Source organism: Janthinobacterium sp. 64, assembly GCF_002813325.1.
In the GTDB taxonomy this organism is placed as follows: domain Bacteria; phylum Pseudomonadota; class Gammaproteobacteria; order Burkholderiales; family Burkholderiaceae_D; genus Janthinobacterium.
The window spans coordinates 1,540,820-1,596,617 of sequence record NZ_PHUG01000001.1; the positions used below are offsets into that span (position 1 = coordinate 1,540,820).

Below are 55,798 nucleotides of genomic sequence, written 5' to 3' on the forward strand. Positions count from 1 at the left end.
ACGCGAGCGCGTCCGCCGGGTCTGCGCTTGCATGGTGACTTCGACCGCAATACCAAAGACAGCTTCGGCTGTCTTTTTTTGTCCCTATGTCCGGCTGCACATGTTATTTGCGCAATTCTTGCGCAGGCGCAGCAAATCATTGCCTGGCCACGTTCGGCATCAGGCACATGCAAGCTATCCTTCATCAAACCCGTTCCGCCAAAGTCCGCTCAATGCGCTGCGCCCCTCCGAGGCCGCGCGCCACCTTGAAAGCTGCCGATGAACATACGCTGCGTCGTAGCCCGATTCGCATCCCATCCATCCCTCGAACAGCAAGGCGCACTCGCGCCAGAACTGACTGATTTTCATGGCGAACCGCTACACGCGGCGCAATGGCTGTTGCGGATCACGGCGCTGCTGGCTGCCGCCCTGCTGGGTTTGAGCCTGATTTTCTGGGTAGCGGCCAACTGGGATCTCTTTGGCCGCGCCAGCCATTTCCTGCTCTTGCAAACCCTGTTTTCAGGCAGCTGCCTGATCGGCATTCGTTCGGCTACGGGCAGGATACCCATGCTCCTGACTGCCATGCTGGCCATGGGCGCCCTGTTCGCGTATTTCAGCCAGACCTACCAGACGAGTAGCGACCCATGGCAATTGTTCGCCGCCTGGGCCATCGCTTCCCTGCCCTTGTGCCTGGCGGCGCGCAGCGATGTGCTATGGATGCCCTGGATATTGGTCAGCTTCAGTGCCTCCACCTTATGGCTTGCCGATGTGGCAGCCTACCGCTGGGACATCGAGGCAATGTACATGCCTCACTATGCGGCCAGCCTGCTGCTGTCGGTGACGCTGTGCGGAGCGATGACGCCCTTCGTGACACGCTGGACGGGCGCGCGCGCCTGGCCGCTACGCCTGGCCGTCGCATTGACCACGCTGATGGCAGGCACCATCGCCCTGGGCTTGCTGCTCGGTTCGAAACCGGCATACGGCCTGCCGCTGCTGCTCGTGCTGGCCGCAGTAGCTGCCCTGCTCTTTCCACGTTTTCATGATGTGGTCTGCCACAGCATCATCGCCCTGGGTGCCAATACCATCCTGACGGCATGGTTGGCCGTTCTCGTATCCGATGGTAATTTTCCTGCAGTACTGATCTTTGTGGGGCTCACTGCGGCGGGCATGCTGGCGTCAACGGGCTACTGGCTGCTATGGCGGCATCGCCTGCACCGCACGGAGGTAAATGCATGAACGCCCGACTCGACATGCACCAGGCGACGCCAGGCATGGCACGTGCCGTTTCAACTGACATGCCATGGCCGCTGCTGATGCTCATCGCTATCGGCGCCTGGCTGGCAGCAATCCCCCTGACATTCGCGTTCGCCTTGTATGCACAAGATCGCTTGATCGAAGGGCAGGCTGGCTATATCGCAGGCACCCTGATCCTCGCCTGCACCGTGCTGGGGGTACACAGTTTGAGGCACTACTTCTTCATCCAGCAATTCGCGGCACCAGCGATCATCGCTGGCTTGCTGCTGCTGGGATTTTCCTTGTTCCGCGACCTGGACACGAACGTAGCCGCTGCCTTGCTGGCACTGTTCGTGTTTGCCATGGCCATCCTGCTACCGATCGCGTGGCTGCGTACCTTGCTTGCCGTACCGGCCTGCGCCCTGGTGCTGCTGGCACAGTTACCGCTGGGCGTGGACTGGTTGCATGAACACGGCCTCGCCTCGGACATGCTGTTCGACGCCAGCCTCATGGCGCTGGCAATCTGGCTGTTTCTCACGTATTTACAGTGCGCCGTCTTTAACAGACCGGGCGGCCAACGGACAGCCAGCATGCTCGCCGCCATTTCTTCGGGCTGGGCACTCTGCATGCTGGCTGGCCTCTGCCTGTGGTCAGGAATGGCTTTCCTGATGAGCGCCATCATGGATAACACGGGCTGGATCGGCGTGCTCGCGCAAGACCTGTTCAAGGCTCGCGACAATAGTCTCTGGGGTGACCACTGGGGGCGACAGTCGAGCCTGCTGGCTTTGCTGGCAGCCGCGTTACTGCTGTGCGCCTGGCCAGGATGGCGCCGCGTGCCGGGCGCCATCCTGGCGCTGGCGCTGGCCGTCCTGGCCTGGTACCTGCCCGCATTGGGGCCGGTCCTGCTGATACTCGCCGTCAGCCTGGCTAGCGGAAGGCGCACGCTGTCCATGACTGCCGCGCTTGCCGCCGCCTGGATACTCGGCAGCGTGTACTACAACCCAAACTGGCTGCTGGTGGAAAAAGCCGCATTGCTGGCCGCCATCGGTACCTTGCTGGGCGTTTCCGCGTGGCTGGCGGCGCGTGGCATGCCAAAGATCATGACAGGAGATCAAACGCTTGCAGCACGTCCGGCACAGCCACTGATGGCAGTCTCCGCAACGTTGCTCACCGTGCTGATCCTCGGTAACGCAGCCATCTGGAACCGCGAACAGCTGATCGCAAACGGACATCCAGTGTTCTTTGAGTTGCGGATCCTCGACCCGCGCTCGTTGATACAAGGCGATTATATGAGCCTGAACTTTTTCAGCGACGAATCGAGTTACATTAACTATGCCTATCAGCCCCCCTTCAGAATAGTTGCCACACGCGATGCCCGCAACATCGGCACGATGCTGCGCCTGCACCAGGACGAGACTCTGGCACCCGGAGAATTTCTGATCGAAATACAACGCAAGAATTCGCGCCTGGTCATGGCCAGCAACGCCTGGTTCTTCAAAGAGGGCGACGGCGAACGCTGGTGGCAAGCCCGTTACGGCGAATTTCGCGTCATGCCTAACGGGAAAATCATTCTCGTGAATTTACGCGACAAGGATTTGCAGGCACTGTAAGGAAGCATCAGCGTATCCGTTTCATGCAAACTTCATCAATCAGGCACGGCAAAACGCCACGAAACGGCGCAACTGGGCGACACTGGCAATCCGACCATTGCCACGAAAGCTGTCCATGTGCCGCCTGCCCCTGTCATTCCTGAGCACCCTCTTCCTGTCCTGCGCCGCCCCGGCGCAGGAAACTCCTCATTCCTCGCTGGAGCGCGTCCTGCAAGCACAGGACCGCGACAGCCATGGCGACTTGCGCGCCGTCGTCGTGCTGCGCGATGGCGCCATCGTCGCCGAACGCTATTACAACGGCGAGACGGCCGACACCCTGCACGACATCCGCTCAGCAGGCAAGAGCATCACCGCGCTGCTGGTGGGCGCCGCCGTGGCACGGGGCCAGCTGGCGACAACAAAAACGGTGGGCGAGTACTGGCCCGAAGTCGCTGGCAGCCCTGCGGGCAAGGTCGCCCTCGACGACTTGCTCACCATGCGCTCGGGTCTGGCCGCCTTCGATGAAGACGGACAGTCGCCGGGCAATGAAGACAAGCTCGATGCGGCGCCCGATCCTGCCGCCTTCGTGCGCGGCGTGCCGGCTGCAACAACGCCGGGCGGCACCTACCGCTACAACTCGCTGGGCTCGTACATCGCCGGGAGAGTGGTAGAAAACGCCAGCGGCGCCGACCTGGAAGATGTCGCCGCCAAGGTGCTGTTCGCACCGCTGGGCATCACGCGCTGGAGCTGGGGCCGCGACGTGGCCAAGCACCCGAAAGGCCAGGGCAATCTGTCGCTGCGCGCGCGCGACACGGCGAAAATCGGCCAGATGGTGCTCGACGACGGCGTAGTTGACGGCAAGACGGTGATCGACAGTGCCTGGATCAAGGCCGCGCTGGCGCCGCGCGTGGCCATCGGCGCCGTCGACCGCTACGCCGACAGCTATGGCTATTTCTGGTACGCGAAGACGCAGGACATCGGAGGACAAGAGATCGCAGTGCATTTCGCCTCGGGCAATGGCGGCAACAAGATCTATGTGATCCCCGCGCGCCGCATGGTGGTCAGCATCGCATCGAGCGCGTATGGCAAGCCTTATGGACAGCGCCGTTCGGAAGACATCCTGAAAGCCATCCTGAAAGCGGATGCAACGCAGATGTAAGCGTTTGTAATGACCGTCAACGCAAGCGTCCGGGGGCGCGTTTTATGCTCAGTGAGACGGGAATCATCCCGCCACCAACAGACATACCAGACAAACCACCACCGAGGACTGCACCATGAAAAAAGCAATTGTTACCCTGATCGCCGGCCTGTTCGCAACTGCAGCCTTCGCCCAAACCCCGGCAGCGCCTGCAGCCACCCCGGCAGCTTCGGTACCCGCCAAAGTGGAAGCGGCCCACACCAAGGCCGTCGTGAAAGCGGACGCGAAGGAAGCGCAAGCCGTCGTGAAAGCCGATGCGAAAGAAGCGAAAGCAGTCGTCGCCGCGAAAACGGACGTCGCCAGTGCCAAAGCGGAAGCGGCCACCACGAAAGCCAAAGCGCACCACAAGGCCAAGAAAACCAAGGCCAAGGCTGACGAAAAGCTGGCATCGGCCACCGCCGCTGCACCAGCACCAGCTCCTGCCAAGTAATTCCGACACACCTGACTGACCACATATACAAAGGATCTTAAAATGAAAAAAGTTATCGCCACCCTGATCGCCAGCCTGTTCGCCACCGCCGCTTTCGCCCAGACACCAGCCGTCGCGCCAGTCGCACCAGTGGCACCGATTCCTGTCGTCGCCCCAGTCGTCAAGGCCGAAGCACCGGCAGCCGCCGTCAAGCCTGCGACGCACAAGAAAGCCAAGCATCACAAGGCGAAGAAAGCCGCTCCTGCAGAAAAAGCAGCACCGGCCACACCTGCAGAACCAGCAGCGCCAGCCAAGTAATCAAGACCGCGCAAGCCAAAAAGACAGGGTTTTCCCTGTCTTTTTTTCGTCCGCTTTTTCGTCCATTTATTTCGGCATCAGTACCGTGTCGATGACATTGATCACGCCATTCGACTGGTACACATCATAGGTGCTGATGTTGGCGCTGTTGCCGCCCTCGTCCATCACCACGATATTGTGCATGCCGTTCATGGCGAACATCAGCTTGCCGCCGCTGGCCGTGGGCAAAGTGGCTTTACCGTCGTGCATCTTGATTTCCTTCGCCAGCGCCTTGAAGTCATATTTGCCGGGCACCACGTGGTAGGTAAGGATTTTCGTCAGGGTCGCCTTGTTTTCCGGTTTGACCAGGGTCTCGACGGTGCCGGCGGGCAGCTTGCCGAAGGCCGCATTCGTCGGCGCGAACACGGTAAACGGACCCTTGCCTTTCAGGGTATCGACCAGGCCTGCCGCCTTGACGGCGGCGACCAGGGTCGTGTGGTCGGCCGAATTGACGGCGTTGTCGACGATGTCCTTGGACGGATACATGCTCTGGCCACCGACCATGGTCGCCATGTCGGCGGCAAACGGGGCGCTGGCGGCCAGCATGGATGTAATGAACAGTGCTGCGGGAACGAAGGTGCGCATGATGGTATCTCCTGGATGACTGCGTTTGCGTGATTGCAGGAGTATTTACGCAGCCGGTCCGCAAACGGATTCAACTCGCTGAAAACAAAAAAACGGCGCCGTGCAAAGCACGACGCCGTTCTTGACAGGCTTATCGCCGAAGGCAGGAAACTAGTTGGCCGCGACCTGCGGCTCCGTCTCGCCCCAGCCGCCGCCCAGGGCGCGGATCAGCGCCACCGTGGTAACGGCGCGGTTGCCGCGCAGCTGCACGGCGTTACGCTCGATGGCCGCCAGGTTGCGCTGCGCGTCGAGCAGGTCCAGATAGCTGGAACGGCCCGCGTCGTACAGCTTTTGCGCCAGGTCGGCCGAGCGGCGCGCCGAGACGACGGCTTCGTCGATCTGCTGCGTCTGGCCCGACAGGATGCGCAAGCCGGCCAGGTTGTCTTCCACCTCGGCGAAGGCCACCAGCACGCTCTGGCGATACGTCGCCACCGACTCTTCCAGCTGCGCTTCGCTGCGGCTCACGGCCGCCTTGTTGCGGCCACCGTCGATGATCGGCATCGACATCAGAGCGCCCAACAGCCAGGAGCGGCTGCTCCACTTGAAGATGTCCGAGAAGGTATCGGACGCGCCGCCGCCGGAAGCATTCAAGGTCAAGGCCGGGAACATGGCCGATTTCGCCACGCCGATGCGCGCATTCGACGCTTCCATGGTGCGCTGCGCCGACGCGATGTCGGGACGGCGCTCCAGCAGGGACGACGGCATGCCTGCCGGGATCACGGGCAGGAAGCCGCTATCTTGCAGCGGGTTGACGCTCGCCGTGAAGCTGGCGGCAGGTTTGCCCAGCAAGACGGCCAGCGCATGTTCGCTGGTGGCGCGCTGGCGCTGCAGGCCGATGGCTTCGGCGCGCGTCGTCGACAGCTCCGTGCGGGCACGCGACAAATCGAACTCGCCGATGTCGCCCAGGTCATAGCGGCGCTGGTTCACGTGCACGCTTTCCTCGCGCAGGCGCACCGTCTGTTCCAGTGTCGCCAGTTCCGCATCCGTGGCGCGCAGCTGGAAGTACGTTTGCGCCACGTCGGCCTGCAGCGACAACAGCACGGAACGGTAAGTCGCTTCCACGGCCAGCGCATCGCTGCGCGAGGCGCTGACGTTGGACGCCACTCTGCCGAACAGATCGACTTCGTAGCTGGCCGTCAGGTTGGCCTGGTAGACGTTGGTCGCCGCCACCGGCGCGCCGTTCGGCAAGCCGAGCGACACGGCGGAAGCGCGGTTGCGCTGGCCGCCCACGTTGACGCCTACTTGCGGGATGCGGTCCGCTTCGGCGATGCCGGCAATCGCCCTCGCCTGCTTGACGCGGGCGGCGGCCACCGCCAGGTTGGCATTCGCTTGCGTGGCTTCGTTGATCAAGCTGGTCAAGGCCGTATCATTGAAGGCCAGCCACCATTCGCCGCGCGCCTGGCGCTCGGCCGGTACGCCCTGCTTCCAGCGCGTGCCGTCGGCCGCCGTCTGCACGGCAGGCGCTTGCACTTCCTTGAAGGCCACCGGCGTCTCGATCTGCGGCTGCTTGAACTCCGGCGCCGCGCAGGCGGCCAGCAGGACTGCGGCGGCCATGGCGCTCAAGACGGGCTTGACGCGCCAGATGATTTCCTTGGTTTTCAATATATATCTCCTTCCAGGTCCAGCGCTGGCGCAGCGCTTGGCTTGGCGGCAGCGGCGGCTGGTTTTTTCTCAAAACGCTGCGCCAGGGTGCGCAGCAGTACGTAGAACACGGGCGTCAGGAACAGGCCGAAGAAGGTCACGCCCAGCATGCCGGCGAAGACCGCCACGCCCATTGCATGGCGCATTTCCGAACCGGCGCCGTTCGAGAACACCAGGGGCACCACGCCCATGATGAAAGCGATCGACGTCATCAGAATCGGACGCAGACGCAGACGGCATGCTTCCAGCGCCGCTTGCACGACGCTGCGGCCATGCTCTTCCAGTTCGCGGGCAAATTCCACGATCAGAATCGCATTTTTTGATGCCAGCCCCACCAGCACGAACAGCGCGATCTGGGTAAACACGTTGTTGTCGCCACCGGTCAGTTTCACGCCAAGAAGAGCGCAGAGGATCGACATCGGCACGATCAGGATCACGGCCAGCGGCAAGGTCCAGCTTTCGTACTGGGCGGCCAGCACCAGGAACACCAGCAGCACGCACAGCGGGAAGACGTAGATCATCGTATTGCCGGACAAGATGTCCTGGTAGGTCAGCTCCGTCCATTCATACGAAATCCCCTGCGGCAGCACTTCCTTGGCGATGCGTTCCAGCGCGGCTTGCGCCTGGCCGCTCGATACGCCAGGGGCGGCGCCGCCATTGAAGTCGGCTGCGGCGTAGGCGTTGTAGCGCTGCACGCGGTCCGGGCCATAGCTGTCCTTCACGCGCATCAAGGAAGACAGCGGGATCATTTCGCCTTTGTTACTACGCACCTTCAGCTGCGCGATATCCTGCGCGTGCGAACGGAACGCCGCATCGGCCTGCACGCGCACCTGGTAGGTGCGGCCAAACTGGTTGAAGTCATTCACGTACAGCGAACCGAGGTTGATCTGCAAGGTCTGGTAGATGGTCGCCAGCGGCACGCCCATCTGCTTGGCCTTCACGCGGTCGACGTCGGCAAACAGCTGCGGCACGTTGATCTGGTAGCCCGAGAACACGCCCGCCAGTTCCGGCGTCTGGTAGGCCTTGGCGGCCAGCGCCTGGGTGGCGTTGTACAGCGCGTCGTAACCGAGGTTGCCGCGGTCTTCGATCATCATCTTGAAGCCGCCGATGGTACCGAGGCCGTTGACGGGCGGTGGCGGGAAGACCATGATGAAGGCGTCCTGAATACCGCCCAGGCGCTTGTTGATCTCGGCCGCGATGGCGCCGCCCGACAGTTCCTTGGTGGTGCGCTCGTCGAACGGTTTCAGGGTGGCGAAGACGATGCCGGCGTTCGGTGCATTGGTGAAGTCGTTGATCGACAGGCCGGGGAAGGCGATGGTCGATTCGACGCCAGGCACCGATTTGATGACGTCGGACATGCGGCGCACGACATCTTCCGTGCGGTCCAGCGAGGCGGCGTCAGGCAATTGCGCAAAGCCCACCAGGTATTGCTTGTCCTGCGCTGGCACGAAGCCGGCCGGCACGGACTTGAAGGTGAAGATGGCGGCAACGACCAGTAGTGCATACACGCCCAGCGAAGCGCTCTTGCGGCCCAACACGCCTTTCACGCCCGCTTCATAGCGGTGCGAAGCGCGGCCGAAAAAGCGGTTGAACCAGGCGAAGAAGCGGCCGAAGACCATGTCCATGCCGCGCGTCAGCGCGTCTTTCGGCGCATCGTGCGGTTTCAACAGCGCGGCCGACAGGGCCGGCGCCAGGGTCAGCGAGCTGAATGCCGAGATCACGGTCGAAATGGCGATGGTCAGCGCGAACTGGCGGTAGAACTCGCCCGACAAACCCGGCACGAAGGCGATCGGCACGAACACGGCGCACAGCACCAGGGCAATGGCGACGATGGGACCGCTGACCTCTTTCATGGCCTGGATGGTGGCGTCGCGCGGCGAGAGGCCTTCCTCGATGTTGCGCTCGACGTTTTCCACCACCACGATGGCGTCATCGACGACGATACCGATGGCCAGCACGAGGCCGAACAGCGACAGCGTGTTGATCGAGAAGCCAAAGCCCAGCATCACGGCAAAGGTGCCGACGATGGAGACGGGAACGGCCAAGAGCGGAATGATCGATGCGCGCCAGGTTTGCAGGAAGATGATCACCACCAGCACCACCAGGGCGATGGCTTCCAGCAGGGTATGGATCACGGCTTCGATGGACGAACGCACGAACTGCGTCGGGTCGTACTCGATGCGGTATTCCACGCCTTGCGGGAAGTCTTTTTTCAGCTCGTCCATCTTGGAGCGCACGTCGGACGACAGTTGCAGCGCGTTGGCGTTCGGCGCCTCGAAAATACCCATGCCGACGGCCGGATTATTGTTCAGCAAGGAGCGCAGCGAGTAGCTGTTGGCGCCCATTTCCACGCGCGCCACGTCTTTCAGGTGCGTGACGGCGCCGTCGGCATTCGTGCGCACGATGATGGCGCCGAATTCCTCGGGCGTCTGCAGACGGCCCTGGGTATTGACGGTCAGCTGGAAGTCCGAGTTCTTCGCTGGCGAGGCGCCGATCACGCCGGCGGCCACCTGCACGTTCTGCTCGCGAATCGCGTCGACGACGTCATTGGCCGTCATGCCGCGCGCCGCTACCTTTTGCGGGTCGAGCCAGATGCGCATGGCGTAGTCGCCGGCGCCAAAGATCTGGATATCGCCCATGCCGGGCAGACGGGCCAGCTGGTCCTTGACGTTCAGCACCGCGTAGTTACGCAGGTACATGTCGTCATAGCGCTTGTTCGGCGAAACCAGGTGCACCACCATGGTCAGATTCGGCGACGATTTGACCGTCGTCACGCCGATCTGGCGCACTTCCTCGGGCAGGCGCGGCAAGGCGCGCTGCACGCGGTTCTGCACCTGCGTTTCGGCCTGCTCGACGTTGGTGCCGATCTTGAAAGTCACGGTCAGCATCATCGAACCATCGGAGGTGTTTTGCGAGGACATGTAGAGCATGTTCTCGACGCCGTTGATCTGCTCTTCGAGCGGCGCGGCCACGGTTTCGGCGATCACTTTCGGGTTGGCGCCCGGGTACTGCGCGCGCACCACCACGGATGGCGGCACGACGTCGGGATATTCGGAGATGGGCAGGCCGAAAATCGACAGCAGCCCGGCCACGAATATGACGATCGACAGCACCGCCGCGAAAATCGGCTTGTCGATGAAAAAGCGGGAAAAATTCATGTTTATTCCTTGGAAGTCGATGCTGCTTTCGCGGCGATCTTGGCGTCTTTTACTTCAGGTTTTGCCGGAGCGACGGGCGCGGTCGGATCGAAATCCATGGCCACCATCTGCGGCGTCACGGGGGCGCCGGGGCGCACGCGCTGCAAGCCGTTGACGACGATCTTCTCGCCCGCCTTGAGACCTTCGCGCACCACGCGCAAGCCGTCCGAGGTCGGGCCCAGCTTGACGGCGCGGTATTCGGCCTTGTTGTCGGCGCCCACCACGTAGACGTATTTGCGGCTTTGATCCGTGCCGACGGCGCGGTCGGAGATCAACAGCGCCGTGCTTTGCGCCTGCGGGCCGTTGCCGCCGTCGAGCAAGATGCGCGCGAACAGGCCAGGCACCAGCTGGCGCTCGGCGTTGGCGAAGGTGGCGCGCATGCGCACGCTGCCCGTGGCCGGATCGAGCTGGTTGTCGACGAATTCCAGCTTGCCTTCATGCGGGAAGCCCGTTTCATTGGCCAGGCCGACCTTGACGGTGACGGGCGTGCCCTTTTGCGCCGTACCGGCCACGCGCAGATACGTATCTTCATCGCCGTCGAAGCTGGCGTAGATGCGGTCCGTCGACACCACGGAAGTCAAAATGGCGGAAGCGTCGATCAGGTTGCCGACGGTGATTTCGGCCTTGCTGACACGGCCGCTGATCGGCGCCTGCACCTGCGTGTACGACAGGTTCAGCTTGGCCGCTTCATACGCGGCTTGCGCCGAGCGGACATTCGCGTCCAGCTCTTTCAGGCCCGAAGCCTTTTCATCGAATTCGCGCTGGGCGATGGCTTTTTCGGCCAGCAGCTTTTCAGCGCGCGACAGTTCCAGCTTGGCCAGTTCCGCCTTGGCGCGGGCCGAGGCTGCCGTGCCTTCGGCGCGCGACACTTCGGCCTGGAACGGGCGCGGATCGATGATGAACAGCACGTCGCCCTTTTTCACTTCGCTGCCCGGCTTGAAATTGACGGCCGTGATGAAACCGCCGACTCTCGAGCGGATTTCCACGCGCTCGATCGCTTCCAGGCGACCCGAGAATTCCTGCGTTTCCGTGATCTGTTTTTCAACGACGGCGGCGGCCGAGATGGGCGGGCCGCCGGCCGCTGGCGCGTCGGGCACCTTGCTATTGGCCGAATCGCAGCCAGCCAGGCTCACGGCCACCAGTCCTGCCAGCGCGAGCGAGGCAGCCAGGGGCTTCAGCAGAGTGGAAAATTGTTGAACGTTTTTCATTTTATTTCCCTGTTTTATGAAAATTTCTAATGGTATGGGCGGCAGGAAGCAACCCAGCTAAAAGTGGAAACTGCAGCGTATGGTGGTGCCATGGCGCCCGACGGCGCTCGATCAAAGGTAAACAGGCCGCCAGCGGGTTAAAAGCGGACGGGGACGACGAAGCTGGCTGTGCGAGCGCACAACGCAGACAAGATGGGAACTACACTGCGTAGTGTAGCAACCGAAACTCAAAAAGTAAACTAGTTAGTGTAAGTTTTTTTGCGGTGCCGCAGATGGCGGCGTCATGACTCGGGCTCCTGCCCCAATCCAGCGACAAAGCTGGCGATTTCACTCAATACCTGCACCTTGCAGGCGCACTCATTACGGGCGGTCGCGTCTTGCAGCGGCGCGGCGGCCATGCGGCGCACGGTGGTTTTGATGCCGCAGGCGATCAGTTTGCTGCCGTATTGTTCAGCCTCATCGCGCAATGGGTCGTCTTCGCTGGACAGGATGAGCGCCGGCGGCAGGTTCTTCAGGCGGCTCGACTGCAATGGCGACGCGTACGGATGGGTACGGTCAGCGGCATTCGGCAGGTAGCCGCGGTAGGCGGCGGCGCATTGGTCCGCCACTTCCGCCAGGTCGGGACAGCTCGGCAAGCTGCGCATCGAGCAAGTCGACAGGCCGGGGTCGAGCATGGGCATGATCAGCACCTGGCCCGCGAGGGGCGGTCCGCCCCGGTCGCGCGACATCATGGCGCACACGGCAGCCAGGTTGGCGCCCGCTTCGATGCCCGACACCACCATCTGCTTGCCCGTCCAGCCCAGCTTGGACTTGTTCTTTTTTGCCCACAGCAGCACGGCGTGCGCGTCTTCCACGGCGGCAGGAAATGGACGCACCTTCGCCAGCGTGTAGTTCGCGGCCAGCACCACGTGGTCCGGGTTGCTCAGCACGAGGCAGCGCAGGAAGTCGTCCGCGTCTTCCAGGTCGCCGGCGACAAAGCCGCCACCGTGGAAGAAGACGATCAGGCTCGGCTGCCTGGCGCCCGGTACGCCGGCCGTGTAGACGCGCGCGCCGAGCGCATCCTGCGCGCCCTGCACCTCGATGTCGCGTATCTTCAGCGCCTGGCCAGGTGCCAGTTCGGCCGCGGTGCCGGCAACGCTCATTGCGCCACCACCGGCTGCACCGCAGCATCGCCTACGGTGTCGTTCAGGCACAACAGGGCGACGCCGCCCACTTCATGGGTCAGGGCGCTGTAAGCACTGGCTTCGCTTTGCGCCGCCAGTGAATACGCATCCGTCGATACCATCGCGGCCAGAGCGAGCGAGCTCATAGCGAGAGCGAACACTGCAAAGATTCCATTCCGATAAGCCATGATGTTTCTCCTGTTGTACTGCCTGCGGCATCACATTTATGCTGCAGTACAACAACTATAGACTTGATCTACAATCTGATAAAGAGTGCAATGACGAATTGATTGTTCAGGATTCTGAATAATCGCGTCTAAAGTGATAGGATTTCAAGTGAACAAGCTGCAAGCCATGGAAGTTTTCATCCAAGTCGTCGATGCGGGCGGCTTTACGCGCGCGGCGGAAAACATGCAGTTGCCAAAAGCCACCGTGTCGACCCTGATCCAGTCGCTGGAAGCGAGCTTGTCGGTCAAGTTGCTCAACCGCACCACGCGCCACGTCAGCATCACCTCCGACGGCGCCGCGTATTACGAACGCTGCGTGCGCATCCTGTCGGACGTGCGCGAGGCCGAGGAATCGCTGTCGCGCACGCGCTTGAGCCCCAGCGGACGCCTGCGCGTGGATGCGCCCACGGCCCTGGCCAGCGAACTGATCATCCCCGCCCTGCCCGATTTTTTTGCCCGCTACCCGGACATTTCGCTGGAACTCGGTTGCAGCGACCGCCCCGTCGACCTGATCGAGGAAGGCGTCGACTGCGCCGTGCGCGGCGGCGAATTGGGCGACCTGAACCTGATCGCGCGCCGGGTCGGCGTGCTGCACTTCATGACGTGCGCCTCGCCCGGCTATCTGGCGCACCATGGCACGCCGCTGCACCCGGACGACCTGCCCCGCCACCGCGGTGTGAATTTTTTCTCCGCCAAGACGGGCAAAACGTTTGACTGGGATTTCACGCGCGCGGGCGAACGCATCCAGATCGCCATGCCCAGCCATATCGCCCTGAACGACTCGAACGCCTACACGGCCGCCGGCCTGGCGGGCCTGGGCATCGTGCAAATGACGCATTTCATGCTTGCGCCGCTGATAGAACAGGGCAAAATGGTGGAATTGCTCAGTGAATGGGAATCCGACCCGCTGCCCATCCACGTGATCTATCCGCCCAACCGCCACCTGTCCGCCAAGGTGCGCGTGTTTGTCGAGTGGGTCGCCGACATGTTTACCAACCACCCGGCCACGCAGCTCAAGGGCAAGAGCAGTCCCGCGAGCGCGCGTGCCACCCAGACCGAGGCCCAGCCATGACCGCAGCAAGCACATCGCCGCAACCGCACCGCATCGTCTTTCTCGACCGCGACAGCCTGATCGCCACCGTGCGTGCGCCCGCCTTCGCGCACAGCTGGGAAGAGCATGCGCACACCAAGGGCAGCGAACAGACGGTGTCCCGCCTGCAAGGCGCCACGATCGCCATCACGAACAAGGTGCCGCTGCGCGCGGCCGAGCTGGCGCAATTGCCCAATCTGAAGATGATCGCCGTGGCCGCCACCGGCACGGATATCATCGACCTGGCCGCCTGCCGCGAACGGGGCATCGTCGTGGCGAATATCCGCGACTATGCGCGCGCCACCGTGCCGGAACATACCTTGGCCCTGATGCTCGCCCTGCGCCGCCAGCTGGTCGCTTACCGCGCGGACGTGGAAGCGGGCCTGTGGCAGGCGTCCGACCGCTTCTGCCTGTTCGGCCACCCGATCCGCGACCTGGCCGGCAGCCGCCTGGGCCTGCTCGGCTACGGCGCGCTGGGCAAGTCCGTGGCGCAGCTGGGGCGCGCCTTCGGCATGCAAGTCATCGTACATAACCGCTCGCCCATCGAGGACGACGGCGTGACGCAAGTGAGTTTCGACGAATTGCTGGCCACGTCCGACGTACTGAGCCTGCACCTGCCGCTGACGGACACCACGCGCAATATCCTTGGCGCGGCAGAACTGGCGCGCATGCAGCCAACGTCGCTGCTGATCAACACGGCACGGGGCGGCCTGGTCGACGAGGCGGCGCTGGCCGAGGCGTTGACCCGTGGCGTGATCGCCGGCGCCGGTTTCGACGTGCTGTCGAAGGAGCCTCCGCTGCCCGACAACCCGCTGTTGAATCTGCGCCTGCCCAACTTCATCCTCACGCCGCACACGGCCTGGGCCAGTGGCGAAGCCATGCAAAAGCTGGCCGACATCTTGATCGGCAACGTGGAAGCGTTCGAACGGGGTGCGCCCACGAACGTGGTGGCATGAGCGTATTGCACGAACTCGATGAATTGCTGTGCGGCGACGACGAGGAATACGAGCGCCTCGACCTGTTTCAGGAAGCAGACGAGCTGATCAGGCAGCTGCGGACGGCCGACGTGCCCGCGCTGCTACAACTGTGGCAGCAGCGCGATTTAACCTGGCAGCAACGGTTCACGCAAGCGAGCGCCAACATCGACGGCGCCGTGCTGCGCGCCTTGCTGGCCGGTTTGCTGCAGGTCAGGGAGACGCCTCACGGCGTGTTCGAATTGATGGCACGCCTGCCTGCGACAGCCGACGCCTCCCCGCTCAGCGAGGCCCTGCTCGACTACGCCGGGCAAGCCTGGCATGCGAACCCGGCACAGCACCGGCAAATCCAGATCAGCTGCTGGAGTTGCGGGCTGTCGGGCCGGCTGTTGAAGCGGCTGGGGTTTTCCGCCTGGAAGGAGGCTGGACTGTAGTTCTTACGATGCGGCCGGCGTCTCGAATGAAAATCCCGGCGCATAGGCGTGATAGCCGTCAAAATCGCCCTTGCCGATGGCGGCACCTTGGCTGCGGGCGATCGCATACGCCATGCCGAAGTGAAAGTAGAAATTCGGCAGGATGTATAAATTCAAATAGTCATCGGCCGGCAGCGCGATGTCGGCAAAGCCGGCGCGGTCGCGGCAGAGGCGTTCGGGCGGCCCGTCAAAACGCTCTGCGGGAATGTCCTTGAGGTAGCGCATGGTCTGCGCGATCTGTTCCTGCAGGCTGGCGGCAGCGCTGAAATCGGCCACGTCCAGCCCCGCCAGCGGGCAGCAGCCGCGCAGGGAAAAGCTCACGGCCGCGCGCACTTGCTGGGCGAACGGCAGCATGTCCGGATGCAAACGCGCCGCCAGCAGTTGCGGCGCCGTGCCCGTCTTGTCGAGCATGGCGGACAGCTGCGCCAGCGAGCGGGAAAAAACGGTAACGGGACTGATCTGCATGAGGTTCTCTTCCAGTTGAAAATGCTGTGCCACACCTAGGCTCATGGCTCGCCGGCGATGCGCGCATACAGCCAGAAGTTGCCGGATCTTCCACGAATTTGCCGGTAGCTGCGCAAATAACCTTCGCGCTCGAAAGCGCAGCGCTCGAGCACGCGGATCGAACGTGCATTGCTCTCCAGCACGGCCGCCTGGATGCGCAGCAAGCCCAGACACTGGAAGCCCCAGTCCACGACAGCGTTCACGATGGCCGTGGCCACGCCCTGGCCCCAGACGGCAGGCGACAGGTCGTAGGCGATTTCCGCCGTGCGGTGCTGCGGAGAAATGGCATTCAAGCCGACCGTGCCCACCAGCCGGCCGCCGTCGCGCAGCACCACGGCCAGGCGGATGGGCGAGGACGGCTGGGCCGATGCGTAGTCATCGAAATTGGACTGCAAGTCGTCGACGCTGCGCAAGTCCCAGCTCGTATGCTCGACCACAACAGGGTCCGCCAGATATGCGTACCACGCGCACGCATCGCTGCGTTCCAGGTGGCGCAAGGTCACCAGGGGATGATCGGTGCGCGGCCATTGCGCCTTCCCGCGATGGCTCACGCGGCGTCCTTGCGGCGCGCTTCCCACTCGCGCCGCAGCAAGCCGTACAGGGCCGTATCGCTGACGTGGCCGCCGACGATCCAGCGTTCGGGCAAGAAACCTTCCTGCTTGAAACCCTGGCGTTCCAGAGCGCTGGCCGAAGCCGTATTGAGCGGATCGATATCGGCTTCCAGACGGTTCAGGTCGCGCTCGATGAAGGCGTATTCCAGCAGTGCCGACAGGGCTTCCTGCATATAGCCCTTGCCCCAGTGCGGGCGCGCCAGCGCATAGCCGATTTCGGCACGCCGGTTCTGGCGGTGCTCGGAAAACAGGCTGCAGCTGCCCATGTATTCGCCCGTCGCCTTCAGCGTGACGGCGAAGCGGAAGAATTCCTCGTTGTCGAAAGCGGCGATGTCCTCGGCAAGCTTGCGCGCGGCAATGCTGGCATCCTGCCATGGCGGTTCGCTGAAATAGCGCATCACTTCGGGATCGGCATGCATGGCGTAGAAGCGCGCTTCATCCGATGGTTGCGGTTTGCGCAGGATCAGGCGCTCGGTGGTGAGGATTTTCGTGTAGGCCATGCGACTCCAATCGAAGGTTCAAACGGGCAATGCCTATTATTCCATGCAACTATAACGATGTGGCAACTTTGTGGCTTTGCTTTTTAATGTAGTATGGCAATATTTTCGACAATATCATTGATGCAACTTCATGATCCGCTTATGCATGCAGTAAAAGAAGCAGCACATACCGACGCCGTCACGGCGCAGTCCGAGGTCTTGAGCAAGCACAAGCGACCCGTGATCGTCTGGGCCAGCATCGCCTTCTTTTGCATGTGCGCCATGCTGCTTGGCATGACTGTCTGGATCGTCTGGTCTTCGCATACGGTCCGCCTGCGCGAGGCCAGCACGGCGACGGAAAACATGGCGCGCGCCCTGGCGACGCAAGCGTACATGGAACTGGAAATCGCCGATGCGATGCTGGAAGATATTGCCGAACACGTCCGCAACGAAGGCAATAATGATGCTACCGGCGAGCGGCTGCAATCGCATCTGCAGCAGCTATCGAAAAATATCGCGGAAATTGCCGGCGTCTTCATTTTCGACAGCCACGGAGACTGGCTGGCCAGCTCGTCCGGCGCCGGGCAGGACAGCAACAATGCGGACCGTGACTACTTTACGTATCACAAGACGCATGCGCAACTGGGCAGCCGTATCAGCGCGCCCGTGCGCAGCAAATCGAGCGGGCAATGGGTCTTGCCCGTCTCGCGCCGGGTGGAATTGGCGGACGGCTCGTTTGCCGGCGTGGTGCTGGTCACCCTGGGACTTGCCTCCTTCGAACGCATCTACGATAACCTCAACCTCGGCAAGACGGGCACGGCCTTCTTTGCCCTCGACGACGGCACCTTGATCTACCGCCGGCCATTCCAGCCTGGCGTCATCGGCATGGATATTTCTTCGGGCGCACTCTTGCGCACCTACCGCGAAAAAGGGCCTGTGGGCACGGCCATGATGACGGCGAAGGTGGACGAAATCGAACGGCTGTACAGCTATCGCCACCTGCAGCGCTTTCCCGTCATCGTGGCGGCGGGGCTATCGGAGGAAGATATTTTTGCCGAGTGGCAACGCGTGAGCATGCAAATCGTGCTGGCGTCACTGGTCGCGGGCGCGGCACTGATCTACCTGTTCCGCAAGTTGATGCGCCAGATTGCCATACGCGACCGTATCGAGGCGAGCCTGCGCTCGGCCAGTACACAATTGCAGCGCGCCAATGCGGACCTGGCGGCGCGGGCGGCGCAAGACGGCTTGACGGGACTGGCCAACCGCCGCTGTTTCGATGAAACCCTGGCGCATGAACTCAAGCGCGCCCAGCGCAGCGGGCACGAAGTGTCGCTGATCATGCTCGACGTGGATTTCTTCAAGAAATTCAACGACCAGTATGGCCACGTGGCGGGCGATGTATGCCTGCAGGCAGTTTCCGGCGCCGTGGCGCGCAGCGTCGGCCGGGCCGAAGACCTGGCGGCGCGCTACGGCGGCGAAGAATTCGCCGTGATCATGCCCGGCACGGGCGCCGCGGGCGCCCTGGAGGTCGCGCAAGCCATCCGGGCAGCCGTGGAAGCGCTGCAGATTCCCCACGCGGCCAGCGCGAACGGCGTCGTGACCGTCAGCCTGGGCGCAGCCACAGTCCAGTCCGGCCAGGAGCATGGCACGGATAGCAGCGAGCTGATACGCCAGGCCGATGCCTTGCTGTACCAGTCGAAAAACACGGGCCGCAACCGCGTCAGCGGCGGCGTGCCAGCAGCATGAGGCCGCCCATGTTCAGCAAAAGAATCGCCCTCACCATGCCGCTCTCCATCGGCGCACTGGCCATCTGGCTGGGTCTGAGCATGGGCGGCCGCTGGCTGGAAGCGGCCGGCTACGCCTTGCCGGGCGCCGCCGTCACTGGCCGTATCGGCCTGTCGTGGGCGCTGGCCGCCGTGTTCGCACTGGCGCTGCTGCTGGCATCAAGCCGGCGCCGCGCAGCGGGCTTGTGTGCGCCGCAGCCATGGAAAACCACGTGGCTGGTCTTGCCACCGCTGCTGTATGCCTTGCTGATGTTGCTGCTGGCCTGGGCGGGCGGCTGGCCACAGCCGCGCGTGCTGCTGATCGTGGCGTGCAATGCGGCGCTGGTGGCCATCTCGGAAGAACTGATGTTCCGCGCCATCTTGCTGCAGGGCATGCTGGACCGCTACGCCGTCTGGCCCGCCGTCCTGATGTCATCGGCGCTGTTCGGCCTGGCCCACTTGGCCAACGGCCTGGCTACGGGCGACGTCAGCGGCGCCCTGTGGCAAGCCGTCGCCGCCACCCTGCAGGGCATCGGCTATGCGGCCATTCGCCTGCGCACCCGGTCGGTATGGCCCATGGTGCTCGTGCATGGCCTGTGGGACTACGCGCTGGTGACGGCCACCTTGCCGAACCCGGCCGAAGATGGCGCGTCCATCCTGCCGACTATCGCGCTGCTGGCCGTGCTGCCCCTGTGCCTGTATGGCGTCTACCTGCTGCGCCCCAGCCAGAGGGCGGGCTTGTTGCAAGCATAAGGAATCCACATGGCTTTTTTTTCACGTGACTACGAAGTATTCCTGCTGCTGGCCGCGCCCGATGCGGCGCCGCTGTGGCAGGCGGCGCAATGGACGCCGTTTGCCGCCGGCCTCGATGGCCTGATCGCGCAAGCGCGGGGCAAGGCCGGCGTGCGCAGCCATCAATACAATCCCAAGGGCAAGTCGATTGCGTTTGGTCGCCTGGGCTGGAACGCCACATCGCACGCGAAGTGGACGCACACGGCGGAAACGACCGAGGCCCGTTTCATGAGCCTGGAAGCGTGGGCGCCCACCTGGACCGTCTGCGAAAAAGACGACCAGGCGCCCGATGTGTTCCTTGCCCTGGCCAATGAATCGCTGCTGGGACTGGCAGGCAAGCCCTTGCAGTTCAGCCAGCGCCTGGTGTGCGCCATCGCCACGGACATGGGCCCGGAGGCGGCCGCCACCTTGCAGGCTGCGCTGGCGCAACTGGCAGCGCGGCAAGACGCCGTCGTCTTCGCCCGCACGCATCGCCAGTGGGGCCGCGCCTCGGCGTATGGCGGTTTCACGGCCGCCATCCAGGACATGCTGATCGGCGGCCTGTTCCGGCAGGACGACCCGCATGCGCGGCCCCTCGATGACGCCGCGTTCCGCGAGCCATGGGAAAGGCTGGCGCCAGCCTCCGCTTAAAACGTCCCCGGCAGCAAAATCTTCTTGTCTACCTGCTGCAGGTCGCGCAAGCCGCAAAAGGCCATCGTCAGGTCCAGTTCATTGCGGATGATGTCCAGGCACTTGGTCACGCCCGGGCCGCCCATGGCGCCCAGGCCGTATAAAAACGGGCGGCCGATGTAGACGCCCTTTGCGCCCAGGGCCACGGCCTTGATCACGTCCTGGCCCGAGCGGATGCCGCCATCCATGTGCACTTCGATCTGGCTGCCGACGGCGTCGACGATGGCGGGCAAGGCTTCGATCGACGATTGCGCGCCGTCGAGCTGGCGCCCGCCGTGGTTCGAGACGATCAGCGCGTCGGCGCCACTGTTGACGGCCAGGCGCGCGTCTTCCGGGTCCATGATGCCTTTGATGATGAGTTTTCCGCCCCAGCGCTGCTTGATCCATTCCACGTCCGCCCACGACAGGCTCAGGTCGAACTGCTGCTGCGTCCAGGCCGACAGCGACGACATGTCGGAGACGGACGTGGCGTGGCCAACGATGTTGCCGAAGCCACGCCGTTTCGTGCCCAGCATGCCCGCCACCCAGCGCGGCTTGGTGGCCATGTTGAGGATATTCGGAATCGTCAGCTTCGGCGGCGCCGACAGGCCGTTGCGCAAGTCCTTGTGGCGCTGGCCCAGCACCTGCAAGTCCAGGGTCAATACCAGCGCGCCGCACTTGGCCGCCTTGGCGCGGTCGATCAGGCGGTTGATGAATTCGCGGTCTTTCATCACGTACAGCTGGAACCAGAATGGTTTCGTCGTGTTCGCCGCCACGTCTTCGATCGAGCAAATGCTCATGGTCGACAAGGTGAACGGCACGCCGAAGCGCTCCGCCGCCTGGGCCGCGAGGATTTCGCCATCGGCATGCTGCATGCCCGTCAAGCCCGTGGGCGACAGGGCCACCGGCATGGACACCACCTGTCCGACCATGGACGAGGCCAGGCTGCGGTTTTCCAGGTTGACGGCCACGCGCTGGCGGAACTTGATCTTGGCGAAATCGCTGTTGTTGGCGCGGTACGTCGATTCCGTCCAGGAACCGGAATCGGCGTAGTCGTAAAACATGCGCGGCACCCGTTTCTGGGCCAGCACGCGCAAGTCTTCGATGCAGGTGATGATACTCATGCGTTTCCTCGGTCGATGGCAAGTCGGACCATGATCGTGCATTTACCCGCAATTGTCTATCCGGCAGGCAATGCCGCCACACTTACCAGCCGCGCGCGCCGAGGATTTTCTCGCCCAGTTCAGTCAAACGCGCCTGCGGATAGCGCAGCTTTTCCTTCTCCTCGGGGTCGCCGGGAAACGCATAGCCTTGCGGCGCGCTGCGCTCGCGCCAGCTTTGCACGCGCCAGTCGCGCAGGGATCGATTGTCTTCCTGGGCTGGCGTGAAGGAAATGTATTGCGCCAAACGTACCTGGTCCTCCGACGTGTTCGGGCGGATGCCGTGCGCCAGCAGGCTGTTGAAGATCAACAACTCGCCTTTCTTCATGGCGATGAATTCCATCGGGTACGGCACCGTCGCCAGGTCCGGCTGCCACGGGTTGCGGTCCAGCGGCACGCTCTTGCGCCACGCCAGCAAGTTGTTGAACAGTTCCGGATAGCATTGAAAACCGCCGCTCTCGGGTGACGTATCGGACAAGGCCAGCACGCCCTGCACGTTGACGGGCAGCGGGTCGAGCGTGGTGTCGGCATCCCAGTGGATGAAGCCGCCAAACTTGCGCTTGCCATGGTTCGGCGTGTTCAGGTTGGCGCGGTCGATCGTCACCCACAAATCCTGGCGGTCCCAGATGTCGACGAAGGCATCGTAGACGCGCTGGGTCTGGCGGTTATCCCACAGGGTCTGGTGGTGGTAGGCCTCGACCATGCCGGAGCCGTTGAGTTCTTTCATCGCATGGTCGCGCAATTGCTCCCGGTTCCAGGTGGAGGCATCATACTGATCCAATCCTTGGAATTCCCACAAAAAATCGCTGGTGCGCCGTACCTGCTCGGCAGACACGGCATCCTTGACGATGACGTAGCCATAAGTTTGCCAATGCAAGAAGTCGCTGTCGGACAGCACGCGCAGCGGCAGCTGTTTTTGAATGTCGCGCAACTGGGTCTGTTCCGTGTAGGCCACGGACGGGTTGCCGGGACGGTCTTCGCCGTATTGATATCGGTCTTGCATCGCTGTCTCCTGTGTTGGTGTGAGACAGATTGTGCGATGGCATGGCGCCATGAAATGCGCGCTGAGCGGCCAATACTGATACTATCCTGACTATTCATACGTTTCAAACGTCACGATGACGCCTTTATTTGAACAAGTCACGATACCGACGGGCCACTCCTGGGGCTTGCTGTGGCGCGAACTCGACACCATTCCCTTCATCTGGCATTACCACCCGCAATTCGAGCTGACCCTGACCGTCAATGCGCGGGGGCAACGCTACATCGGCGACCACCTGGGCGACTTCGAGCCGGGCGACCTGGTGCTGCTGGGGCCGAATTTGCCACACACGTGGTCGGCCAGCGAGCGCATCGACGGCGCGCAGCCGATGCTGGCCGTCGTCGTCTGGTTTGCATTGGAATGGGTGGAGCAGCTGGCGGCCTGTTTTCCCGAGTTGCAGAGCTTGCGGCAACTGGCGGCCCGCGCCGGCCCTGCCCTGCATTTTTCAGCGGAGACGAGCGCGCGCAGCGCAGATAAACTGCTGCAACTGCATGCCCTGCCCGTGCCGCAGCGCTTGCCGCTGCTGCTCGATGTGCTGCTGGACCTGGCGGGAGATACGGGGGCGCGGCCGCTGGCGTCGATGGCGCAGGCGCTGCTGCCCGATGGGCAGCACAAGCGCATGGCTATCGTGTTCGATTTCATGCACGCGCATTTCCGGGAAGAGATCGCGCTGGAAACCCTGGCGCAGCGGGCGGCCCTGTCGCTGGGCGCCTTCCACCGCTGTTTCAAGCGCCACGCGCATTGCACGCCGGGCGAGTACCTGGCGCGGCTGCGCATCGGCCGCGCCTGCCAACAGCTGATCGAGAGCGATCTGGCCATCGCCGTCATCGCGCAAGAGGCGGGCTACCGCAACCTTGCGCATTTCAACCGCCAGTTCCGCGCCGCCAGGCAAGTCACGCCGCGCGCATTCCGCCGGCAATACCGGCATGCCAGCAGAGTGGCGCCATAAAGCGTCCGGACAACGAAAAAGGGGATCAGATTTTACAATCTGACCCCCGATATTCTGGTGCGGCTGGCAGGAATTGAACCCACGACCCCTTGGTTCGTAGCCAAGTACTCTATCCAGCTGAGCTACAGCCGCCTAAGACAAGATTATAGCAGGGCTTTGCGGAATGGCAAAGGGCGTGGCGGCACTATTTCACAATTGACGGCCTCCTCCTGTTTTTCAGGGGCCGACCCGGCCCGATCACTTGCATCTTTAATCATGTTTATTTTCTGACTGCGGCGCAAAACCGACAAGCTTGTTTCTTCTTAGTCATTATCAATGCATCCATGAAAAATAAATTGCAATTCATGGCAAATTTTGAGAATGTTTACTGGCAGTAATTCCAAAAAAAATACCAAGGGGATGTCATGAAAATAAACTTGCCTAAATTGCCGCTGGCTGCCGCCTGCGCCGCCACCTTCATGCTGGCCGCCTGTGGTGGCGGCAGCAGCAGCAGCAGCAGCCCCGCCGACCCGGCGCCACCCTTCGTGCCCGTCGTACCGGCGCCGGCAACGACGGTCAGCGGCACGGCCGCCGTCGGCGCGCCCATCACGGGCAGCGTCGTGGCCATCGATAGCAAGGGCAAAGTGTCGGTAGCGGTCAACACCGGCGCCGGTGGCGCCTTTACGGTCGACGTGGCCGGCATGACGGCGCCGTTTTTCCTCAGCATCACCGGCACGTCCGGCGGCAAGCAAGTGACGCTCAATTCCATCGCCACCGCAGCGGGGCAAACCGTCAACATCACGCCGCTGACCGACCTGATCGTCTCCGCGGCGTCGGGCCAGCCCGGCGGCACGGCCCTGGCCACCGTCTGCGCCCCCGTCGCCAATGCGGTCTCGACCGCCTGCACGGCGGCGCTGGCTACTGCCGCGACCCAGCAACGGCTCGATGCGGCCGTGGCCGCCGTCGTCGCCATGATCAAACCGATTAATACCGGCAATACCAATCCGCTGACAGGCGCCTTTGTTGCCAACGGCACGGGCATGGATGCCGTGCTGGACCAGATCCTCGTCGCGCCCGCGGAAGCGCAAGGCGCCATGGCCACCGTCACCCTGATCGCCACCAACAGCGCGCTGGGCAGCGTGACCTTGCCCGCCACCGCCGGCGGCGCGCCGACGATACCGGCAGCGACGCCGCCATCGGATGCCGATCTGACCAAGGCGAGCGCCGCAGCCAGTGTCTTGCCGGAAATCCGCGCCTGCATGGCCTCGCTCAGCGCGCTGTATCCGAAGACGGGCTTCACCGTGCCGTCAACGGCGGCCGTGTTGCCGTTCATCGACAGCTCCTTCAATTTGGGGACAGGCGTGGGCCAGGCGGACATCCTGTCCGCCCTGACCAGCCCGGACCAGGCCGCCCATGCGGGGCTGATGATCGAAGCACTGGGCTTGTCCAGCGTCAACATGCAACCCTTGAGCACGGATGAAATTGCCACGCTGACGTCCTCGTCCAGCACCTCGACAACGCGCGTCGCGGACTTCATCGGCAATCGCCTTGGCGCGGGAGCGACGGCCATCACCTTTACGGCAGGCAAACCGAGCAGTGCATGGGTGCAGTTGCGCATCGGTGGCGACGCGGGCATGCTCAACTGGAAACTGGTGAAGACCAGCGACACCAGTGCCTGCCCTGGCGGCTGGAAACTGGCCGGCAGCGGCCACCTGGACATGCACATGAATGCACGCATCGAGCGCAGTGTCGACGGCGCGGGCACGGCCAGTTTTGCGCGCGAATGGGCCGTGCACGTGGAACTCGACACCGTGCTGCAGGAGAATCCCGCCATCAACAAGATCGATGTGCGGGGACCGGGCCTGACGACGTTCGGCGACTTCCAGATACCGGGCACGGCCGGCAGCAAACTGCAGCTGATCCTGCCAGCGACCGGCTACACGCATATGCGGGTGGCCGACAGCAATGGCGCCGCCAGCGCTTTCTACAATAATGCGGAAGCCATTCAAAGTTGCCAGGACCTGGCCGGCCTGCCCGCCAACACGCCGGGCCTGGGCGCCGGCACGGCCTGCATCGACGAGACGAAAGTCGCGCCGGGCAAGGTGTATGTCTGGACCCTGAAAACGCCGAATGGCCCCGTCAGCGCCTTCCCGTTCCAGATCAATGCCGTGCCGCTGTCGAAAGCCTTTGCCAGGGCCAACCAGGCCAGCCTGTTCGCCACGCTCACCGGCATCACGCCGGCGAAACTGTCGTCGCTCCCGGCCGCTACGCTGCTGGACGGCGCGGTGACCTTCAGCTACACGCAGTCTGCCACCTACGGCTCGAAAATGGATAATTGCGGCCTGCACTTGTTCAATGGCGCCACTACGGTGCTGAATGCGGAACAAAATGCGGTTGGACAAGAAACCTCGTGCACCTTCACGACCTCGGGCCTGAATTCCCTGGCATCGAATGTGCCGGACCCGACGCAATCGGGCGCTTCGCTGTTCAAGTTCACGGGCCCCGTGACGAATGGCGGACTGTGGCTGACCACCATCGTCCTGGGTAACCAGGCTTCCTCGGGCCAGCCTTATCCGAATTGACGCCCCGTTGGCAGACTGACACGCGCCGCGCTGCCGGCGGCGCGTTTCAAGCGACAGTTTCAAGCGACAGTCTGGCTGGACGAAAAAAAACCCGGAAAGTTACCTTTCCGGGTTTTTTCTGTACTGCTGATACTGGTGCGGCTGGCAGGAATTGAACCCACGACCCCTTGGTTCGTAGCCAAGTACTCTATCCAGCTGAGCTACAGCCGCAAACTCTGACACACTTCGCCGGACGGCGCGAAGCTTGAAACTTTCATCAGAACGAAGCGAACTTCGTTCCGGCAAGGATACTGAAAATACTGGTGCGGCTGGCAGGAATTGAACCCACGACCCCTTGGTTCGTAGCCAAGTACTCTATCCAGCTGAGCTACAGCCGCAAAACTTCTACAACATTCCATGAACAACATGGAGGTGAAACTTGTTACAACAAAACCAGGCAAAGTCTGATTTTCAGTATTCTGGTGCGGCTGGCAGGAATTGAACCCACGACCCCTTGGTTCGTAGCCAAGTACTCTATCCAGCTGAGCTACAGCCGCGCAGGCAAACATTATAGCGTATTCATTTCGCTTTGAAAAGTTCGATTTTTCAATCGCTTAGCTGATTTGGCAGAATACCGCCCCGCACCATCAACCACCTTTTCACTGCCGAAAAGCGCACGCCTTTCATCGATGGACACCGCTGCTTTCACAGTGGCGCCCAGCGCATCGAGAAGTTGCTGTCTCGAAAGAAGCGGGATTATAGGGACTGCCTTCCCGCCTGTCCAGTGCTATCTGCAGGCGGCACGCAAGCGTGCGATGGTGGCGCGCCGCTTGGGGCTACAATACCAGTCAGACAGGGGCGCCCGTGTCTCCGCTGATGCATGACGGCAGGCTATTCCATCATGACCCACTCACTGAGCTTGGCGACGGCGGCGCGGCGGGGCACCAACCCGTGCGGCAGACTCACCGTTGCAGGATTTCCGATGGCTAAGCATGACCACAAGCAAGATCTGCTCTCCCCATCAGCGCCGCTGAGCCTGTCAGACGAGCGCCTGGCCAACTTGTTGGAAAGTATTACCGACGGCTTCTGCCTGCTCGACCACGACTGGACCATCCGCTACATCAATACGCGCGGCGCCGACATGCTCGCGCCGCAACGGCCACCCGGCAGCCAGCTGGCGGGCAGCAGCCTGTGGCAAGCCTGCCCCCACTTGCAGGGGACGGAACTGGAAGTGCAATACCGGCGCAGCATGGCGCAGCAGTGCAGCTGCAGTTTCGAGCTGCTGCATCGGCCGCTGGGGCGCTGGCTGGAAGTGCGCGTCTTCCCGTCCAGCGAAGGCTTGACCACGTATATCCAGGACATCAGCCAGCGCAAGGCGGCCGAGGAAAGCCTGCGCCAGAGCGAAGAAGACTTGCGCGCGCTGGCCAACTCCATCCCGCAACTGGCCTGGATCGCCAGCTTCGACGGCACCATCGTCTGGTACAACCAGCGCTGGCACGACTACACGGGCACCAGCGCCGAACAGATGGCGGGCGACGGCTGGAGCATCGCCTATGACGCGCGGTACCTGCCGCCCATGCTGCAAGGCTGGAAAGCCGCCTTGCAGCATGGCGCGCCGTTCGAAATGGAGTTCCCCATCCGCGGCGCCGACGGCCAGTACCGCTGGTTCCTGACGCGCGCCAATCCCGTGCGCGACCGGGGCGGCCAGCTGCTGCGCTGGTTTGGCACGAGCACCGACGTCGACCAGGTCAAGCACGCGCAGGAAGCCTTGCGCGACGAGACGCGCGTGCTGGAATTGCTCAACAATACGGGCGCGGCCCTGGCCGGAACGCTGGACTTGCCGGCCCTGCTGCAGGAAACCGTCGATGCGGCCACGCGCATCAGCGGCGCGCGCTTCGGCGCCTTCTATTATGACGATGCGGGCGATGTCAACGACGGCGCCCCCCACCTGCCGTCGGCGCGCGCCGTCAACGGCCTCAGCCTGCGTCAGGCCGACACCATCGCCGCGGAACTGCGCCAGGGACCGGCCATGCGCCAGAACGACTTGCTGGCCGCGCCCGACGCCAGCGCCGATGGCATGCCGGCGTTGCGCAGCTGCCTGAGCCTGCCCATCAGCTCGCGCTCGGGCCTGTTGCTGGGACGCTTGCTGCTCGGCCATCCGCAGGCCGGCATGTTCAGCGCGCGCAGCGAACGCATCGTCTCGGCCATCGCGGCGCAGGCCGCCGTCGCGCTCGACAATACGCGCCTGTACGCGGCCGCCACGCGCGCCGCCGAAGAGCGCAAGGTGCTGCTCGACAGCGAACGCGAGGCGCGCGCCGAAGCCGAGCGCACGAACCAGCTGAAAGACGATTTTCTCGCCACCCTGTCGCATGAACTGCGCACGCCGCTGTCGGCCATCCTGGGCTGGGCCCAGGTGCTGCGGCGCGGCACGCGCGACCAGGCCGACCTGCACCGCGGCCTGCAAAGCATCGAACGCAATGCGCGCGCGCAGGCGCAGCTGATCGAAGACTTGCTCGACATGAACCGCATCACCTCCGACAAGGTCCTGCTCGACCTGCAGCCCCTTGCGCCCGCCAGCGTCATCGCCTCGGCCATCGAAACCCTGCGCCCGGCGGCCGACGCCAAGCACATCGCCATCCACAGCAGCATCGCCAGCGATGCGGGCACGATCATGGGCGACCCCGGCCGTATCCAGCAAGTGATCTGGAACCTGCTGTCGAATGCCCTGAAGTTCACGCCGCAAGGGGGACGGGTCGATATCGGCGTGCGCCGCGAGGCGAGCCGCCTGGCCATCACGGTGGCCGACAACGGCGTGGGCATCAAGAAAGACTTCCTGCCCCACGTATTCGACCGCTTCCGCCAGGCAGATGCCTCCACCACGCGCCGGCACGGCGGCCTGGGACTGGGACTGGCGATCGTCAAGCACCTGGTGGAACAGCATGGCGGCACGGTCACGGCCAGCAGCGCAGGCGACATGCAGGGCGCCAGCTTTACCGTGCGCCTGCCCCTGGGCACGCCCAGCGCTGGCGTACGCCAGGCGCGCGATGCCCCGTCCGCCAGCCCCGACTTGCGCGGCGTCAGGGTGCTGCTGGTCGACGACGAAGCCGATGCGCGCGAACTGACGGAACGCATCCTGCGCGACAATCACGCAGAAGTACACAGCGCCGGCAGCGTGGCGCAAGCGCTGCAACTGCTGGAGCAGGTGCGCCCGCATGTCCTGGTCAGCGACATCGGCATGCCCGATGCCGACGGCTTCGACCTGCTGGCGCAAATCCGCGCGCACGCCTCCCCCGACGCCGCCCGCCTGCCCGCGCTGGCGCTGACGGCATTTGCGCAACCGCAGGATCGCCAGCAGGCGCTGGCCAGCGGCTTCCAGGCCTGGGTCTCGAAACCGCTGGACCCGCCAGAACTGCTGGCGGCCGTGGCGCAACTGGCCGCAGCGCACGCCGCTCCCCCGCCCCTAACAAGATGATGCAAAGAAATACATATTGCAGAACAAAATGACTATTTTCATGGGTTGGCCTTCCTACTTCCAGACGCGGCACTGTCCTACAAGCAACTAAGCTGAAATTTGCTACACTGAAATGCAGAAGTACCGCAGAAGTACCACCTGCACGGCAGGCAGGAGACAGGCGGCCTTGGCTGCCATCAGTGGCAGAAGCGAGCTCAAGCGCTGTTGTGCGCCCCATCTTGTTGCAAGGCGCTACTATCTTTCTCACCGCCGTCAGCCGATCATCAGCGGTAGAAGCCAGCGTTGCATAGACCGTACTAACCGAGACCCTACATGCCCAGCCAAGATGAGATTTTGAAAGCCAAAATTTTGGTCGTCGACGATTCGCCCGACAATGTCGACCTGATGCTGGAAATCCTGCGCGATGCCGGCTACACCAACGTCACGGCCACCATGCGTCCGGCCCAGGTCTGCCCCCTGCACCAGGAGCATTGCTACGACCTGATCTTGCTGGATCTGCAAATGCCGGAGCTCAATGGTTTCCAGGTCATGAAAGGCTTGAAGGAAATCGAGCACGGCGGCTACCTGCCCGTGCTGGCCCTGACGGCGCAACCGAGTTTCAAGATCGCCGCCCTGGAAGCGGGGGCGCGCGACTTCATCAGCAAGCCGTTCGACCTGATGGAAGTGCACAAGCGTATCCACAACATGCTGGAAGTGCGCCTGCTGTACAAGGAACTGGCGCAATACAGCAAGCAGCAGCAGGAACTGGCGCTGCACGACCCGCTGACGGGCTTGCCGAACCGGCGCCTGCTGGAAGACCGCATCGAACACACCTTGCAGCAATCGGCCCGCAACCGCGGCAAGTCGGCCATCCTGTACCTGGACCTGGACGGCTTCAAGGCCATCAACGACAGTTACGGCCACGGCTATGGCGACGATATCCTGAAAATGGTGGCAGGCCGCCTGGTGGGCGCGTCGCGCAAGGAAGACACGGTGGCGCGCATCGGCGGCGATGAATTCGTCATCGTGCTGGGCAACCTGGCTGGCAAGGGCGATGCGCGCGAACCGGCCGCCAAGCTGATCGAAGTCATTTCCGAGCCCTATTTCATCAACGACCTGACCTTGCGCCTGTCGACCAGCATTGGCATCGCCATCTACCCGGACGATGCCAGCACCGTCGAATCCCTGCTGGGCGCGGCCGACACGGCCCTGTATGAAGCCAAGCGCGCCGGCAAGAACCGCTTTTGCTGCTCGCCCCACGAAGTGATCGCGTCGCAGGTCAACATGCAAAAGAGCAGCATCGCCTCGCTCGCCTGAACGCGCTTTTCGCGCAGCATGTGAAAAACCGGCAAGCCTCACGGCCAGCCGGTTTTTTTCTGCCTGGGAAGCGTTATTTCTTGCCAGCCGTCACTTCATGCTGGCCCGCATGCTGGTGGTCCGTTTGTGCATCGACCGTTTCCGGCGGCACTTCGATGCGCGTGATGCCCGCATCGACGGAAATCGGGTCGCTGGCGGGGAACGTCATTTCCACGGCATCGTCGAGCAACTCTTCCTTGGCCCGCTCTTCGCCGCTCATGCCCTCTTCATCGGCCAGGATGGCCAGCGCGCTGGCCCATTTGACGAAATTGAGGTTGGCCAGCTCGCGCACGGTGTGCACGCCAAACGCTTGCTGCAAGGCCTTGGCATCCTTGGCACTGACGCCGCGCAGGGCGCTGATGGGGGCATTGACGATGTCGCGGAAGCTTTTGTCGGCATATTCCTGGTCGACGATGGTATCGATATTCATGGCATGTCCTTTCGTTTCAATAAGCGGGCCGGTGCTGCATGGAGAAAATGCATGACTCCACTATGGCAGCGCGCGGCGCCCCGGTATGTGCGCAGCCGTACGTAACGACGGGAACAATTCCACTTGGCGCACACGATAATCTTGCCTATCATATAAAAATGATGGGAGGAGATTAAAATTGCCGAAAAGACAGAAATTTTCCATCCATGCGCCCTGCGATGAAATCCTCATGTATGATCCACCACTTGAATTTGGTCCACCTTTCACCATTCACGGGGCGCTATGTCCGCACAAACAGATCCGAACAAGGAAGCGGCCCAGGCCGATGCGGAACGCGCCGCCGATCTCAGCGAGTTGCTCGGCCATGTCAACACCAGCTGGGACAATGAACGGCGCGCCCTGTCGCGCCAGCTGCACGACAGCCTCGGTTCTTCGCTGACGGCGCTGACTATGCACCTGTCGCTGCTGACGCAAAAAATGCCGCAGGAAGCGGCCTTGCTCGACCGCGCCGCGACCATGAAGCAATTGCTGCTGAATGTGATTGAAACCAACCGGCAAATGCAGATGAAGCTGTGGAACGACAAGCTGGAGTTTCTCGGCGTCAATGTCGCGCTGGGCGAACTGGCTGCGCAATTTGCCGACCAGCACAAGATCGCCGTGCGCTGCAGCCTGCCCGAGGATGAACTGATTTGCCCCCGCAACGTGGGCGTGGCCCTGCTGCGCACCCTGGAAGAAGCGCTCAGCAACATCGCCACGCACGCCAACGCCACAGAGGTGGACATCATCATCGACGACAACGACGAAGCACTGATGATGACGGTCAAGGATAACGGCATGGGGCTGCCAGCGAGCGAACCCGTCGAAATGAGCAAGCACGGCCTGCGCTCCGTGCGCGAGCGCGTGCATTACCTGGGCGGCAGCCTGAGCCTGACTGCCAACCCGCAAGGTGGCACGGCCCTGACCGCCGTCTTGCCGCGCATTAATCCGAAAGAATAGTCTTTTCCAGGCCGCATCGGGCCAGAACACTGCCGGGGCACCCCGAACCTCAGGACAATACGACCATGCAACGACTCATCCCCTCCCTGCTGGCAGCGCTGCTGACCCTGGGCAGCGCCCAGGCCGCCGACAACACCGTGCCGCCGCCGGAAACCGTGGACAAGCTGGCCTGGCTGGCCGGCTGCTGGAACGTCGACGGCGCCGAACCGGGTTCCGGGGAACAATGGAGCACGGCCGCCGGCGGCACCATCCTGGGCACCAGCCGCACCATCAAGGGCGGCAAGACGACGGCCTTTGAATTCGTGCAGATCCGCCTGACGGAACCGGGCCAGCTCGCTTACATCGTGCAGCCGTCGGGACAGCCGCCCGTGATCTTCAACCTGCTGCGCCAGGACAAGCCGAATGAATTCATCTTCGCCAACCTGGACAATGACTTCCCCAGCCGCATCATCTACCGCCACGACAGCGAGCGCATCTTGCACGCCAGCATCACCGGCACCTTGAAGGGCAAGCTCACCACCATCGACTTCCCCATGACGCGGGGCCGCTGCGAAGCGTCGCCCCTCGCGCGCAGCAAGTAACAAGCGGCGTCGAAGCCGGAAGCGGGGCCGCGTCTTGCGGCCGCGCTTGCATCAGCGTTACAAACGAGCGCCAACGTCCGCAGGAGAATGCATGGTGAACGCAGCGGCCATGCCCAGCCAGCCCGCAAGCCAGGCAACGAAGGCCGCCACGTGGCCATACTCCCAGCGCCCACGCAGGCGCGCATAGGCTGCGGCGAACTCCGCCTGGCTCACGTCGGTGCTACTCCCCCATTCCGCATTGACAGGAGCGACAAGGAAAGCCCACAGCAGCAAGGAGGCAAGCAGTGCGGCAGCCGACGCGGCCAGCAGGCGTCCCTGGGGCAGATGCCTGGAGCGAAAAGCCAGCACGGCAACGGCCGCCATGGCGGCCATTTGCACGGCGCCCCCTACCGGGCCAAACAGGGCATACAAGGTGCTCGTCACCTGCGCATACAGGGCAGGCGGATAGCCGAGTTTGACGGGCAGCTCCAGCAGATGCGTGGCACCAGGCGCCAGCCCCAAAGCTGCCAGGGTCAGGGCGATGACTTGCAGTAATCGTGATGGCATGCCTGCCTCCTCCCCCAGAGCGCGCACCGTCCACTGGCCATCGCAAAGAAAGATTTTCATCTGCATGGCGTTCGCCTCGCTGGCGCGATCGCCCTTCCAATAAGACCAGGCGGACGTGGTGGAGTTCAGCGTATCGACCGCATCTGGAAGCCTTTTTTATAGCCGGTGTCGGGCACCCTGGCGCCGGGCGCATAGCTTGGCGAGGCCGTGCCCTTGCAGTGCCGCCGGGTCCACATCGTCGCGCCCCGCTGGCTGCCTGCGATCAGCGATTTCACGGGCAGGACGTGGCCCTTGCGCAGCATCCAGCAAATGGTCGGTCCCAACTGGGTAAACGTGACCTTGTCGCCCTTGTAGCGCTTGCCCGTCCACAGGCAGAAGTGATCCTTGCCGCAGGACGCGGCCAAGGCTTCGCTTGTACCGGCCGGTGCGATCCTGAGCTCGGTGCCGTTGGCCAGCGTGATGACGGTGACGCCGTCCGCCGTCACCGCCTGCCGGGCAGCGGCCCCGTCCTGCGACGCAGCCTCAAGGGTAAATGCGGCAATATCGGCCTTGGAAAGCACCGGCCGCTCGTCGTCCTGCGGATCGGCGGTGGCAAACGGCACGGCCGCCAGGCACAGCAGAACGACGAACAGGCCAAGCCAGCGGCGAGAGATGACGGCCATGTTGGCAAATGCATACGCAGGCATGGCATGTCCCTCCGTTCCGGTCGGTACGCGTGATGGTGCAAGCACCCTCAGTTAGACAAGCCGGCAGCGGGAAATTTCCACGCACAGACGACAAAAAGGGGCCTTGCGGCCCCTTCTTGATCTGCCACAAACCAACTATTTAATGCAGCTTGACCTGCGGCGTGCTGCGCTTGATCAGGAAGCGGCCCATGGCCATGACGGCCGTGCGCACGGTGCCCAGCACGGCGTTGTGGTGCATCAGGTGCAGGCTGACGTACATCATGCGCGCGATAAAGCCTTCGACGAACCAGCTCAGGCCCTTCAGCGAGCCCATCAGGGTACCCACCGAGGTGGTGCGGCCGAACGATACGAGCGAACCGTAGTCCAGGTATTCATAGGGCTTGGTTTGCGGCGGCTTGCCCTTCGCTTGCAGCAGGAAAGTTTTCAGCAGGTAATCGGCTTGCTGGTGGGCGGCCTGGGCGCGTGGCGGCACCGGCTTGCCGTCCGGCCCCATGCAAGCGGCGCAATCGCCCAGCGCGTAGATATTTGCATGGCCCTGCACATTGAGCATGCCCGTCACTTCCAGCTGGCCGGCGCGGTTGGTCGGCAAGCCCAACGTGGCCAGGAATTCGGGCGCGCGGATACCGGCTGCCCACACGCAAATGTCGGCCGCATAGCTGGTGCCGCTGGCCACCGTCACCTTGTCGGCTTCGATCGTGGTGACGCGCGTATCGGTCACCACGCTGATGCCATGCTGGTGCAGCAACTTCGAGGCGGCAATCGAGACGCGCTCGGGCAGCGGCGCGAGAATGCGCGGCGCCCCTTCGAGCAGGGTGATGCGCACATCCTTGATGGCGTTGAGATTCTGAAAACCATACGCGGCATACACGCCGCTCGCTTCGCGCAATTCGGCCGCCAGCTCGACGCCCGTGGCGCCGCCGCCGATGATGACGATATCGACGCCGGGATGGCCCGCATCGCCCTGGCGCTGCTCGGCCATGGCCAGCAGTTTCAGCAGGGTCAGACGGAATCGTTCGGCGTCTTCCGTGGCATTGAGGGAAATCGTGTTTTCCCTGGCACCCGGCACGCCGAAGTAATTCGAGGTGCTGCCCACGGCCAGCACCAGCTGGTCGTAGCTGACGGTGCGCTGTGGCAAGAGCTGCTCATCCTTGTCCGTGGCGATGGCGCCCACGGTGAGGCTGTTCGAGGCCGCGTCGAGCGCGATCAAAGGACCATAGACATAGGTAAAACCATTGTCATGCGCCAGCATCTGGTAAGACAGGCCCTCCTGGTGTATATCCAGGGTGCCGGCCGCCACCTCATGCAGCGACGGCTTCCAGATATGGTACAGGCGGCTGTCGACCAGGGTCACCTGGCCGGGGCCGAGCTTGCGGCTGAGTTTGCAGGCCAGTTCCAGACCGCCTGCGCCTCCCCCTACGATAACGATTTTACTATGCAAAGATCCTCCTGTTTATCAATCCCGGTGCCCGTTGCCGTTGCCGTTGCCGTGACCATTGCCATTGCCTCGGCCCGGCTTGTTGTCATGCTTGTCGCGCTTGTCATCATGCTTGTCAAAGTGCTTGTCGTGCTTATTGTCATGACGGCCGCGGTCGCCGTAATCGGGACGGCCATGGTCGCCATGCTGCTGGCGATAGCGGGGCGCATATTGGTTGTTATACCAACTATCTTGGACGAAATAGACCTCTTGGTTACAGGCATTATACTTGCGGCAGTGCTTGGACCAGTGCTTGGCATGGCCGGGCGGCACGCGCAGGTAGATGGGACGGGCCGAATAGTATTGCGGGCGCTGCACGATGACGGGCTGGGCATAGATCAATTGCGGCGCGGGATAATCGCCGATGTCGAGACGTCCGTAAAAGCCGGGCTGGCCGACGGTGACGGAGACGCCGACCTGGGCAACAGCGGCGGTAGCGGCCGACAGCAAGACAGCGGCAAGAATCAGGGTTTTCATGGTGACACTCCTTTTAGTTATGCCGTCATTGTAGACCTTGTGTGACCAACTGTTTGTTCGCAAGGACACATAAGGAATCTCGTCGCAATCTCACCACAGCTTGCCCAAGGGCACGACCAGCCCGCTGAACAGCGACCAGTCCGGCGACGCCGCCGTCAAGCCGCGCGCCATGCCGATGTCGATGGCCAGCCGTGGCGTGGGGCTGTAAGTGGCCGCCAGCAGCAACTGCGCCGTGGCCGGCGCGCCGCGCAAACGCGTGCCCGACACTTCCGCCGTGGCGCCCCAGCGTTCACTGACGGGTGTGGAAAAGGAAGTGGCCCAGCCCGCTTGCACCCTGCCCGTACCAGGGTCGGAGGCCCCCAGACGCGTGGCGTTCAGGTTGGCGTCCATGTGCACGGCGCCCAGGTCGCGGCTGACAATGCCGTTCAGCGACACGTCGCTCTTGCCGCTGCCGATGCTGTCCTTGGCCGTGGGTAACTTCCAGCCCAGTTCCAGGCCCAGCGCCGTGGCGCTGTCGAGCAAAAAGGCGCGCTTGAGCACGACGGTCGTGTCGCCCACGCCCGTCTCGCGCCGGCCCGCGTCATCGCGCGCGCGCACGAACCCCTCGCCTTCGAGCAGCACGCCCCATTCGGGCGTGAACGCCAGCTTGAACGCGTATGGCAGGCTGGCGCGGCGCGCATCATCCGTTTTGGACAGCAAGCCGCCGGCCTCGAATTCCAGCTGGCCTGGCACGGGCAGCTGGGCGGGACTGGCCACGGAAGGCCGGTAAGGCAGGACGGGATCTCCCTGCTGCGCCTGCGCCAATGGCGCCAGCGAGACCAGCAACAAGGAGCAACATAACAGCGGCAGGGATGGAAACGGCATGGAAGACCCGGAAGTGGCAAACGCGCAATAGCGACAGCCTACCACCACCGCGCCGATTGCGCCCGAACCCGCCCCATTTCAGGCCAGGCGCCGCACGCCCTGCCTGGTGGCGGGCGCCGGCCGGCGCAGCGGCGTGACATTGCTGGCCGGCGCCACGGCCAGCTGTTGCGCCTGGGCATGCAGGCGGAACACGCCGACCAGTTCCGTCAGGATCTGCGCCTGGTCTTGCAGCGATTCGGCGGCGGCCGCCGCCTCTTCCACCAAGGCCGCGTTCTGCTGCGTCACCTGGTCCATTTGCAGGACGGCCTGGTTGACTTGCTCGATGCCGGCGCTCTGTTCGGCGCTGGCGGCCGTGATTTCCTGCATGATGTCGGCCACCTGGCGCACGCTGGCGACCACTTCATCCATCGTCTTGCCCGCGTCATGCACGAGCCTGGAACCGATTTCCACCTGCTCGACGGAGTCGCCGATCAGGGTCTTGATTTCCTTGGCGGCACTGGCAGAACGTTGCGCCAGGTTGCGCACTTCGGCCGCCACGACGGCGAAACCGCGCCCCTCCTCGCCCGCCCGGGCCGCTTCCACTGCTGCGTTCAAGGCGAGGATATTCGTCTGGAAGGCGATGCTGTCGATGACGCTGATGATGTCGACGATCTTGCGCGAGGAGGCATTGATCGAATCCATCGTCTGCACCACCTGCCCCACCACGGCGCCGCCCTTGCCGGCCACATCGGATGCGGCGCCGGCCAGCGCATTGGCCTGGCGCGCGTTATCCGCATTCTGCCGCACGGCCGAGGTCAGCTGCTCCATCGACGATGCCGTCTCTTCCAGCGAACTGGCCTGTTCTTCCGTGCGCGATGACAGGTCGAGATTGCCCTGGGCAATTTCACTGGAGGCCGTATGGATGGTGTCCGTACCCGCACGCACCTGGCTGACGATGCCCACCAGCTTGTCGCGCATGGCTTTCATGGCAAACAGCAGGCTGGTGCTGTCATGGCTGGCCGTGCGGATATCGATGGTCAGGTCGCCCTCGGCGATGGCGCCCGCGATCCTGACGGCATACGCCGGTTCGCCGCCGAGCTGGCGCGTCAGTCCGCGCGTGATCAGCGCGCCCAGCGCCAGGCCGGCCGCCATGCTGCCCAGCACCAGCGCGATCATGAAGCTGCGGCTGGCCTGGAACACGCCGGACGCCTGCTCGGCCGCCGCCTTGGCGCGCTCTTCTTTCTGCAGCGACAATTTATCCAGCACATCGTCGAGCTCATCAGCATGCTGGCGCGTCTTGGCCATCAGCGCGGTCAGCTGCGCACTGCGTTGCGCCAGCGGCTCGGCCGCGGCCAGCGCCAGCGACTGCTGCAGGGTGCTCACATATTCGGTTTCAACGGTGGCGAAGCGGGCAAACAGCTCCTTGGCGGCCGGCGTGACGAACAGCGGCCGCGCCTTGGCCAGGTTGCTCTTGTTCTCTTCCAGGTATTTGGCGATGTCGGCCTGGCGTCCCGCGCGCTCTTCGCTGGTGGTCGCCAGCAGAAAATTGCTGCGCGCGCGGCCCACCTTGATCAGGGCGATATTGGCTTCCTTGATGTACGACAGGCCCAGCAACTCATTGTTGTACATCTGCCCCGCCATGGTGTCGATCTTGCCCATGTTGAAGATGCCGATGCCGGCCACGATGGCCCCCATCAGCGCCACGCAAAAGAAGGCCGCGAGCAGGCGCGTCCCCACCTTCATTTGATTCAACATGTTTCCTCCCAGGCAAGATGGTAGCCAATAATTCAAGCGTATGACTTGAATATAAGGAAAAAACAGTCACTAAAATGCTCGAATTGTCACTAACCAACAATTCCTTGATTGTAAGCAACATGCCCCGGGGCTTGCCGTGCTAGCAAGCCCCGGGGGAGGCGTCAATGCCCGCTGTGCCCGCCTGGTTTGCGCACCGTCATCTCGACGCCGCCTTGCGCCGCCGCTTTGCCTGTACCCTGCCCGCGCACCGGTTCCGGCAAGGCGCCCGTCCATTCATAGGCCAGCGTGCCGGCCGGATGCTTGTACCAGCCCGGATCGCGGTAATCGCCCGGTTTCTGCTCCTTGCGTACCTTGACCGTGGTAAACATGCCGCCCATGCCGATGGCGCCGAACGGGCCGTCGCCGGCCATCATCGGCAAGGTATTGTCGGGAATCGGCATCTGCATGTCGCCCATGTCGGCCATGCCCCGCTCGCCCATCACCATGTAGCCGGGCACGAGCTGGTTGATCTTCGCCGCCACGCCCTGATGGTCGACGCCGATCATGGTCGGCACGTCGTGCCCCATGGCATTCATCGTGTGGTGCGACTTGTGGCAGTGGAAAGCCCAGTCGCCGAGGTCCGTTGCGGTAAACTCCACGGCGCGCATCTGGCCCACGGCCACGTCCGTGGTGACTTCGGGCCAGCGCGATTCGGGGCGCGTCCAGCCGCCATCCGTGCCCGTCACCTCGAATTCATGGCCATGCATGTGGATCGGGTGGTTGGTCATGGTCAGGTTGCCCACGCGCACGCGCACCTTGTCGCCCTGGCGCACGACCATGGGGGCTATGCCGGGGAAGACGCGGCTGTTGAAGGTGAACAGATTGAAATCCGTCATGGTCATGATCTTCGGCGTGTAGCTGCCGGGATCGATGTCGTAATTGCTGAGCAGGAAGACGAAATCGCGGTCCACCTTCATGAAATTCGGGTCTTTCGGGTGCGTCACCCAAAAGCCCATCATGCCCATGGCCATCTGCGTCATTTCATCGGCATGCGGGTGGTACATGAAGGTGCCGGGCCGCTTGGCGACGAATTCATAGACAAAAGTCTTGCCGGGAGGAATGCCCGGCTGGGTCAGGCCCGTGACGCCATCCATGCCGTTGGGCAAGCGCTGGCCATGCCAGTGCACGCTCGTGTGTTCCGGCAATTTGTTGGTGACGAAGATGCGCACGCGGTCGCCCTCCACCACTTCAATCGTCGGCCCCGGCGACTGGCCGTTGTAGCCCCACAGATTGGCTTGCATGCCGGGTGCCAGTTCGCGCACGACGGGTTCGGCCACCAGATGAAATTCCTTGACGTTGTTGTTCATGCGCCAGGGTAAGGACCAACCGTTGAGGGTGACGACGGGGTTGTAGGGACGCCCGTTTGGCGGTGGCGGCGGCGCCTTGGTATCGGCACCGGCCATGCTGACGGCTTCCGGCAACGAGGCCGCACCGACTCGGCTGACGGCCGCGGCGCTGAGGGCGACGGCGCCCGCATTCATGAAAAAATTTCTACGTGTAATCATCATTATTCCTTCTCGGCTGGGCCGCTGCCATTGATGGCCGACTGCAAAGTTGTTTGGGCGATCCAGAAATCGCGCTGGGTCTCGATGGCGCCGTTCACGCTGGCGACCTGTTCGCGCGCGTCGGCCAGCAGCTCGAACACGCTGGCCAGCATGCCGTTGTAGCGCAGCAGCACTTCATGCGAGATCGTCTTGCGCAGCGGCACGACCTCATCGCGGTAGTGGCGCGCCAGGTCGTAAGCCGTGCGGTAGCTGGAATAGGCCTCGCGCACTTCGGAGCGGGCTTTGACAGCCGCGCCCGCCGTGCGCTGCAGCGATTGCTCGTACAGCGCTTGCGCCTTGGCATTGCGCGCCGAACCCCAGTCGAACAGGGGCAATTCCAAGGACACTTCGTAACCGTTTTCACGCGGCGCCTCGCTGCTGCTCTTGTTGGTATAGCCCACGTCGAGCACGTTGACGAATCCCGTCACTTTGGACAAGCCCAGCGCGCTGGCCGTGGCGTGCGCGTCGAGTTTCGCGCTTTGCACGTCGAGGCGCTGCTCCATCGCCTGCGCCTCGATATTGCCGGCGTCCACCGCCTGGGCCGGCAAGTCGGGCAGGCGCGGCGGCAAAGTAAAGCCGGTCTGCTTGCCCCACAGGCCCAGCAAGCGCGTCAGGTGCTCGCGCGTCACCAATGCCTGGTGGCGCGCGCGGGCCAGGTCGCTGACGGCGTCCGCATAAAACACTTGCTGGCGCGCCTGGTCGAGGCGGCTCCAGTTGCCCGCCTGCCGCAAGCGCGTGGCCAGTTCCGCGCCCGCCTCGGCCGACAGCAGCGCGCGCTGCATGAACTGTTCCGTCTGCACGGCGGCGACCGCATTGAAGTAGGCGCGGCGCGTGTCCGACGCCAGCTGCACGGCGCTGCTGGCCGCCTGCAGCTTGGCTTGCTCGAAGCGGCCCCGCTCGATGTTCACGCGCATCGGCATGGTCAAGAGGCCCGCCAGGTCGAAGCTGACGCCGCGGTCGATTTCATTGCCGTGGCTGCCGTGCGAGCGGCCAAACGACAGGCCGGGATTGCGCAAGCGCCCCGCCTGCACCAGGTCCGCCTCGGACGCGCCCAGTTCGGCCAGCGCCACTTTCATGCCGTGATTGTTCATCAGGGCGATGCGCACGGCGCTGTCGGCGTCCAGGGGCTGGGCCAGCAATTGCGCCAGTTTTTCCTCGCCGCCCTCGCCGGCCAGCGCCGCGGGCGCGCCCGTGCGGACGTCGGCCAGCGTGGACACCGTCCGCATGCCGCCATCGGGGCTGAAGCTGGCGCAGCCACTGAGCAGCAGGACGGCCGCCAGCGCCAGCGGCGTGAGGCAAGTTGATTGTGTGAAACGTGCCATCTCAATGTCCTTCATGCTGGTGGTGCTGATGTTGCGGGGCGGGCTTGGCATCGGGCTTGGGGCCGGGTTTTTCCATCGGCATCTTGTGCCCTTCCATCTTGTGGCCATCCATCTTCATCATGCCCATGTGGCCGCCGGCCTTGCCGACTTTGTCGTTGACGGCGCGCCAGGTCTGGTCGGGCGTGGCATCGTCCTCGGCGGCGGGACGGTAGCCGGCGAAGGCGGAACGATAGGTGGTGGCCGGCACGGACGCTTGCGCCTCTTGCGGGGCGGGCTTGGGCTGGGACTGAGCGGCGGCGGCCAGCGGCAGTACAGCCAGCGCGAGGCTGAATAATTGTTTCATGGTATTCCTTGAATGACAGAGTATGGCGCGGCGGGCGCGCAGGTGGAACGTGAAGGCGCGGCGAGCACGGCCGCGATGGACGTGCAAGGACCGCACCGCCAGGTTCAACGGGCGGTCAGGCGGAGTGCGTGCTTCTCGGGGGACGTTCGGGACCAGGCGGGATATGCCCGGCGAACAGGGAATCGGGCGCCAGCGCCGGTGGCGGCGCGCGCAGGGTCAGGGCGCGCAAGGCGGGCATGCCGGGCGGCGCCGTGGCGCCCACGGTGCAGGCACCATGGTTGCTGCAATCGTGGCCATGCTGCATGGCGCCGCCATCGTCCATGCCCATTGTCATCGGCTGGTCCGCCATGTGCATGCCGGCCATGTCGCTCATGTCATGGCACTGGGGTGCCTGAATTGCCTCGACGGCGAGCGTGACCGCGACTGCCAGCTCGTCCACGCAGCAGCTGCGCATGGCCGACGCAAAGCCCTGCATGGGCAGCGTGACGGCCAGCAGCCAGAGCAGCGAGCGGGCGAGTGAGCGGAAAAAGGCACGGTTCATGGCAGGACTATAAACCTTCCCACGCGAGGAAGGTCAAGTCTCTATTTGCGCACATAGCCGTGCGTCAGCCAGATGACGTACACGCCATAATATCCCTGCCCTTCGAACAGGGCCTGGCCATCGGCAAAAGTCACTTTCTGCACTTCATTGATGGTGAAATACGCTCGGCCATCGGCCGCCTCGATGTCGCCCCAATGGCGCGCGCGCGGTGGCCGGTAGCCGCTGGCGCGCCCAATGGCGGCCAGCAGGTCGCAGATCATGAAGTCGAGCAACATATCGGCCAGCAGCGGCCGGTGCCCCGCCAGCATGGCAGTGATGTCGGGGTAGCCCGCTTCCTTGAGTTCGGGCAAGTCGCTTTCCTCGCACTGCAAGTCGTCTTCACGGCAAGTCTGGATAAAACTGTTGAACGGCTCGTCGAGCAGGCCCGCCAGCGCCGCTTCCGGCACGCTCAGGCGGAACGGGTGCAGCGGCAGCGCGCAGCGCTGGCCATAGTTGAGTTCGCGGCAGCCGAGCAAGGCCAGCGGGTGCGGCTGGCCACCGACCTCGCAGCCGATACCCGTCAGCTGCCCATCCCCGCTGCCCGCATCAGCAGGCGCATCGCCCACGCGGCCAGGCCCAGGGTGGTCACGCTGACCAGCCAGATGCCGGCCAGCCACGCCAGTCGTTTCCGCCATGATTGTTGTCCCTGTTCAAATTGTTTCATCAGTGATAGCCATCTTCCGGCAAGACTTTGCCACGAAACACATAATATGACCACACCGTATACATCAGGATCACGGGGATGATGAACAGCGCGCCCACCAGGGTAAAACCCTGGCTTTGCGGCGGCGACGACGCCTCCCATATCGATACCGACGGCGGGATAATGTTGGGCCACACGCTGATGCCCAGGCCGCTGTAGCCGAGAAAGATCAGCGCCAGGGTCAGCAGGAAAGGCGCCGTCTGGCGCCCGCGCCGCAGGGAGCGCAGCAGCAGCCAGCTGGCACCCGTCACCAGCAGCGGCACGGGCAGGAAGCAGAACAGTTGCGGCAGCGCGAACCAGCGCGCGGCGATGGCCGGATCGACCAGCGGCGTCCAGGCGCTGATGATAGCGATCACGCCCAGCAGCAGCCACACCAGCGTGCGCGTGATGCGGCCCGCGCGCGCCTGCAGGCTGCCCTGCGTCTTCATGATCAGCCAGGTGCTGCCCAGCAAGGCATACGCCACCACCAGCCCCGCACCCGTGAACAGCGAGAACGGCGTAAGCCAGTCCAGCGCGCCGCCCGCATAGCTGCGGTTGACGACCTGCATGCCCTGGATATAGGCACCCAGGGTCACGCCCTGGAAAAAGGCGGCCGCCACCGAGCCGCCGATGAAGGCCTTGTCCCACACATGGCGCTCGTGCTCGCGCGCCTTGAAGCGGAACTCGAAGGCCACGCCGCGGAAGATCAGGCCCATCAGCATGAAGCTGAGCGGCAGGTAGCAGGCGCTGAGCACCACGGAATAGGCGAGCGGAAAGGCCGCCAGCAGGCCCGCGCCGCCCAGCACCAGCCAGGTTTCATTGCCATCCCAGACGGGCGCGACCGTATTCATCATCACGTCGCGCTCGCTCTTCTCGTGGAAAAACGGATACAGGATGCCGATGCCCAGGTCAAAGCCATCCATCACCACATACATCATGATGCTGAACAAGATAATAATGGCCCACAGTAGTGGCAGATCAATGCCCATGCGAATTTCCTCCTTGTGCTGCAGACAGTGGCCGCGCCGGTGTACGTTGCTGGCCCGGTCCGCCTTGCTCGACGCGCTCGCCTTCATGCGGCTGCGGCCCCACGCGGATCAAGCGCAGCAGGTAGCCGATGCCCGTGCCAAAGACGGCAAAATAGATGATGACAAAGAACACCAAGGTGATGCCCAGCTGGGTGGCGCCGTGCGCCGAGACGGCGTCTTGCGTGCGCAGCAAGCCGTGCACGGTCCACGGCTGGCGGCCGACCTCCGTCGTGTACCAGCCGGCCAGCATGGCCACCAGCCCGCTGGGGCCCATCCACAAGGCGCAGCGCAGGAACAGGCGCGAGCGCCACAGGGTGCCGCGCCAGCGCAGCCACGCACTCCAGATGCCCAGCGCGATCATCAGCATGCCCAGCCCCGCCATGATGCGGAAAGACCAGAACACGACGGCGGAAGGCGGCCGGTCGCGCGGCGCGAATTCCTTCAAGGCGGGAATCGTGCCATTCCAGTCATGCGCGAGGATCAGGCCGCCCAGGCGCGGAATTTCCACCTTGTACAGGGTTTCCTCGCGCGCCATGTCGGGCCAGCCGAACAGGATCAGCGGCGTGCCCTCGTCGCCCTTGTTTTCCCAGTGGCCTTCCATGGCGGCCAGCTTGGCCGGCTGGTGCGCCAGCGTGTTCAAGCCATGCAGGTCGCCGATCACGGCCTGGATGGGCGCGACGATCAGCAGCATCGACAAGCCCATGCTCATCATCTTGCGGATGGCCGCGTTGTCGTTACCGCGCAGCAAGTGCCAGGCGGCCGATGCCACCACCAGCAGGGCCGTGGCGAGGAAGGCGGCCACGCTCATGTGCAGCAGCCGGTACGGGAACGAGGGATTGAAGATGACGGCCAGCCAGTCCACGGGCACGACCCTGCCGTCGATGATTTCATGGCCTTGCGGCGTCTGCATCCAGCTATTCGAGGCGATGATCCACGTGGCGGAAATCAAGGTGCCCAGCGCCACCATGGCCGTGGCGAACATGTGCAGGCCTGGCCCCACGCGGTGCCAGCCGAACAGCATCACGCCGAGGAAGCCCGCCTCCAGGAAGAAGGCCGTCAGCACTTCATAGGCCAGCAGCGGGCCCGTGATGCTGCCCGCGTAATCGGAAAAGAAACTCCAGTTGGTGCCGAACTGGTAAGCCATGACGAGGCCGGAAACGACGCCCATGCCGAAATTGACGGCGAAAATCTTCGACCAGAAGTGGTACAGGTCGCGGTATACGCCCTCCTGCGTGCGCAGCCACGCCGCCTCCAGCACCGTCAGGTAACTGGCCAGGCCGATGGTGATGGCAGGAAAAATGATGTGAAACGAGATGGTGAAGCCGAACTGGACGCGCGCCAGTTCCAGTGCAGTGAGCCCTAGCATATAACAGCCTTCCCGACGCCTTGCGTCTGTGTTTTACCCAGGCCTCCACTCTAGGCTTTGCCGGCAAAACATAACAGACTCAGAAATCAGAGAAAACATAGGATCAGTTTGACGTTTTCCGAATGACAAGGTCAATCTGAGCCGGCGCAAAAACGCCTCAGGCAGGCTCGGCGAGGCCCACGCGGTTGCGGCCGTTTTCCTTGGCCACGTACAGGGCCGCGTCGGCCGCCAGCAGCACGGCGTCCGCACCGAGCACCTTGCCCGCCCCCTGTTCCGACGACACGACACCCAGCGACACCGTGACGGGACCGGCGCCGGGGATCTCGGCGGCGGCCACCCGGGAGCGCAGGCGCTCGGCCACCTGCAGCGCCACGTCGAGGTCGGCATCGGGCAGCAGCATGATGAATTCATCGCCGCCATTGCGGCACAGCACGTCGGCATCGCGCGAGCAGGCGCGCATCAGTTGCGCCAGGCGCAGGATGACTTCATCGCCCACCGCATGGCCCCACTGGTCATTGACTTGCTTGAAATGGTCGATGTCGATGGCGATGACGGAAAACGGCCGCGCCTGCGCCTGCCAGGCATCGAGCGCCGCCGCCATGCCGCGCCGGTTCGACAGTCCCGTCAGCGGGTCCGTCTGCACGTCGAATTTCAGCTTGCCGATCTTTTGCTGCAGCAAGGACATGCCCACCAGCAAGGCGCGCTTGATCTGCGCCGCTTCCAGATACCAGGCGCGGATGCCGCCGATGCGCTCGGACATGCCGGGCGCGTCCATGCGGCTGGCGCTTTCGGCCAGTTGCACCAGGGGCCGTGAAATGAGGCGCGCCAGCCACCAGATGAACGGCAGGCTGAGCAAGGCAATGGGCAAGGAATGCCACAGGGTGCTGAGCATCAGCTGGTTCAGCGGCGCCAAAGTGGCGGCCGTGGGCCGCTGGGCCACGATGCCCCAGCCCGTTGACGGCAGCACGGCATAGCCGGCCAGCATGTCCGTGCCCCGGCTGTTGACGGTGCTGCCGCTGCCGCTTTCCTGGCGCAGGATGGCGTCGATCACGGTATTCCTGCCGGCCACTTCGCCGACCCGCAAAGGATCGGGGTGGTACAGCAGGCGCCGGCTCTGGTCGACCACATATAAATACGAACCATCGCGGTAGTAATGCTGTCCCAGCAAGGTAAACAGGATGTTTTTCTGCTTCAGGTAAATCGAACCGCCCACATAGCCCAGATAGCGTCCGCCGTGATCGAACACGGGATGGGAAATGAAGACCACCAGGTTGCCCACCGACGACATATACGGCCGGGTGATCAGCGGGCGGCGTTCGCGCAGCGCCAGGCGCGCCCCTTCCGAAGCCAGTTGGCTGTTCTGCAGGGCCAGCGTCTCGGGCGACACGCCCAGCACCTTGCCCTGCGCATCGACGATCAGGACGGAATTGAAGCTGTTGGTCTGCCCGCGCAAGCGTTCGACTTCCATCTTGAGGGCAGCCGGATCGTCAAAATGCCGGGGCAGCTGTTCGGCGCTGTAGGCCAGCTGCTGGCGCGTCGCCAGCAGGAAGTTTTCCGTGCTGCTGGCCAGTTTCAGCGCATACGCGTAGTTCGCCTCCAGGGTCGTATCGATCAGCAACTGGCGCTGCACCTGATACGTGGCATAAAAGCTGTTAGCCAGGGAGATCACGGCGCTGGTAAACGCCACCAGCACGATCAGACGGCGCAGATTGATGCGCAACAGAGGTTGCGCCACAGGTTGAAGCGGCATGGAGGGGACGGGGCAGCGTAGGAATGCGCCTGAAAAAAACGCCCATTATACATGTCCATACAGCAACAAAGTGCCATGAACAACGGTTTATTGCCCCATTTGTCCCCACCCGACAAGCCTGGGCCATTCAGGCATGCACGGCGTGCTTGCGTACCCAGTCCGCGTAGCGCTGCATCCAGCCCTGGAAGAAACCCAGGCTGGCCGGACCGATGCCGCCATGCTCGTCGAACAGGCCATCCTTGGCCTGGATGAACATCTCGGGCTGGTTCAGCAGCGGCACGTCCAGGTAAGCGAGCACATTGCGCAAATGCTGCTGCGCCAGCGCCGTGCCCGTGGCGCCGACGGACACGCCCAGCACGGCGCCCGGCTTGCCGCCCCACACGCTCTGGCCATACGGACGCGAACCGTGGTCGAGGGCGTTTTTCAGCACACCGGGGATCGAGCGGTTGTATTCGGGCGTCAGGAACAGCAAGGCTTGCGAGGCAGCGATTTCCGATTTCAGGCGCAACACCTGTTCGGCCTGCGCGCCATCGTCATCCTGGTTGTACAGCGGCAAGTCGCCGATCTCAATGTGCTTGAAGGAAAACTCGGGCGGCGCCAGCTTGATGATGGCGTCGGCCAGCTTGCGGTTGAAGGAATCCTTGCGCAGGCTGCCGACGATGATTGCGACTTGATATTGGCTCATGAAAATCCCCGATGATGGTTGAAAAAAAGCCCTGAGGTGCGATGCACGTCAGGGCTATCTTGCCACACAATCATCGGTTTTGCGCTGCCTTAGCGTGCGAAACCAGCGCACCTGAAAAAATGCTCAGGGCTAGGCGCCTTGCCGAAGACAGTACGAATGTACGGCAAGGCAAGGCAACAACGCCATGGGCGTTTTGGCAGGTGCGCTAACGTGCCAATCCCTGGTATTCGCGATAATAGCGCCCGCCCAGATTGGTCAATACCTCGTAGCCGATGGTATTGGCCATGGCCGCGACGGCATCGACCGGGTGTTCCGCGCAAATCAGGTCGACCAGGCTGCCCGGCACGACGCGCTCTTCGGCGATGGCGCTGACGTCCAGGGTGATGGAATCCATGGAAATAGCGCCGATCTGCGGCACTTTCACGCCATCGACGATGGCCAGGCCCTGGTTGCTCATGCTGCGCAGCCAGCCATCGGCATAGCCGACGGAAACAGTGGCCACCTGGCGCGGCTCGCTGGCCGTGTAGCGGCGGCTGTAGCCCACGTGGTCGCCGGCGGCGATCGTGCGCGTCTGCAGCACCTTGCCTTGCAGGCGCACCACGGAGCGCAGGGGATTCGGTTCGCCGCCCTGCGGCCCGATGCCGTACAGGGCCGCGCCTGGGCGCACCAGGTCGAAGTGATAGTCGGGCGACAAGAAGATGCCCGAGGAATTGGCCAGGCTGGCGCGGTACTGCGGCAAACGGGCGCGGATGGCGATGAAACGGGCCAGCTGCTCGCCATTCATGGGGTTGCTGCGCTCGTCGGCGCACGCCAGGTGGCTCATGAGGTAGCGTACGTTGATGCCATCGAGAAAGTGTGCATCCAGCAGCCAGGCGTCGATTTCCTGCGGCGACAGGCCCATGCGCGACATACCCGTGTCCACCTGCACGATGGCGTCCAGGGTTTTCCCCAATGCCTTGGCATGCGCGCGCCAGCCAGCCACCTGCGGCTCGCTGTTGAGCACTGGCGTCAAACCATGGGCCGTGAATTCGCCTTCCGTATCGACGGGCGGGCCGTGCAGCACGAAGATGGCCGCGTCCGGCGCCACGTGCGGGCGCAGGCTGATGCCCTCTTCCAGATGCGCCACAAAAAAGTGCCGGCAACCTTCTTCATACAGGGCCGCGCCCACTTGCGCGGCGCCCAGGCCATACGCGTCGGATTTGACGACGGCCGAGCAGGCAGCCGGGTGCGCCTTGTCGCGCAGCAAGCGGTAGTTGGCGCGCACGGCATCGAGGTCCACCGTCAGGATGGCGCCGCTACGTTCCTTTGGAGGCATGCTGGCCGCCATCTCAGGCTCCCGCGTATTGCAGTTTGCCCTGGCCCTGCGCGCCGCTGTAGCGGCTGACGGACAGGTCGTCGGCCAAAATCGCCGGCTTTTTCGACGACATCAGGTCGGCCAGCAATTGCGCCGAGCCGCAGGACATGGTCCAGCCCAGGGTGCCGTGGCCCGTGTTGAGGAACAGGTTGCGCAGCGGCGTGCGGCCGACGATCGGCGTGCCGTCCGGCGTCATCGGGCGCAAGCCCGTCCAGAAAGTCGCTTCCGCCGTGTTGCCGCCGCCGGGGAACAGGTCGTTGACGACCATTTCCAGGGTTTCGCGGCGGCGCGGGTTCAGGTTCAGGTTGTAGCCGGCGATTTCCGCCATGCCGCCCACGCGGATGCGGTCGTCGAAACGGGTCACGGCAATTTTGTAGGTTTCATCGAGGATGGTCGACACGGGCGCCTTGGCCGCGTTGACGATAGGCACGGTGATCGAATAGCCCTTCAATGGATACACGGGAATATCGAGCAATGGCTTCATGAAACCCGTCGAGTAGGAACCGAGCGCCACCACATAGGAATCGGCCTTGACGATTTCCGCGCCGCACTGCACGCCAGCGATGTCGTCGCCCTGCGTCAGCAAGGCATCGATGGACACGCCATAGCGGAACTTCACGCCCAGCGCCTCGGCCATTTCCGACAGGCGCGTTGTAAACAGCTGGCAATCGCCCGTTTCATCGTTGGGCAGGCGCAGGCCGCCGAACAGTTTATCCTTGACCGCTTCCAGGGCCGGCTCGGCGCGCGACAGCTCGTTGCGCTGCAGTACTTCATACGGCACACCAGCGTCTTTCAACACTTCGATATCCTTGGCGGCGTCGTTGTATTGCTTTTCGGTGCGGAACAATTGCATCGTGCCTTGCTGGCGGCCTTCATAGGTGATGCCGGCCTCGGCGCGCAGCACCTTGAAGCAGTCGCGGCTGTACTCGGCCAGGCGCACCATGCGTTCCTTGTTCACGGCATACGCTTCCGGTGTGCAATTACGCAACATCTGCCACATCCATTTGAGCTGGGCGGCGCTGCCGTCGAGCGAGATGGCCAGCGGCGCGTGGCGCTGCATCATCCACTTCACGGCTTTCAGGGGAATGCCGGGCGCAGCCCATGGCGAAGCGTAGCCGGGCGAGATCTGCCCCGCATTCGCGAAGCTGGTTTCCAGTGCCGGGCCTGGCTGGCGGTCGATGACGGTCACCTCATGTCCTGCCTTGGCCAGATAGTAAGCACTGGTGACGCCGATGACGCCGCTACCCAGAATCACGATACGCATAGTTTCCTCATTATATTTTTTAGGCTATTGCCAGATTAACCGCTATCATATTGGGAAAGAGCCAGTATTTGTTCACGTATAAATCGAGATATTCAGCAATAAATCATGAGAATCCTTAAAGAATCGGCACGTGGCCTCGACAAGCTGGATCGCCACATCCTGCGCATCCTGCAACAGGATGGCCGCATCTCGATGAAAGACCTCGGTGAACAGGTGGGACTGTCGATCACGCCCTGCATCGAGCGGGTCAAGCGCATGGAGCGCGACGGCGTCATCACGGGCTACCATGCCAAGGTGAACCCGGCCGCGCTGGGCGCCAAGCTGCTCGTCTTTGTAGAGATTACTCTCAATCAAAAGTCGGCGTCCGCCTTCGAACAATTCCGCCGCGAAGTGTTGCAAATTCCCGAAGTGCAGGAATGCCACCTGGTATCGGGCGACTTCGATTACCTGATCAAGGCGCGCATCCATGAAATGGCCGAGTACCGCAAACTGCTGGGCGACATGCTGCTGCAGCTGCCCGGCGCCGCGCAATCGAAAAGCTATGTGGTGATGGAAGAAATCAAGGAAACCCTGGCGCTCTCGACCGACGTATTGCAGAGCCGCTAAAGGTAGCACCAGCCAGCACCAAAGGCATCATTTTGTGCGCCTTTGTATAATCTTGTAGCACTTTGCCTGGTTCGCAAGCACACTCCTCTCCTGACATCACGCCCGTCCCCTCTGAGATTGGAAGCAGTGATGCACATTGGGAGTCCGTATGAACACATTGATAAAACTGGCAGCTTCCTGCCTCGCGGGCCTGGCCGTGGCCATGTGCACCGCCAGTGAATACAAAGTCAACCGCGCGCCCGACAATGGCGCCATCTATCAGAACATCAAGGTCGGCAAGACCACCCGCCTCGACCTCGACGCGGCCCTGGGCAATGCCACCGTCGTCAGCTTCGATCCCGGCTATGAAGTCTGGGTCTACAAGAACCAGCTGCAAACCCCCGCGGTAACGCGGCTACTCCCCCTGCTGGGCGAAAAAGGCACGCGCGAAGTGGCCGTCATGTTCGACCAGGCGGGTATCGTCAGGAAATTCCGGATACACGAGCCGCGCAAGTAGGCCGCGCAGGCACGCCACGGGGACGCGCCCGCCGCGTCCTCTTGTTCTACACTGGCGTTTTATGCTCCGGTGCCACCATGCAATTACCCGCAAGCCTCGCCCATATCACGACGGAACAAGACTGGCAACATACGACAGCGTATCCACCGCTCGGATTTATCCCGTTTGCCGAAGGCGCGCTGGGCAATGGCGACACCTTCGGCCTGTACTGGCCCATCGGGCGCGAAGCGAGCGAGCCCATCGTCGTCGAGACCTGGCACGACGAGTGGCGCCTCCAGCCGCACTTTTCCAGCCTGGCGGCCTTCCTGCAAGCCCACGCGGCAGCGGAAGACGAGTATGTCGGCACGCCATCGCTGGCCGACGACCCCGCCTCGCCGCGCGCCGCCTTCCTGGAAGCCAGGGAACAGATCGCGCAGCGCAACCCAGCGGCGGCCATCGCCCTGCTGGAAGCGGCGCTGGCCATCGTGCCCGAATATACGGACGCGCTGGTGCTGCTGCATGGCCAGTATGTGCGTGCGGGAAGAATCGATGCCGCCGTCAGGGTGGCCATCCAGGCCACCATCTCGCCGCCGTCCTTTGGCGGCCCGCCCCTGAAAGCCTTGCAATGGCTGCGCACGCAGGCGGTGCCGGACGGGGAACCTGACCCCATCTGGCGCACCTGCGGGCAGTTTTCGTTCCACTTTGGCGGCAGCAAGGAAAATGGGGATTACCCCGTGCTGCGGGCCGCCATCGACACTTATCTGGAACAAGGCAAGCATGTTGCTGCCTCGACCCTGATGCAGACGTATGCGGAACTGATGAGCGCGGAAACCGTGTCCTTCCAGGAACGCTACGCCTTCGAGCCAGCCGCTTACATTGCGCGGCAAATCGCCGTCAGCGCGCAGCTGCCGCAAGGCAGCCGCGACCCTGCCATGCTATGGTCAGGCGGCCTGGCCTGACTGCTGCCGGAACAGCTTGCGATACGCCGACGGCGACGTCTGCAAGTTGGCCCGGAAATGCTGGCGCAGCGACAACGCCGTGCCGAAACCGGCCTCTTGCGCCACGACATCGATCGAGGCCGCGCTCTTTTCCAGCATGCCTTGCGCATGCGCAAGACGCTGGTTCAGCAGCCATTGCTTGAAGGACGTACCCGTGGCCTGGCGGAAATGGCGCGTAAAGTTGCGCCGGCTCATGGCGGCCTGTTCGGCCAGTGCGTCGATGCTGTGCGCCTGGCCCAGGCTGGCCGTCACGCAGGCCAGCACCTCGGCAAAGCGCCCTTCGCTGCCGGACACGGGCAAGGGACGCGCGATGAATTGCGCCTGCCCGCCCTGGCGGTGCGGCGCCACCAGCAGGCGGCGCGCCACGCGGTTCGCCACCTCGGCGCCCGCCAGCTGGCGCAGCAGGTACAGACAGCAATCGAGGCCGGCCGCCACGCCGGCCGACGTCAGCACGGCGCCATCGTCCACGTACAGCACTTCCCGGTCCACCCTGACCCTGGGATAGCGGGCCGCCAGCCGGTCCGCCATGCCCCAGTGCGTGGCCGCGCTCTTGCCATCCAACAAGCCTGCCTGCGCCAGCGGAAACGCGCCCAGGCACAGGCCCACCATGCGCGCGCCGCGCCCACTGGCCGCCTGCAATGCCGCGACCAGCGGCGCCGCCGCATCGCGGCAATCGTCGTGCCAGGCCGGCATGATGACGATATCGGCGCCTTCCAGCCCTTCCAGGCCGAACTCGGGCGTGATGGAAAAGCCGGCCGCCGTGCGCAACGGTGCGGGATCGGCGGCGCACACGCGCACGTGGAAAGGCGGCAGATCGGCCTCGTCCGTCTGGGCGCCAAACACGAGGCAAGGCACGGACAGGTGAAACGGCGTCATGCCGTCGAAGGCGATCACGGCGATGCACAAGGGAGCGGCAAGGGCAAGAGTAGTAGTCATGGCCCGATTTTATCGCACATAGGCCTTCGGGCCACTTTTTATTTCAATCACGCGGCCTGAGAATGGCGTTATCGAGGAGCTGTTTCCCCTTTCAACCATTCAGGAGTCACGCATGTCCAACACTACCGCCCCGCGCCGCGCCTTGCTCGTCATCGATGTACAAAACGAATACTTCACGGGCGACATGCCCATCGAATATCCATCCGTCGACATTTCCCTGCCGAACATCGTCACCGCCATGGCCGCCGCCCGCGCCGCCGGCGTGCCCGTGATCGTCGTCCAGCACGACGCGCCGGAAGCCTCGCCCATCTTCGCCAGGGGCAGCGACGGCTGGCAGTTGCATCCGCAAGTGGCGTCCTTTGCCGCCGACCACCGCATCAACAAAAGCATGGGCAGCGCCTTTGCGGGCACGGACTTGCGCGCCTGGCTCGATAGCCACGGTATCGACACCCTGACGGTGATCGGCTACATGACGCACAACTGCGACGCGGCCACCATCTACCACGCCGCGCACGACGGCTTGCAAGTCGAGTTCCTGCAAGACGCCACCGGCACCCTGCCCTACGCCAACGCGGGCGGCACGGCCAGCGCCGAGGAAATCCACCGCGTCTTTTGCGCCGTCTTCCACTCGAACTTCGCCGCCGTCGCCAGCACGCAGGACTGGATCGAGGCAGTACGCGAAGGCAAGCCTCTGGAAATAGACAATATTTATCTGTCGAACCAGCGCGCGCGCAAGGCGCAGGCGAACTGACGCGGGTGGGAATGGGCGGGTATCATGCGTCCATTCCCTATTTGATGATGAGCGATGCGAAAATTAATTGTGCTGGGCTCAAGCGCTGTTGGCTTGTTCCTGCTGGCCACGGCGGCCCTGGTGCTGACGGGCCTGAACGACAAACTGGCCTCCGCCGACGTGATCGTCGTGCCCGGCAACACTATCCTGCCTGACGGCACGCCCAGCCCCCGCCTGCAGGCGCGGCTCGACGCGGCGCTGACACAGTTCCAGAAACACAGGGCGCCGCGCATCCTCGTCAGCGGGGCGACGGGCAAGGAAGGTTTTGACGAGGCCGCGTCCATGGCCCGCTACCTGCTCAAGCGCGGCGTGCCGGCTGGCGCCATCATCGAAGATAATCAAGGCTGGACGACGGAAGCCACGGCGCGCAACGCGGCGCAACTGATGCGCCAGCACGGCTGGCAGACGGCCATGGTCGCCACGCAGTATTTCCACGTGCCCCGCTTCCGCCTGGCGTTGCAACGGGCCGGCATCAGCGTGAGCGGCAACGTGCACGCGCCCTACTTCGAGCTGCGCGACCTGTATTCCGTGCCGCGCGAAACGGTGGGTTATGCCGTGTATTTCGCGCGGCCATAAATAGGCACTACTGCGATAGGCACTACTGCGGCCTGCCTGCCAAAGGGCGCTGGCAGGGACGGACATGGCCAGCCAGGATGTTCATCAGCCCTGTGCCAGAACAACAACGGTGGCAAAAGGGCGGGCGGCCATTTCATACTTTCAGATCAGCCAACTCGCCTGTGTAGCGGGAACAAAACTTCGTCGCCGACACATTGATCTGGGAAAATGCCCTGGCGGCACCGACGTCGAGAATGGAATCGCTATATCGATAGCCTTTTTCCCCAGGTATGTTCTGAAAGAAGCGGCCATAGGGGTCTATCATCAAATAGGACTCGGTCATGTCGGCGTTATCCTCCACACGGACGCAATGATCAAGGTGGGCATGGCGCCGGACAAAGGTGTCAAATTGCGCGTCAGACAAGGCCAGGTCATCCGTAATTTTGGGTAGCATGCGCAGGATTTTCCATTTCTCCGGCGCCAGAGTGCCAATCAAGTTGCTCATGTCTTCTTGCCAGTTCAATGCGTTGACGACAGTATTGATCTTTAGCCGAAGCAGGGGATTGATCTGCCGGCCCAAAGCAATCATGTCAACCCAATCAGGCCTCGACAGCGTGCGCAGCTGGCGGTCAACTCGTCCGATATCCAGATTAGTCTTCGCTTCCGAGGAGTCCAGGCTCAGCCCCAATATGGCAAGATGGGGCGCCAGCACTTGCATCAAGGCAGGCGTCAGACGACTGCCATTACTGATAATGGAGGTCTCAAGACCCAATCGCCGGGCATGCCGGATGACGTCCAGCGCTTTCTCGGCATACAGCAGCGGTTCCCCGCCAGCGAGATTGAGCCGCAGCGATGTCCAATGCATGCCGGCCCACAGCGGGTTGCCGGAATTACCAGGTTTAAAAAAACGTCCCACTTCCTCGACCAATGCCTTGATGGCGGCGCCATCGTGTATCAACTCCTGCGTCGAACCGCCATCGTCCCACTTTGCATAGCAATAGCGGCAGCCATAATTACACACTTCGGTAACATGCCA

General features: G+C 63.3%; 54 protein-coding genes and 4 tRNA genes (1 of these 58 only partly in view). 22 read left to right on the plus strand and 36 right to left on the minus strand.

The window, feature by feature from the left end:
- Nucleotides 1-258: 258 nt before the first annotated feature.
- The 5 genes from CLU91_RS06710 to CLU91_RS06730 all read left to right on the plus strand — a co-directional run bounded on the left by CLU91_RS06710 (nt 259) and on the right by CLU91_RS06730 (nt 4,726).
- A complete protein-coding gene (locus tag CLU91_RS06710) occupies nt 259-1,215 on the plus strand; it encodes a DUF2157 domain-containing protein (protein ID WP_100876609.1) in 957 nt (318 codons plus the stop codon).
- Nucleotides 1,212-2,822 carry a GDYXXLXY domain-containing protein gene (locus CLU91_RS06715; RefSeq protein WP_198521265.1) on the plus strand — a complete coding sequence of 537 codons (1,611 nt, stop codon included), beginning with the start codon at nt 1,212-1,214 and terminating at the stop codon, nt 2,820-2,822. The genes CLU91_RS06710 and CLU91_RS06715 overlap by 4 nt, the downstream gene beginning before the upstream one ends.
- A gap of 115 nt (nt 2,823-2,937) precedes the next feature.
- Nucleotides 2,938-3,960 carry a serine hydrolase domain-containing protein gene (locus tag CLU91_RS06720; protein WP_100873537.1) on the plus strand — a complete coding sequence of 341 codons (1,023 nt, stop codon included), beginning with the start codon at nt 2,938-2,940 and terminating at the stop codon, nt 3,958-3,960.
- Nucleotides 3,961-4,075: 115 nt separating this feature from the next.
- A complete protein-coding gene (locus tag CLU91_RS06725; RefSeq protein ID WP_100873538.1) occupies nt 4,076-4,429 on the plus strand; it encodes a hypothetical protein in 354 nt (117 codons plus the stop codon).
- Nucleotides 4,430-4,471: 42 nt separating this feature from the next.
- Entirely contained in the window at nt 4,472-4,726 is a 255-nt protein-coding gene (locus CLU91_RS06730; RefSeq protein ID WP_100873539.1) for a hypothetical protein, read from the plus strand.
- 66 nt (nt 4,727-4,792) lie between these two features.
- On the opposite strand, the gene CLU91_RS06735 is transcribed toward CLU91_RS06730, so the two are convergent.
- The 6 genes from CLU91_RS06735 to CLU91_RS27810 form a co-directional block, all read right to left on the minus strand.
- On the minus strand, nt 4,793-5,350 hold the full coding sequence (locus tag CLU91_RS06735; RefSeq protein WP_198521266.1) for a fasciclin domain-containing protein: 558 nt from the start codon (nt 5,348-5,350) through the stop codon (nt 4,793-4,795).
- A 150-nt stretch (nt 5,351-5,500) separates the two neighbouring features.
- Nucleotides 5,501-6,943 carry an efflux transporter outer membrane subunit gene (locus CLU91_RS06740; protein ID WP_100876611.1) on the minus strand — a complete coding sequence of 481 codons (1,443 nt, stop codon included), beginning with the start codon at nt 6,941-6,943 and terminating at the stop codon, nt 5,501-5,503.
- A 44-nt stretch (nt 6,944-6,987) separates the two neighbouring features.
- Nucleotides 6,988-10,188: an efflux RND transporter permease subunit gene (locus CLU91_RS06745; RefSeq protein WP_100873540.1), complete on the minus strand. Its 3,201-nt coding sequence runs from the start codon at nt 10,186-10,188 to the stop codon at nt 6,988-6,990.
- Nucleotides 10,189-10,190: 2 nt separating this feature from the next.
- A complete protein-coding gene (locus CLU91_RS06750; RefSeq protein ID WP_100873541.1) occupies nt 10,191-11,435 on the minus strand; it encodes an efflux RND transporter periplasmic adaptor subunit in 1,245 nt (414 codons plus the stop codon).
- 281 nt (nt 11,436-11,716) lie between these two features.
- Nucleotides 11,717-12,577 (minus strand): alpha/beta hydrolase, encoded by an 861-nt coding sequence (locus tag CLU91_RS06755; RefSeq protein WP_100873542.1) that lies wholly within the window; start codon nt 12,575-12,577, stop codon nt 11,717-11,719.
- Nucleotides 12,574-12,744, minus strand: coding sequence for a hypothetical protein (locus CLU91_RS27810; protein ID WP_157814632.1), 171 nt, complete (start codon nt 12,742-12,744; stop codon nt 12,574-12,576). The genes CLU91_RS06755 and CLU91_RS27810 overlap by 4 nt, the downstream gene beginning before the upstream one ends.
- Before the next feature lie 190 nt (nt 12,745-12,934).
- Between CLU91_RS27810 and CLU91_RS06760 the strand changes: the two genes are divergently transcribed.
- Genes CLU91_RS06760 through CLU91_RS06770 form a run of 3 tightly spaced genes read left to right on the plus strand, consistent with a single transcriptional unit; the run spans nt 12,935 to nt 15,323 of the window.
- Nucleotides 12,935-13,897 carry a LysR family transcriptional regulator gene (locus CLU91_RS06760; RefSeq protein WP_100873543.1) on the plus strand — a complete coding sequence of 321 codons (963 nt, stop codon included), beginning with the start codon at nt 12,935-12,937 and terminating at the stop codon, nt 13,895-13,897.
- Nucleotides 13,894-14,871, plus strand: a complete 978-nt coding sequence (locus CLU91_RS06765; protein WP_100873544.1) for a D-2-hydroxyacid dehydrogenase — start codon at nt 13,894-13,896, stop codon at nt 14,869-14,871. The genes CLU91_RS06760 and CLU91_RS06765 overlap by 4 nt, the downstream gene beginning before the upstream one ends.
- Nucleotides 14,868-15,323, plus strand: coding sequence for a hypothetical protein (locus CLU91_RS06770; RefSeq protein WP_100873545.1), 456 nt, complete (start codon nt 14,868-14,870; stop codon nt 15,321-15,323). The genes CLU91_RS06765 and CLU91_RS06770 overlap by 4 nt, the downstream gene beginning before the upstream one ends.
- Before the next feature lie 3 nt (nt 15,324-15,326).
- Here the strand turns inward: CLU91_RS06770 and CLU91_RS06775 are convergent, their stop codons facing one another.
- From CLU91_RS06775 to CLU91_RS06785, 3 genes are read right to left on the minus strand one after another with little or no spacing between them, the layout of a single operon-like run.
- Nucleotides 15,327-15,827, minus strand: coding sequence for a DUF1993 family protein (locus CLU91_RS06775; RefSeq protein ID WP_100876612.1), 501 nt, complete (start codon nt 15,825-15,827; stop codon nt 15,327-15,329).
- A 41-nt stretch (nt 15,828-15,868) separates the two neighbouring features.
- On the minus strand, nt 15,869-16,417 hold the full coding sequence (locus tag CLU91_RS06780; RefSeq protein ID WP_100873546.1) for a GNAT family N-acetyltransferase: 549 nt from the start codon (nt 16,415-16,417) through the stop codon (nt 15,869-15,871).
- Nucleotides 16,414-16,977 carry a GNAT family N-acetyltransferase gene (locus CLU91_RS06785; protein WP_100873547.1) on the minus strand — a complete coding sequence of 188 codons (564 nt, stop codon included), beginning with the start codon at nt 16,975-16,977 and terminating at the stop codon, nt 16,414-16,416. The genes CLU91_RS06780 and CLU91_RS06785 overlap by 4 nt, the downstream gene beginning before the upstream one ends.
- A 141-nt stretch (nt 16,978-17,118) precedes the next feature.
- On the opposite strand from CLU91_RS06785, the gene CLU91_RS06790 reads away from it, so the two are divergent.
- The 3 genes from CLU91_RS06790 to CLU91_RS06800 are packed head-to-tail and all read left to right on the plus strand — an operon-like array spanning nt 17,119 to nt 20,141.
- Entirely contained in the window at nt 17,119-18,702 is a 1,584-nt protein-coding gene (locus CLU91_RS06790; protein ID WP_198521268.1) for a sensor domain-containing diguanylate cyclase, read from the plus strand.
- A gap of 8 nt (nt 18,703-18,710) precedes the next feature.
- Nucleotides 18,711-19,472: a CPBP family intramembrane glutamic endopeptidase gene (locus CLU91_RS06795; RefSeq protein ID WP_157814633.1), complete on the plus strand. Its 762-nt coding sequence runs from the start codon at nt 18,711-18,713 to the stop codon at nt 19,470-19,472.
- 9 nt (nt 19,473-19,481) lie between these two features.
- Nucleotides 19,482-20,141 carry a hypothetical protein gene (locus tag CLU91_RS06800; RefSeq protein ID WP_100873550.1) on the plus strand — a complete coding sequence of 220 codons (660 nt, stop codon included), beginning with the start codon at nt 19,482-19,484 and terminating at the stop codon, nt 20,139-20,141.
- On the opposite strand, the gene CLU91_RS06805 is transcribed toward CLU91_RS06800, so the two are convergent.
- Both CLU91_RS06805 and CLU91_RS06810 read right to left on the minus strand, forming a co-directional pair.
- Nucleotides 20,138-21,283 (minus strand): alpha-hydroxy acid oxidase, encoded by a 1,146-nt coding sequence (locus tag CLU91_RS06805; protein WP_100873551.1) that lies wholly within the window; start codon nt 21,281-21,283, stop codon nt 20,138-20,140. The genes CLU91_RS06800 and CLU91_RS06805 overlap by 4 nt on opposite strands.
- An 82-nt stretch (nt 21,284-21,365) precedes the next feature.
- Complete coding sequence (locus tag CLU91_RS06810) at nt 21,366-22,322, minus strand: phytanoyl-CoA dioxygenase family protein (protein ID WP_100873552.1); 957 nt, start codon at nt 22,320-22,322, stop codon at nt 21,366-21,368.
- A gap of 115 nt (nt 22,323-22,437) precedes the next feature.
- Between CLU91_RS06810 and CLU91_RS06815 the strand changes: the two genes are divergently transcribed.
- Nucleotides 22,438-23,310 (plus strand): helix-turn-helix domain-containing protein, encoded by an 873-nt coding sequence (locus CLU91_RS06815; RefSeq protein WP_100873553.1) that lies wholly within the window; start codon nt 22,438-22,440, stop codon nt 23,308-23,310.
- Nucleotides 23,311-23,365: 55 nt separating this feature from the next.
- Here the strand turns inward: CLU91_RS06815 and CLU91_RS06820 are convergent.
- Nucleotides 23,366-23,442 (minus strand) — tRNA-Arg (locus CLU91_RS06820).
- Between the two features lie 272 nt (nt 23,443-23,714).
- Here CLU91_RS06820 and CLU91_RS06825 point away from each other — a divergent pair.
- Nucleotides 23,715-25,871: a hypothetical protein gene (locus CLU91_RS06825; RefSeq protein ID WP_157814634.1), complete on the plus strand. Its 2,157-nt coding sequence runs from the start codon at nt 23,715-23,717 to the stop codon at nt 25,869-25,871.
- Between the two features lie 133 nt (nt 25,872-26,004).
- Here CLU91_RS06825 and CLU91_RS06830 read toward each other — a convergent pair.
- The 3 genes from CLU91_RS06830 to CLU91_RS06840 all read right to left on the minus strand — a co-directional run bounded on the left by CLU91_RS06830 (nt 26,005) and on the right by CLU91_RS06840 (nt 26,407).
- A tRNA-Arg gene (locus CLU91_RS06830) sits at nt 26,005-26,081 on the minus strand.
- A 90-nt stretch (nt 26,082-26,171) separates the two neighbouring features.
- Nucleotides 26,172-26,248 (minus strand) — tRNA-Arg (locus CLU91_RS06835).
- An 82-nt stretch (nt 26,249-26,330) separates the two neighbouring features.
- Nucleotides 26,331-26,407, minus strand: a tRNA-Arg gene (locus CLU91_RS06840).
- Between the two features lie 425 nt (nt 26,408-26,832).
- On the opposite strand from CLU91_RS06840, the gene CLU91_RS06845 reads away from it, so the two are divergent.
- Together CLU91_RS06845 and CLU91_RS06850 are read left to right on the plus strand one after the other, a co-directional pair.
- Nucleotides 26,833-29,322 (plus strand): hybrid sensor histidine kinase/response regulator, encoded by a 2,490-nt coding sequence (locus CLU91_RS06845; RefSeq protein ID WP_100873555.1) that lies wholly within the window; start codon nt 26,833-26,835, stop codon nt 29,320-29,322.
- A 312-nt stretch (nt 29,323-29,634) separates the two neighbouring features.
- Nucleotides 29,635-30,618 (plus strand): GGDEF domain-containing response regulator, encoded by a 984-nt coding sequence (locus CLU91_RS06850; RefSeq protein WP_100873556.1) that lies wholly within the window; start codon nt 29,635-29,637, stop codon nt 30,616-30,618.
- A 73-nt stretch (nt 30,619-30,691) separates the two neighbouring features.
- Here CLU91_RS06850 and CLU91_RS06855 read toward each other — a convergent pair whose 3' ends face one another.
- Entirely contained in the window at nt 30,692-31,087 is a 396-nt protein-coding gene (locus CLU91_RS06855; RefSeq protein ID WP_100873557.1) for a hypothetical protein, read from the minus strand.
- 282 nt (nt 31,088-31,369) lie between these two features.
- On the opposite strand from CLU91_RS06855, the gene CLU91_RS06860 reads away from it, so the two are divergent.
- Complete coding sequence (locus tag CLU91_RS06860) at nt 31,370-32,083, plus strand: sensor histidine kinase (RefSeq protein ID WP_100873558.1); 714 nt, start codon at nt 31,370-31,372, stop codon at nt 32,081-32,083.
- Between the two features lie 65 nt (nt 32,084-32,148).
- Entirely contained in the window at nt 32,149-32,664 is a 516-nt protein-coding gene (locus CLU91_RS06865) for a DUF6265 family protein (RefSeq protein WP_100873559.1), read from the plus strand.
- Between the two features lie 57 nt (nt 32,665-32,721).
- Here CLU91_RS06865 and CLU91_RS06870 read toward each other — a convergent pair whose 3' ends face one another.
- From CLU91_RS06870 to CLU91_RS06955, 18 genes are all read right to left on the minus strand, one after another.
- Nucleotides 32,722-33,210 (minus strand): hypothetical protein, encoded by a 489-nt coding sequence (locus tag CLU91_RS06870; RefSeq protein WP_157814635.1) that lies wholly within the window; start codon nt 33,208-33,210, stop codon nt 32,722-32,724.
- A gap of 125 nt (nt 33,211-33,335) precedes the next feature.
- Entirely contained in the window at nt 33,336-33,896 is a 561-nt protein-coding gene (locus tag CLU91_RS06875; RefSeq protein ID WP_100873561.1) for a peptidase inhibitor family I36 protein, read from the minus strand.
- Nucleotides 33,897-34,035: 139 nt separating this feature from the next.
- On the minus strand, nt 34,036-35,334 hold the full coding sequence (locus tag CLU91_RS06880; protein ID WP_100873562.1) for an NAD(P)/FAD-dependent oxidoreductase: 1,299 nt from the start codon (nt 35,332-35,334) through the stop codon (nt 34,036-34,038).
- 15 nt (nt 35,335-35,349) lie between these two features.
- Nucleotides 35,350-35,847: a hypothetical protein gene (locus CLU91_RS06885; protein WP_100873563.1), complete on the minus strand. Its 498-nt coding sequence runs from the start codon at nt 35,845-35,847 to the stop codon at nt 35,350-35,352.
- Nucleotides 35,848-35,937: 90 nt separating this feature from the next.
- Complete coding sequence (locus CLU91_RS06890) at nt 35,938-36,711, minus strand: transporter (protein WP_232730652.1); 774 nt, start codon at nt 36,709-36,711, stop codon at nt 35,938-35,940.
- 78 nt (nt 36,712-36,789) lie between these two features.
- Nucleotides 36,790-38,445: a methyl-accepting chemotaxis protein gene (locus CLU91_RS28690; protein WP_100873564.1), complete on the minus strand. Its 1,656-nt coding sequence runs from the start codon at nt 38,443-38,445 to the stop codon at nt 36,790-36,792.
- Between the two features lie 161 nt (nt 38,446-38,606).
- Entirely contained in the window at nt 38,607-39,989 is a 1,383-nt protein-coding gene (locus CLU91_RS06900; RefSeq protein WP_100873565.1) for a multicopper oxidase family protein, read from the minus strand.
- Between the two features lie 2 nt (nt 39,990-39,991).
- Entirely contained in the window at nt 39,992-41,350 is a 1,359-nt protein-coding gene (locus tag CLU91_RS06905; protein WP_232730653.1) for a TolC family protein, read from the minus strand.
- 1 nt (nt 41,351) lies between these two features.
- Complete coding sequence (locus CLU91_RS06910) at nt 41,352-41,693, minus strand: hypothetical protein (protein WP_100873567.1); 342 nt, start codon at nt 41,691-41,693, stop codon at nt 41,352-41,354.
- 115 nt (nt 41,694-41,808) lie between these two features.
- Entirely contained in the window at nt 41,809-42,234 is a 426-nt protein-coding gene (locus tag CLU91_RS06915; protein WP_100873568.1) for a hypothetical protein, read from the minus strand.
- Nucleotides 42,235-42,275: 41 nt separating this feature from the next.
- Nucleotides 42,276-42,839, minus strand: coding sequence for a hypothetical protein (locus tag CLU91_RS28215; RefSeq protein ID WP_198521269.1), 564 nt, complete (start codon nt 42,837-42,839; stop codon nt 42,276-42,278).
- Nucleotides 42,794-42,937 carry a DUF2474 domain-containing protein gene (locus tag CLU91_RS28805; RefSeq protein ID WP_100873570.1) on the minus strand — a complete coding sequence of 48 codons (144 nt, stop codon included), beginning with the start codon at nt 42,935-42,937 and terminating at the stop codon, nt 42,794-42,796. The genes CLU91_RS28215 and CLU91_RS28805 overlap by 46 nt, the downstream gene beginning before the upstream one ends.
- Entirely contained in the window at nt 42,937-43,944 is a 1,008-nt protein-coding gene (gene cydB / locus CLU91_RS06930; protein WP_100873571.1) for a cytochrome d ubiquinol oxidase subunit II, read from the minus strand. Before cydB ends, CLU91_RS28805 begins: the two co-directional genes overlap by 1 nt.
- Complete coding sequence (locus tag CLU91_RS06935) at nt 43,934-45,349, minus strand: cytochrome ubiquinol oxidase subunit I (protein WP_100873572.1); 1,416 nt, start codon at nt 45,347-45,349, stop codon at nt 43,934-43,936. Before CLU91_RS06935 ends, cydB begins: the two co-directional genes overlap by 11 nt.
- A 157-nt stretch (nt 45,350-45,506) precedes the next feature.
- Nucleotides 45,507-47,069 (minus strand): GGDEF domain-containing protein, encoded by a 1,563-nt coding sequence (locus CLU91_RS06940; protein WP_332870884.1) that lies wholly within the window; start codon nt 47,067-47,069, stop codon nt 45,507-45,509.
- A 157-nt stretch (nt 47,070-47,226) separates the two neighbouring features.
- A complete protein-coding gene (locus tag CLU91_RS06945; protein ID WP_100873574.1) occupies nt 47,227-47,784 on the minus strand; it encodes an NADPH-dependent FMN reductase in 558 nt (185 codons plus the stop codon).
- 205 nt (nt 47,785-47,989) lie between these two features.
- Nucleotides 47,990-49,099: an alanine racemase gene (alr, locus tag CLU91_RS06950; RefSeq protein ID WP_232730654.1), complete on the minus strand. Its 1,110-nt coding sequence runs from the start codon at nt 49,097-49,099 to the stop codon at nt 47,990-47,992.
- 13 nt (nt 49,100-49,112) lie between these two features.
- Complete coding sequence (locus CLU91_RS06955) at nt 49,113-50,402, minus strand: D-amino acid dehydrogenase (RefSeq protein WP_100873576.1); 1,290 nt, start codon at nt 50,400-50,402, stop codon at nt 49,113-49,115.
- A gap of 105 nt (nt 50,403-50,507) precedes the next feature.
- Between CLU91_RS06955 and CLU91_RS06960 the strand changes: the two genes are divergently transcribed.
- The 3 genes from CLU91_RS06960 to CLU91_RS06970 all read left to right on the plus strand — a co-directional run bounded on the left by CLU91_RS06960 (nt 50,508) and on the right by CLU91_RS06970 (nt 52,442).
- Nucleotides 50,508-51,008 carry an Lrp/AsnC ligand binding domain-containing protein gene (locus tag CLU91_RS06960; protein ID WP_034754979.1) on the plus strand — a complete coding sequence of 167 codons (501 nt, stop codon included), beginning with the start codon at nt 50,508-50,510 and terminating at the stop codon, nt 51,006-51,008.
- 148 nt (nt 51,009-51,156) lie between these two features.
- Nucleotides 51,157-51,504 carry a hypothetical protein gene (locus tag CLU91_RS06965; protein WP_100873577.1) on the plus strand — a complete coding sequence of 116 codons (348 nt, stop codon included), beginning with the start codon at nt 51,157-51,159 and terminating at the stop codon, nt 51,502-51,504.
- A gap of 77 nt (nt 51,505-51,581) precedes the next feature.
- Nucleotides 51,582-52,442, plus strand: coding sequence for a tetratricopeptide repeat protein (locus tag CLU91_RS06970; protein WP_100873578.1), 861 nt, complete (start codon nt 51,582-51,584; stop codon nt 52,440-52,442).
- Here CLU91_RS06970 and CLU91_RS06975 read toward each other — a convergent pair.
- Nucleotides 52,425-53,387, minus strand: a complete 963-nt coding sequence (locus CLU91_RS06975) for a GlxA family transcriptional regulator (RefSeq protein WP_442906597.1) — start codon at nt 53,385-53,387, stop codon at nt 52,425-52,427. The genes CLU91_RS06970 and CLU91_RS06975 overlap by 18 nt on opposite strands.
- 142 nt (nt 53,388-53,529) lie before the next feature.
- On the opposite strand from CLU91_RS06975, the gene CLU91_RS06980 reads away from it, so the two are divergent.
- Both CLU91_RS06980 and CLU91_RS06985 read left to right on the plus strand, forming a co-directional pair.
- Nucleotides 53,530-54,168: a cysteine hydrolase family protein gene (locus CLU91_RS06980; RefSeq protein WP_100873580.1), complete on the plus strand. Its 639-nt coding sequence runs from the start codon at nt 53,530-53,532 to the stop codon at nt 54,166-54,168.
- Between the two features lie 54 nt (nt 54,169-54,222).
- Nucleotides 54,223-54,783, plus strand: a complete 561-nt coding sequence (locus tag CLU91_RS06985; protein ID WP_232730655.1) for a YdcF family protein — start codon at nt 54,223-54,225, stop codon at nt 54,781-54,783.
- A gap of 133 nt (nt 54,784-54,916) precedes the next feature.
- On the opposite strand, the gene CLU91_RS06990 is transcribed toward CLU91_RS06985, so the two are convergent.
- A protein-coding gene (locus tag CLU91_RS06990) for a viperin family antiviral radical SAM protein (RefSeq protein WP_198521270.1) crosses the window boundary here: on the minus strand, nt 54,917-55,798 show its 3' portion. The gene runs 45 nt beyond the window's last position; 882 of the gene's 927 nt are visible here — the last part of the coding sequence; its start codon lies off the right edge, out of view; the stop codon is at nt 54,917-54,919.

What these genes read in the sequence shown, in the direction of transcription:
- CLU91_RS06825 (WP_157814634.1), top strand. Translation starts at nt 23,715, where the DNA reads ATGAAAATAAACTTGCCTAAATTGCCGCTGGCTGCCGCCTGCGCCGCC.
- CLU91_RS06740 (WP_100876611.1), bottom strand. Translation starts at nt 6,943, where the DNA reads ATGGCCGCCGCAGTCCTGCTGGCCGCCTGCGCGGCGCCGGAGTTCAAG.
- CLU91_RS06770 (WP_100873545.1), top strand. Translation starts at nt 14,868, where the DNA reads ATGAGCGTATTGCACGAACTCGATGAATTGCTGTGCGGCGACGACGAG.
- CLU91_RS06785 (WP_100873547.1), bottom strand. Translation starts at nt 16,977, where the DNA reads ATGGCCTACACGAAAATCCTCACCACCGAGCGCCTGATCCTGCGCAAA.
- CLU91_RS28690 (WP_100873564.1), bottom strand. Translation starts at nt 38,445, where the DNA reads ATGTTGAATCAAATGAAGGTGGGGACGCGCCTGCTCGCGGCCTTCTTT.
- CLU91_RS06790 (WP_198521268.1), top strand. Translation starts at nt 17,119, where the DNA reads ATGCATGCAGTAAAAGAAGCAGCACATACCGACGCCGTCACGGCGCAG.
- CLU91_RS06870 (WP_157814635.1), bottom strand. Translation starts at nt 33,210, where the DNA reads ATGCCATCACGATTACTGCAAGTCATCGCCCTGACCCTGGCAGCTTTG.
- CLU91_RS06725 (WP_100873538.1), top strand. Translation starts at nt 4,076, where the DNA reads ATGAAAAAAGCAATTGTTACCCTGATCGCCGGCCTGTTCGCAACTGCA.
- CLU91_RS06720 (WP_100873537.1), top strand. Translation starts at nt 2,938, where the DNA reads ATGTGCCGCCTGCCCCTGTCATTCCTGAGCACCCTCTTCCTGTCCTGC.
- CLU91_RS06850 (WP_100873556.1), top strand. Translation starts at nt 29,635, where the DNA reads ATGCCCAGCCAAGATGAGATTTTGAAAGCCAAAATTTTGGTCGTCGAC.
- CLU91_RS06815 (WP_100873553.1), top strand. Translation starts at nt 22,438, where the DNA reads ATGACGCCTTTATTTGAACAAGTCACGATACCGACGGGCCACTCCTGG.
- CLU91_RS28805 (WP_100873570.1), bottom strand. Translation starts at nt 42,937, where the DNA reads ATGAAACAATTTGAACAGGGACAACAATCATGGCGGAAACGACTGGCG.
- CLU91_RS06755 (WP_100873542.1), bottom strand. Translation starts at nt 12,577, where the DNA reads ATGAGCGTTGCCGGCACCGCGGCCGAACTGGCACCTGGCCAGGCGCTG.
- CLU91_RS06765 (WP_100873544.1), top strand. Translation starts at nt 13,894, where the DNA reads ATGACCGCAGCAAGCACATCGCCGCAACCGCACCGCATCGTCTTTCTC.
- CLU91_RS06945 (WP_100873574.1), bottom strand. Translation starts at nt 47,784, where the DNA reads ATGAGCCAATATCAAGTCGCAATCATCGTCGGCAGCCTGCGCAAGGAT.
- CLU91_RS06735 (WP_198521266.1), bottom strand. Translation starts at nt 5,350, where the DNA reads ATGCGCACCTTCGTTCCCGCAGCACTGTTCATTACATCCATGCTGGCC.
- CLU91_RS06980 (WP_100873580.1), top strand. Translation starts at nt 53,530, where the DNA reads ATGTCCAACACTACCGCCCCGCGCCGCGCCTTGCTCGTCATCGATGTA.
- CLU91_RS06885 (WP_100873563.1), bottom strand. Translation starts at nt 35,847, where the DNA reads ATGAAAACCCTGATTCTTGCCGCTGTCTTGCTGTCGGCCGCTACCGCC.
- CLU91_RS27810 (WP_157814632.1), bottom strand. Translation starts at nt 12,744, where the DNA reads ATGAGCTCGCTCGCTCTGGCCGCGATGGTATCGACGGATGCGTATTCA.
- CLU91_RS06730 (WP_100873539.1), top strand. Translation starts at nt 4,472, where the DNA reads ATGAAAAAAGTTATCGCCACCCTGATCGCCAGCCTGTTCGCCACCGCC.
- CLU91_RS06800 (WP_100873550.1), top strand. Translation starts at nt 19,482, where the DNA reads ATGGCTTTTTTTTCACGTGACTACGAAGTATTCCTGCTGCTGGCCGCG.
- CLU91_RS06900 (WP_100873565.1), bottom strand. Translation starts at nt 39,989, where the DNA reads ATGATTACACGTAGAAATTTTTTCATGAATGCGGGCGCCGTCGCCCTC.
- CLU91_RS06845 (WP_100873555.1), top strand. Translation starts at nt 26,833, where the DNA reads ATGGCTAAGCATGACCACAAGCAAGATCTGCTCTCCCCATCAGCGCCG.
- CLU91_RS06805 (WP_100873551.1), bottom strand. Translation starts at nt 21,283, where the DNA reads ATGAGTATCATCACCTGCATCGAAGACTTGCGCGTGCTGGCCCAGAAA.
- CLU91_RS06710 (WP_100876609.1), top strand. Translation starts at nt 259, where the DNA reads ATGAACATACGCTGCGTCGTAGCCCGATTCGCATCCCATCCATCCCTC.
- CLU91_RS06715 (WP_198521265.1), top strand. Translation starts at nt 1,212, where the DNA reads ATGAACGCCCGACTCGACATGCACCAGGCGACGCCAGGCATGGCACGT.
- CLU91_RS06935 (WP_100873572.1), bottom strand. Translation starts at nt 45,349, where the DNA reads ATGCTAGGGCTCACTGCACTGGAACTGGCGCGCGTCCAGTTCGGCTTC.
- CLU91_RS06965 (WP_100873577.1), top strand. Translation starts at nt 51,157, where the DNA reads ATGAACACATTGATAAAACTGGCAGCTTCCTGCCTCGCGGGCCTGGCC.
- CLU91_RS06890 (WP_232730652.1), bottom strand. Translation starts at nt 36,711, where the DNA reads ATGCCGTTTCCATCCCTGCCGCTGTTATGTTGCTCCTTGTTGCTGGTC.
- cydB (WP_100873571.1), bottom strand. Translation starts at nt 43,944, where the DNA reads ATGGGCATTGATCTGCCACTACTGTGGGCCATTATTATCTTGTTCAGC.
- CLU91_RS06860 (WP_100873558.1), top strand. Translation starts at nt 31,370, where the DNA reads ATGTCCGCACAAACAGATCCGAACAAGGAAGCGGCCCAGGCCGATGCG.
- alr (WP_232730654.1), bottom strand. Translation starts at nt 49,099, where the DNA reads ATGCCTCCAAAGGAACGTAGCGGCGCCATCCTGACGGTGGACCTCGAT.
- CLU91_RS06795 (WP_157814633.1), top strand. Translation starts at nt 18,711, where the DNA reads ATGTTCAGCAAAAGAATCGCCCTCACCATGCCGCTCTCCATCGGCGCA.
- CLU91_RS06745 (WP_100873540.1), bottom strand. Translation starts at nt 10,188, where the DNA reads ATGAATTTTTCCCGCTTTTTCATCGACAAGCCGATTTTCGCGGCGGTG.
- CLU91_RS06910 (WP_100873567.1), bottom strand. Translation starts at nt 41,693, where the DNA reads ATGAAACAATTATTCAGCCTCGCGCTGGCTGTACTGCCGCTGGCCGCC.
- CLU91_RS06865 (WP_100873559.1), top strand. Translation starts at nt 32,149, where the DNA reads ATGCAACGACTCATCCCCTCCCTGCTGGCAGCGCTGCTGACCCTGGGC.
- CLU91_RS06960 (WP_034754979.1), top strand. Translation starts at nt 50,508, where the DNA reads ATGAGAATCCTTAAAGAATCGGCACGTGGCCTCGACAAGCTGGATCGC.
- CLU91_RS06955 (WP_100873576.1), bottom strand. Translation starts at nt 50,402, where the DNA reads ATGCGTATCGTGATTCTGGGTAGCGGCGTCATCGGCGTCACCAGTGCT.
- CLU91_RS06775 (WP_100876612.1), bottom strand. Translation starts at nt 15,827, where the DNA reads ATGCAGATCAGTCCCGTTACCGTTTTTTCCCGCTCGCTGGCGCAGCTG.
- CLU91_RS06875 (WP_100873561.1), bottom strand. Translation starts at nt 33,896, where the DNA reads ATGCCTGCGTATGCATTTGCCAACATGGCCGTCATCTCTCGCCGCTGG.
- CLU91_RS06915 (WP_100873568.1), bottom strand. Translation starts at nt 42,234, where the DNA reads ATGAACCGTGCCTTTTTCCGCTCACTCGCCCGCTCGCTGCTCTGGCTG.
- CLU91_RS06855 (WP_100873557.1), bottom strand. Translation starts at nt 31,087, where the DNA reads ATGAATATCGATACCATCGTCGACCAGGAATATGCCGACAAAAGCTTC.
- CLU91_RS06985 (WP_232730655.1), top strand. Translation starts at nt 54,223, where the DNA reads ATGCGAAAATTAATTGTGCTGGGCTCAAGCGCTGTTGGCTTGTTCCTG.
- CLU91_RS06905 (WP_232730653.1), bottom strand. Translation starts at nt 41,350, where the DNA reads ATGGCACGTTTCACACAATCAACTTGCCTCACGCCGCTGGCGCTGGCG.
- CLU91_RS06810 (WP_100873552.1), bottom strand. Translation starts at nt 22,322, where the DNA reads ATGCAAGACCGATATCAATACGGCGAAGACCGTCCCGGCAACCCGTCC.
- CLU91_RS06970 (WP_100873578.1), top strand. Translation starts at nt 51,582, where the DNA reads ATGCAATTACCCGCAAGCCTCGCCCATATCACGACGGAACAAGACTGG.
- CLU91_RS06750 (WP_100873541.1), bottom strand. Translation starts at nt 11,435, where the DNA reads ATGAAAAACGTTCAACAATTTTCCACTCTGCTGAAGCCCCTGGCTGCC.